Source organism: Vibrio sp. D401a (assembly GCF_030248515.1).
GTDB lineage: Bacteria > Pseudomonadota > Gammaproteobacteria > Enterobacterales > Vibrionaceae > Vibrio > Vibrio rotiferianus.
Map to the genome: position 1 here is coordinate 1 of NZ_JAHGAI010000043.1, position 57,671 is coordinate 57,671.

The following is a 57,671-nucleotide window of genomic DNA, read 5'->3' on the forward strand; positions in this document are numbered from 1 at the left end:
CGCGATGTAAATCGCGCGCTTTTGTCATCCTTTCAATCTGTATTAGATGTTACATACTGTCGACCAGCTACCATCACTCCCCGGCTCTGATGCTGTCCACCAGTTTGCTTGGTATACCACACCATTGTGAATCACTTTATCACCTTGGTTAGCGTGGCTTGGATTACCTTGCCAGTCCGTTTGTGGGAAATCTGGGTAAGTCACAAGGCCTGCTGTGTCACAAGTACCAGGCTCAGTACCACCGCCACCACCAGTGCCGGAATTTAAGTTACCAATTGGTAGATCTGGTTGCTCAAACTTGAACGCAAACTCTTTACCGCCAGAAATCACCGTGTAGTTAGCAGGGCCAGAGATTGGTAGGTAGTAAACCATATCAAGCTCGTAAGTGCCGCCCGCTGGTAGGTCTTTCCATGCTGGTAGCGAGAAAGATACGCGGTGCATTACACCATCCAAACCACCAATGTTGTTCGCACGAGTATGACCAGAAGCAATCACACTTAGACCGCCACCAGACTGGTCTTTCGCGTTATCCGGTGCAGATACAGGAATATCGAACTGGAATTCCGTACCGCCAGGAATTGCTTGACCTGTGTTGTTTGTGAACGTGATCTTAGGATTGATTGGGTAGTTTTGGTCACCCACTTTAAAGCCACCAACGCTCACTGCTATATCAACAGCTTCTGTTGGGATAGCACCTGTCGCAATCTTGTTACCGTAAGGTGTTGCAGACTTAAACTTGTCGTAAATCGCTTTAGTCATAGTGTTACCCATGTGGTACTCACCATTACCCGCAGCACAAGCCTGTTCAGTTGCATCAATCGTAGTACGGTTACCGTTCGCGTCTAGTACGTAACAGTTATAGTCACCGGCTAGTTCCCAGAACATGATACCGCCGATCTCTTTATCGATAACGTAGTCGGCTTTCACCTCTACAGACGCTTTGTCTTCTGTTGATAGGAATACGCTCTTCTCTGCATTCCAAAGCCATGGTGCAACAGCAATATCGTCGTAGTTACGCGTGTATGTGCCAACCAATTGGTCTGTAGGATCGTTTACTGGATCTAAACCGTAAGCTTGAGCATAAGAACCCCAAATGCCTTTCTCTAGGTTCTTCGCATGCCACATTGGGTTAGAACCTGCACCCATTTCGTTGCCCTTAGGATCGGTATCATGCCACATGTTATCGATACCTAGCGCGCCGTGACCACAGTTATTCTTCTCGCCTTCGCCAGTACCAGGAGCACACTCTGATTGGTTCGGTAGCGCCGCACGTCCCCAAAGACCATTCTCACCACCTGTTACCCCTTGCCAACCACGGGTGTAGTAAGGCACACCAATGTTGATACGACCAGCAGGCATAGAACCGCGGAAGTAATGGTAAGCCCAGTCAGTATTCAAGTAGCCGATGCCGCCGTAAGCCGCAGTGCCATATACATTCCACTGCGCAAGCTCAGAGTCTTTACCTGTATCGAACAGTGCCGCATTGTGACCAACGTGATCATTCCAAGCACCGTGTAAGTCGTAAGACATGATGTTGACGTAATCGAGGTACTTAGTCACATCGAAGGTTTCCATACCACGCAGTAGGTAGCCCGAAGAAGGCGCTGCGATGGTCAACATGTAGTGATGCCCATCCTGTGCAGATGCCGCATCCAGTTTTTCACGTAGAACCTTCATTAGCACTTGGTAAGAAGCCCATAGGTATGGACGGCGTGGTTCCATAAAGTCTTTATCGTAAGGGTTACCTGCCCCCGCCATCGACGTTGGGTACTCGTAGTCGATATCTAGACCATCGAATTTGTAGGTACGCATCATTTCAACTGCAGAAGTCGCGAACTTCTCGATACCTGCGTGGTTGATTGAACCGTCTGCGTTGGTTGTCATCGTGTAGAAACCACCATCCGCAACACGATTGCCGTCTGCGCCGAAGTGACCACCTGTTTCAGCCCAACCACCAATCGAGATCAGCGTTTTAACGTCATGCTTTTGCTTGTAAGTAGCAAGTGCACCGAAGTGACCTTTAAAGCCTAGTGCCGGGTCTACTTCTACACCCGGCCAAGTTTTACCGGTTGCAGGGTTAGTTGGATCAGTCACATCACCAACGTTCACTTTACCGTCTGAACCGATGCTTACAAACGCGTAGTTAATGTGAGTTAACTGATCCCAAGGAATGTCTTTCACGAGGTAAGCCGCTTGTGGATCATCACCACTACGCCAACTTGTGAAGTAACCAATCACACGACGTGGGTGATCGGCCCCCATCAATTCACGGCCGTCTTTGTCGTAAATCGTACAGTAAGGAACATCCACACCAGCCGTTTGGTACAGGCCATCAGGACGACAGTTTGAAGTGACTGCACCGCCATTAACTGATAGCGATACAAGGGAAGAATCTGTTGTTGCGCCAGCATCGTCAGTCGCTTTAGCGTAAATCGATACCGAGCCTGCCGCTGCTGGAGTGAAATCCACAGCGTAAGGCGCAGCGGTCGCTGTACCAATCAGTGCACCTGCGGCAAAGAACTCAACTTTAGCAACGGTACCATCTGCGTCTGCCGCAGTAGCTGAAACTGTTACCGTACCGCCAAGCTCAACAGAAGTGGCTGATAGCGCTACGTCTACCGTTGGCGCTTCGTTACCAGGTTGACCAGCAGCGACTGTCAACGTAACAGCACTTACTGTGCTCGCTGCATTTTTGTCGTCATAAGCTTTCGTTGAGAACTCGTGAACACCCTCTGTCGCCGTCCATGAAGCAGTGAAAGGTGCTGCAGTTGATGTGCCAACCAATGCGCCGTCAACAAAGAACTCCACTTTGCTGACTGTACCGTCTGTGTCTGCAGCGTCTGCGGCAAGGTTAACGACGTCACCAGCTGTGATAGAAGCCGACGCAGAAGGAGAAGTTAGTGAAACAGTCGGTACTTCGTTAAGTGGTGGATCAACAGGGTCGCCATCACAAGCGCCAAGGCTCTCCCACTCACCCCATTCACCTGATTGAGCTGGGTTGTTGTTTTGCGTCCAGTAGCGCGCTTTATATGCGCTATTTTCGTGCTGAACTTGATCACCACCATTATAAACTTTTGATGAATCCCAAGCTTCTAGAGGTTTACAGTCAACGGCTGCATAGCTGTTGAATGCCATTAGACAAGATGCAGTCAAAGTACTGAGTGTGAATACACTCTTTGCCGCTTTCCCGTTTCTAAGGTGCATAGTGCTCTTCCTTAAGTTGTTGTTAATACGATAGTAAACACGTCACATAAAACGCACTTTTACTTTTATTTCGACGTAAAATAACTTAAGTACAACGACAGGTTTTCACACTACATATTTATAGATTTTCAACAGCACATCGCAACAAACCACTAAAACACTGCAACAAAACGCAACTTATTTTGCACCAATAACTAATTTTAAAGTGCAAATAAATATATCCGTCGCAAACTGCTGAATAAGTAGAACAAAATTCTAAATTTGGTGTACCCGTTCCAGATTACCTTGCCACTTTTTAACGTTTTTCAATGCTTTGCGGTATAGAGCTGATTGCTTTTTCGAAACACAAAGAGCTGTTCAGGCAAGTGCCAAAATACAAGTTCAATCCCCCTATTCTACAAAGTCGTGCTTTCACTCACCGCTGCAGCACTACACTTGTTAGAGTCAGCCCGCGCTTTCTGTTGGTAACTTGGTCATTCTAGGTGTTTCATTGAAATGACGTTTGTACTCACGGCTAAACTGAGACGGGCTACTGTAGCCAACAAGTCGAGCTGCATCATTCACCCTTTTTCCTTCTAACTGAATGAGTTCTCGTGCTTTATTCAGTCGAACTTTTTTAATGTACTGCAAGGGGGATTCTAAAGTAACGGCTCTGAATGCTTGGTGAAATGCTGATATGCTCATATTTGCTTCTTCGGCAAGCGTCTGTACATTGAGCTGTTCATGATACTCTTGATGAACTCTATTAAGCGCTTTGGCTACTCTGGCATATGAGCCTTCTTGGTATGCCAGATCAAATAAAACGTGTCCCGACTCACTTACTAGCGTTCGATAAACAATTTCTTCCAATAACATGTCACCAAGCATCGCCACTTCCAGCTCGTCGCATAACGCAGTCATCAAACGCTTGCACGCATCCAACATCTGCTCGTTCATACGAACTGACTTTAGACCACAACGAGTCGAGTCTTCACAGACATTACTAAAACGTTGTGATTCCAGTTTTTTGACGAGTTTTTGCAACATAGCTGGAGAGATATCTATGGAAATCCCAAGCAGCGGTTCATTGTCGACTGCAATCGCTTCACACTCTAACGGCATAGGAACCCCAACCACCAAGTAGTCGTCTGGTCCATAGCGAACTGGAGTCTGACCGATGTGGATGTTCTTATACCCTTGTCCCAAAACAATGACACCGGATTGATATACGAAAGGTTGACGATTGTTACCTTTATTGCTGCGATAAAACCACACGCCATCAATGGCGGTTTCTTTAATACCCTCTAGTTCATCTAGGCCAAACTTAGTGGCGTATTGCTGCATTGTCTCAGCTAGTGTCTTCATTGCTTCACTCCAATCATTACCCACGCACTATACTTGGAGTTCTGATTACAGTTCCAGCACAAGAGGGGCATATTTGTAGAAATAGGCAATAAATTTGCAGAAATCGGTCTACTCACAGACAAAACTGCGTACTAATATGCATGTATTCACTCTCCTCACATTGGAAGCAAGAGGTCTAATAATGAACTTTTCATACGTCAACCCTACTAAAATCTTCTTTGGCCAAGGCCAAATCGCGGCAATTAAAGAGGCGATTCCTGCCGATCAAAAAGTACTTGTTATCTACGGTGGCGGCTCTATCAAGAACAATGGTGTTTACGACCAAGTAGCACAAGCCTTAGAAGGCCGTGAATGGCTTGAATTTTCAGGCGTGGAGCCAAACCCAACGAAGGAAACGCTAGATAAAGCAGTTGCTATCGCAAAAGAACAAAACGTTGATTTTATTCTTGCTGTTGGTGGTGGTTCAGTTATTGATGGTTCTAAGTACGTAGCAGCATCAGCGAAATACGACGGTGATGGCTGGGATATCATGGTGGGCAAACATCAAGTAACAGAAGCAACACCGCTGGCAGCCATCCTTACTCTTCCGGCAACAGGCTCTGAGTCAAACATGGGTGCTGTAATCACTAAGAAAGAAACGCAAGATAAATTGGCGTTCTTAGCACCTGCAGTTCAGCCGAAGTTTGCGGTTCTTGACCCAGACGTAATGAAGACCCTACCTGAGCGTCAGCTTATCAACGGTCTTGTGGATGCATGGGTTCACGTTTGTGAGCAATACCTAACACTGCCAACGGGCGCAATGGTTCAAGACGGTTACGCAGAGGCACTACTGAAAAACCTAAAAGTGCTGGGTGATCAGTTCGAAGAGCGCGATAACGACCAATGGCGTGCAAACCTAATGTGGACAGCAAACCAAGCATTAAACGGTCTCATCGGTAGCGGTGTCCCTCAAGATTGGGCGACACACATGATTGGCCATGAACTGACAGCGCTTTGGCACGTAGACCACGCGCGTTCACTGGCTATCATCCAACCATCGCTACTTCGCAACCAAATGCAATTTAAACGCCCTAAGCTTGAGCAAATGGGTCATAACGTATTTGGCTTAGCAGAAGGTGAAGATTTGGCAGAGCGCACTATTCAAGCCATCGAAGCTTTCTACCACCAGCTAGGCGTAGCAACTCAACTTGAAGAGTACGGAGATGACCGTGAAGCAGCTATTGATTCTGTGATCGCTCAGCTAAACAAACACGGTATGACGGTGTTGGGTGAAAACCAGGCAATTGATTTAGAAAACAGCCGCAAGATCCTAGACCTAGCGGTAGCATAACAACCCAACCTATCAATTTACTGCCTTTTTCACGGCATTGAGTTCTTTTGAGCTCAATGCCGTTTTTTTATGTTAATTTGGACATAAATAATAAGTAAATGCGCTATTTGCGATAATTTAACCTAACTTATCCATTAAACGCAGCAAATACTCATTCCAAAACTAAAATCAAAGAAACAGTAGTTTGCCGTCTCGCGACGGTCCGAAGGGGAAAATGTCTATTCAAAGGTTCATCGTATGTGGCTAATTATTATTGCCAGTGCGTTCATACACATCATCAGCATCAAGACCGGTCCTAAATGGCTGTTCTTTGCGACGAAACCAATACCGATTATTGCTATGATCGGTATGTTGTTACTGTCTCCAGCAATCCAGCTTCCTTACGCAAAATGGATTATTTCAGGACTCTCATTATCACTCATTGGGGATTTAGTGATGATGTATCCAAAGGATAGCTTCACTCAAGGAATAAAGTTTTTTTGTGCCGCTTTAACATGCTATGCGTTAGGCTTCATCCAAATTGCCGCTTGGCATTTTACGCCTTGGCTGCCCTTTGCGGTTTTGGGCTTCGGCATCTGTGCGTACTTATTCTTTAAACCTGATTTAGGGAAAGAAAAATGGTTAGTCGCCAGCTATATCATCGTTTTGATGACGATGTTATGGATGTCGATGGAGTATTATGCTGCCGGTAAGACTCAATCTTCGGCTTTCGCGGTGTTAGGGAGTGTCATTTTCACCATGTCCGGCATCGTGATTGCGTTTGAACGCTTTGGCAGCACTTCCACATTTTCCCGCCAAGTCGCAATGGCGACCTATTACTCAGCACAACTCCTTATTGCCATGTCCGTCTCCGCTATAGTAATTCGCTAACTAATACAAACGGTTAAATAGATACTATCGAGACTTGTAATTTCCTTTTTCAACGCAATGCTTTTTCATTCTCAAATACAGCTTTTTGCGGGGTATTTGCAGATGGTTGGCGGCATCGGAAACTCGCCCAGAATGCAAGAACAGTGCATCTTCTATGAGTTGCTTTTCGAAATCGTCCACCAATTCATCCAATGGGATCTGAATATCATTTTGTGAGTAGATACGCTCTTTACCTGTCAGCTTAACAATCCCGATTGCGTACAGCTCAGCAATGTTTCTAAGTTCGCGAATATTACCCGGCCACGGATAACTCCTCAGAAGAGCAAGGTAGTTGGTGTCTACATTTGGCAGTGCTTTGCCGAGTTTCTTACAACTCAACTTTAAGAAGTAGTGAAATATCGCCACGATATCATCAGGTCGCTGGCGCAAAGGTGGCACGTGCACCATCCCTTGGTTAAGCAGGTAGTATAACTCTGGCAACAATTGGTTCTTAGCAATGTAGTCTTCAGGTTCTAACTCAAAAATCGTCACCACACGCAGGTTCTTTTTTCCACAACGCTCACGGGCCAGCAGCAACTGAGCCAAATGCCGTTGCCCCTCTTCGGGCAATTCAGGCAAATTATCTAAAACAAGCACACACGGTTCCAGCTTGTTAACCGCATCATCAATACACTTCATTGTTGTGGTGCTACTGAGAGCAAGAGTGAGATATTCCATGTCTTCGCTCTTCGCCATCATATCTTTGACGACCCCAGCTACGCTGTGGCGTCCTGTGCCCGACTCACCATAAACCACCAAGTGCGTGTCCAACAAAGCATATTGCGCTACGTATTTTCGGATCTGCTCCATGTGCGCAGACTTACCAATTAGTGAACGCGAAATCGATTTCTCCGCCTGACGCTGCAACTCCACCTGACTAGTACGAGTTTCAAGCTGCTGCTTAACAAGCGTTAAAAGCTCCGTCGGATTAATCGGCTTTTCCAAAAACTCACACGCACCTAGCTTCACGGCATCCACTGCCATCGGAATATCGCCATGCCCAGTAATCACAATAACCGGAATTCGCTCATCGATATTTTTAATCAGCCTCAGCAACTCTAAGCCATGCATCTGTGGCATGTACATGTCTAGAATTACAACGCCCGCCCACTCTGGAGAGACGTATTGCAACGCTTGCGTTGGGTCGTTAATGGCCTTTGACTTTATCGATGAGATGTTCATTAAGTAAGAATAAGAATCCAAAACGTCTTGATCATCATCGACCAATAATACTGAATATAGGTTATTGCTCATTAGGTAGCTCCAACACAACCATCGCACCTTTTTCTAGTGAGGAAGCGAGGTAGATATTTCCTTTATGCTTTTCTATTAATGATTTACAAATATTCATCCCCAGCCCTAGGCCAACCTCTTTTGTCGAAACAAAAGGCTGAAAAATCCGTGGCACAATCTCTTCTCCAAAACCAATGGCATTATCACTGATCGCAACCAGTGTGGTTTGCTTACTCCGGTCCACCAGTTCCGTTTTAATTCGTTTTTTCTCTTCTCTTGTGCTTTCCATTAGCGCATCGCAACTATTTACTAAGACATTGATGAAAACCTGTTCCAACGACAACATATCACCTTGAACTTTCACATCGTCAGGTAACTTATTTTCTATCGTGATCTGTTGACGTTTTGCGCGCGTATTCACGATGGTAGACGCTTGCTCCGCCACCTCATGAATGCATACTGGTTTCACCTCTCTCTCCCCTTCTGGTTTGCGTGCGAACTGGCGTAAACTGTTGATAATCTTGCTCATCCGAGTCGTCAAACCCTCGATATGCGTGATCGACTCGCTGACCTTATCTGGCGTCTCTTGTTGAAGAAACATTCTCGCACTGTACAAATACGTCGACATCGCATTTAGTGGTTGATTAAGCTCATGCGCTAAACTCGTCATGGTTTGCCCTACAACCGCCATTTTCGCTGCTTGAATAAGCTCATCTTGTGTTTTTTTAAGATTGTCTTCGGTTCGAATTCGCTCTTCAATTTCGTTTTCTAACTGTTGGTTTTTCAGCAACAAGTCTTGCGTTTTTTCTAACACTCGACTTTCCAATGTACGCGTGGTGATTTCTTGATGCGTCACATCAGTGATAGTCATGATAAGTTTGTATTCAGCACCATGGGCAAAAGGGCGAATATCGAAACGTACGTATGTAGGGGTCTCCCCTCCAAGTGACAAGGTCACATGAATTTTTCCAAGTTCAATCCACAAGTGCGAGCCATCAAATACCTTTTTTAGCTGATCTCGGCAGCTCTCAGGGAAGTACTCCCAAATCGGATAACTTTCGTTAACTTCACCAAGCTTCAATAACTTACGAGCACTCAAGTTTGCAGACTCTACTACTCCCTTGAGGTCACTCGTGATCAAACTTGCCGTGGTATTGTTGATTAGACTCAAGGCATTAGTACGTTGAATTTCTTGTACCTTTTCACCATATTCGATGAGTTTTTCACTCAAGCGCCCGATTTCATCATTTCCGTCCACCACAACTGGGTGACTGAGATCGTTTTTTATGATGGCATCAATACTGTCCCCCAGCCCTATCAAACGCGCCACAATGCGGCGATTGATAAAATAATACGTCAGGAACATACTCGTCATGATCGAAATACTGAAGCAAACGAGCAAAACGTGATTACCATATGACACACGCTCCGCAGTTTCAGTTTTCACCTGTTTGAACGTTTGATCTGCGATAACAACCAACTCACCGATTTGTTGATGAATGGCATCCATACTAAGTGAAATCTGCTCTTGCATCTTTTTGATGCCACCGTTGAGTTTCACTAGTGACATAAGTTGTTTTTCGAACGCACCATCTTGACTCAACACCACGGCAAGTTCTTGCAGCAATTGCTTATAAGCGATTGATGTTGGTTGATTCATCAACGTTGTACTGCTTTCTTGAAGATCCATCAGGCGAAAGTGAATTACTTTCATCCCATTATCGACCTGCTCCGGCATTGAGGCACCGGCAACGTCAATAGCCATGTCATACACCGCCGATTCAACATCGATAACCTTTTGTAATGTACTCAGTTGAACCAGCAAGCTTTGAATATCTTTTGAATCGTTTACCCGCTCAATCTGCCAATGCACTTCTTGGCGAAGAGGTTTGAGCTCCGAGCGGATATCTTGGTGAAGCCAGTTAATTTGCTCCATCAATTGATCGACTCGGCGGTTTTGGTCGATTCGTAAGGAAATCAGATCGACATACTTTGCCAGTAGCGAAGCAAGTCCGGCTTCCGATTCAAGTAACTGATAGAACTCCGAATTCATTCTATTGCTCTTTAGAACGGTTGAAATAGAAGCTAGCTCTTCATTCACCTGCATCGCTTGTTCATTGAGCTGTACTTTGTTGTTAACAACTTGAAGCGCTTCAACGCGTCGGTTTATTTCACTGGTTTTACTTTCGAGAAAGTAGCTGGCGTTGTATTTTGGTACGCTATCTTCCAGTAAAATCCGCACCTGATTGTCTAGACTATTCCACGTTGCCCAAGCAACCATACACACCACAGTGAGCAACATCGTACTGCAAGCGAAAGCAGCAACTAAACGAGCTCCAATGGTTTTATACTTCGGGTACAACACTACTTCCCTTACCCCCGACACTTAGCCAATTGTTGATTTACATTGTCCAACTGTTCTGACATAGCACGGCCTAATTCATGAGAAAACTCCGCCAACAATGCTTGGTAGTGCGTCATACCTACTTCGGAATCTATATCCAATGTCGCCAGCTTTTGAGCAATTGGAGCTATTTGTTCTTTGCTCAGTGGCAATTCAAACAACTGCTTCTCGATAGCCTTTAGTGAGCACTGTTGTTCAGGGTTCTGTTCAAATTTAATGAGAGTGAGCCAAGCATCTTGTAACTCTGGAAGACGCTTAGTAATCGCAGTATCAAAAATCAAATTGATGAGTGCTTCTCTCGGCATCACCTGTTTTAGATCGAGTATTGGGTTTTCACCACTGTATCGAGCCGTATCATAGAGGGCCGTTTTTGAAAATGCGCTGCTTTCCATTTGTTCTTGAACTTCTTTTGAAAGCAAATGCGCAACAAAGGCTTCAGCCAACTTGTCTCTCTCTCCTCGATTTATTTGGGCAATATAGGTTGGCATAAGCGTAAAGTCTTGATCATAAGCAAAACCGACGTAATCAAACTTACGCTTGGCGATCAATGCATAACTGTCAATAGTTGGCCCAACACCAAACTTACCTTTGGCAATATAGTCCGCAACCCCAAAGCTCCGTGATGAAATCGTTGCCAAATTTGCTCCTACATTGAGCAAAATACGCCAGCCCTGTTTCCAACCATATCGACTAAGCACACTCTCAACCATCAGCTGAGTTGTTCCTGAGCGGCTTGGCGTACTCATTGTGACGTGACCAAAATACAGAGGGTTGGTCAAATCTTGAAAACGCTTCGGTTCTGGCAAATGATTTGCGGCTAAATAATCCTTGTTCCAAACAATTCCCGCCCCAGAATATCCAAAAGCAACAACTTGTTCGTTATTCGGCAATAGATAAGCAGATAACCATTTCGGAACTTGCACGCTAGACGACATATCAGCTAAACGATGTTCGTCAGACAGCTCTTGCATCAAAAATGGAGATGAGCTCAATACCAAGTCGATATCCTTCATATAGCTTTTGCTTAGCAATTGCAGACTCGATTGCGTACGTCGGTGAACCACTCTTACTTCCGCATCGGGATAGTGCTGCGTAAAGTCATCCACCAAAGCGGTGATAGGCGCTTGAGAAAAAGTAGTGAGTATCACCAGCTCTTTATCTGCAGCGGTTGTGAGCGGTGTATAAAGGGCAGCACCAAGAAGTAAACAACGCCCCAATTGCTTGAAATCAGCCATCAAACTAACCAAAAACCTTAAATAATGTGCGGTAACTCAAATCTATTACAGATTGTCAAAAAATCTTACAGAGTGTGTTTGAGTCATTATTGACGCACTTCAACCAAAACTACGCATATTCTATCAGTAACAAGTCTCAGGCTACCGTTCTAAATTCCCGTTTTTGACTCAGCCTAAATATCAATATGAGTCAATTCTGTCTCAAATTCATGCCTTTGTACTGTGCAATCTGTCACTCCAAGATGGCCCTGCGACAAAAAATTTGTAATTAAAACTTGGAGTGCAACATGTTTAACTTCTTTAAAACACGCCCTGACCTCCCTCTTTCAGATGGCTCGAAAGAGGAAATGCAGGCGCGTTTCAAACGCTACCAATGGCATGTATTTTTAGGTTTGGTATTTGGTTACGCCGTCTTCTACGTAGTACGTATGAGTTTAGGCGTTGTAAAAAAACCAATGCTGGATGCAGGCATCGTAACTATCGAAGAACTCGGCGTCATGGGTTCAGCTTTCTTCTTCACTTACGCTTTTGGTAAGTTCTCGAACGGCTTCCTTTCTGACTATGCCAACATTGGCCGATTTATGTCGTTCTCACTGCTACTGTCAGGTATCACAGCAGTATCCATGGGTTTGAACACAACGGCTTTCTTCTTCGTTCTACTCTGGGGGCTAAACGGTTGGTTCCAATCTGTTGGTTCAGCACCTTCTTGTGTGTCTCTATTCCAATGGTTCTCACCAAAGCAACGTGGTAGCCGATACTCTATTTGGGGTGGTTCACGCAACATCGGTGAAGGTATCACCTGGATCTTAACTGCTTCTCTAGTGAGCTACTTTGGCTGGCGCGCCGGTTTCATCGGTGCCGGTATCGCAGCGATTGCAGCAGCACTATGTATGTTCTTCATCCTAAAAGATCGCCCACAAACTTACGGCTTGCCGGATTCAGCAACTGCGTTTGACGAAGAGCCTGAGATTAAGAAAAAGAACGACCCGAAAGAAACTCGTCGCGCTCAAATGTTCATCATGAAGCAACCAACAGTTTGGCTAATTGCTGCGGCATGTGCGGCGATGTACATCTCACGTTACGCAATGTCTTCTTGGGCTGTTCTTTACCTCCAAGAGGCAAAAGGTTACTCATTGATCGACGCTGGTTTTGCAATGTCTACCTACCCAATTGCTGGTCTCGCAGGTGCAATACTATCGGGCATTATCTCTGACAAGCTGTTCAACTCTAATCGCCACATCCCAACTCTACTTTACGGATTGGCAAACATTGGTGGTATGTGCTTGATGTTCTTTGGTCCAGACAACCGCATTGTTGACGCAGTTGCATTAGGTTTGATTGGTTTCGCTATTGGTGGCCTAGTTGTCTTCCTTGCTGGTCTAACTGCATGTGACCTAATGCCTAAGAATGCTGTTGGTGCAGTTAAAGGTTTTATCGGCCTGTTCTCTTACATCGCTGCTTCTGGTCAAGAGCTAGTATCTGCTTCTCTTATCAAAATCACCGAAATTGATGGCGTAACCAAATACGACTTCTCGCAAGCGCAATATTTCTGGCTAGCCGCTGGTGTAATTTCTCTGCTTCTTGCTTTGACTGTTTGGAATGCGAAGAAAGTGGTTGATATCGACCCTGTTGAAGAAACAGAGCTAGAAGTTCGCCCTAGTCACTAATTCATAACAAAAGCGGGAGGCTACTCCCGCTTACTTCTCCAATTTCTTAAGTTCTTTTGCTAAGAGTGCTTACGAAATTAATAGCCCCCTATTTTTATTTTCCTTTTTATATGTCGATTGAGGTGACAAATGTGTAAAACCAAAATAGTGGCCACGCTAGGTCCAGCGAGTGAAAGTCGTGAAACACTGACTAACTTAATCAAAGCAGGCGCTAACATAGTCAGGCTCAACTTTTCGCATGGAACCGCACAAGAGCACATTGCACGTGCGCATTTGGTTCGTGAAATTGCAACCGAGCTAAACACTTATGTTGGAGTACTAGTGGATTTACAAGGCCCCAAAATTCGTATTTCTTGCTTTGAGAATGGTGCTATTCAACTCAATCAAGGGGAAGTGTTTACTCTGAGCGGAACACTCGACGCAAAAGCTGGCAACCAAGAAATGGTTGGCCTTGATTATCCAGAGCTAATTCAAGATGTGAACGTAGGCGATATTCTGCTGCTGGATGATGGCCGCATTCAGCTTAAAGTAAATCAAGTCGATACTAACGAGCAATGGATAAAAACAACAGTATTAAATAGCGGTAAATTATCTAACCGTAAAGGCATCAACTTATTAGGTGGCGGTCTTTCTGCACCTGCTCTTACCGCGAAGGACATTCAAGACATCGAAACCGCGGCAAAACTTCGTGCCGACTTCCTTGCTATCTCTTTCCCACGCAATGCACAAGATATCGAGTACGCTCGCAGCTTAGCGCATAGAGCAGGTTGCGATGCCAAGATTGTAGCTAAGGTAGAACGTGCCGAAGTAGTTGAAACCAAAGAAGCTATGGATGACGTAATTATCGCATCAGACATCATCATGGTTGCTCGCGGCGATTTAGGTGTAGAGATAGGTGACGCGCGATTACCGATGGTTCAAAAATCACTAATTAATCGCTCTAAGCATTGGGGTAAACCTGTGATCACTGCGACACAAATGTTGGAATCAATGATCGAAAACCCACTCCCTACTCGGGCTGAAGTGCTAGACGTGGCAAACGCGATTATTGATGGGACAGACGCTGTTATGCTCTCAGCAGAATCCGCAGCGGGTAAATACCCAATCGAAGCAGTCGAAGCTATGGTTCGTATCGCACAAGGTGCAGAGCACGAACTGGAATGTAACCACGACTGCTGGGATAGCCTTCAACATCTATGTTCTACCCCCGGTAAAAGCTTTGCGCTCTCATCGATGATTTCGGCTTCTCGCGCTCATCAAGATCTTGGCGTTGCGATTTTAACCCAACATGGAGAAACGCCGCTATTAATGTCTCGATGCCAGAGTAAGACTAAGATTTGGGCTCTTAGTGATAATCCTGCTTTACTTGCACAAATGACAATCCTGCGAGGAGTTGAACCTTTGCATTTCAAAGCTGCAGGAGCCAAAATCGAACTAGCACCGCAGATTGTAGATTGTTTACGCCAGAAGGCTCGCGAAGCTCATATCTCATCAATCTTAATGACTCAGCTGGATTCCATAGAAGGCATGGGGGAAATTAATGCCTGTCGCTTACTGAGCTTGAATATGACTTCTCACGTCAAGCCTGCCGAAGATATCGCGGCGTAGTCTTACCTCCCCCTTATTCAAGCTCGAACTTGAATTTTTCTCCCATAACTTGCTCCATAGGGACTTGACCTGCCACATGGCAGGTCTTTTTTATAGCACACGATATAACCAAACCTTTACATCCTCGTTAGATAAGGGACTTAAGTTAATGAAATTAAGGTCATAACTTGCTATTGTAGCTCCATTGTTATCACTAAAAGCGTGCCCCTTTGAACGAGAACACTCCTGTTGTTGAATTTAACAACGTAAACAAGTGGTACGGTGAATACCACGCCCTTAAAGATATTAATTTTTCAGTACACACCGGTGAAATCGTAGTTGTATGTGGCCCTTCTGGTTCAGGTAAATCCACACTTATCCGTTGTATCAACCACTTAGAATCTATTCAAGAAGGCGAGCTCAGCGTTTTCGAACAGCCAGCCGATTCTAAAATGCAGAAACCTGGCAAAGTGGGTATGGTGTTTCAACACTTTCATCTGTTTCCACACCTAACGGTTTTAGAAAATCTCACCCTTGCCCCTATTCGCACGCTTAAGCTTTCTAAACAAGAAGCGGAAAAGCGCGCCATGCAGTATCTCAAACGCGTTAACATCGAAGAGCAAGCCAACAAGTACCCCATTCAGCTTTCCGGTGGTCAGCAACAGCGTGTCGCAATTGCCCGTTCGCTTTGCATGGAACCTGACCTATTATTGTTTGATGAACCAACGTCTGCGCTCGATCCTGAAATGATCAACGAAGTATTAGACGTCATGGTTGAACTTGCACAAAGCGGCATGACCATGATTTGTGTGACTCACGAAATGGGTTTTGCGAAGAAGGTCGCGAATCGAGTGGTGTTTATGGACGAAGGGGAAATCATCGAGATGAACTCACCAATCGCACTCTTTGAGACACCACAGCACCCTCGCACTCAAGCGTTTTTAAATCAGATTCTGAGCTACTAGCCGATGGTATTTCGAATCCTAAAACCCGTTTTACAAGCCATATTACAAATCGCGATTCTATTGGTTGCGATCGTTTGGGTGCTCGATTCTGGAGCACAAGCGATGGGTTATCAATGGCAATGGGAGCGCGTGCCAGACTACATCGCCTTTTATGAAGATGGTGAGTGGTGGCCTGCAGAATTAGTAGATGGCCTACTCGTTACCCTAAAAATCTCTGCACTTAGTCTATTCTTCACCTTGGTTATTGGTTTCGTCACCGCGTTGCTGCGCCTGAGCAACTCCAAAGTAGGCAACGCGATGGGTACCGCTTATGTAGAGTTGATTCGCAACACGCCGCTACTGGTGCAGATTTACCTGCTCTACTTCGTGTTTGGCCCTGTTATTGGCTTAGACAGGTTCAGTACTGCGGTCTTAGCATTATCGCTTTTCCAAGGTGCTTACACTGCAGAAATATTCCGTGCTGGCTTAAACAGCATTCCAAAAGGTCAGTTTGAAGCGGCGAAGACCCTAGGGCTATCCCCTTTCTTTGCCTACAAAGACGTGATTCTTCCGCAGGTACTTCAACGTACTCTGCCACCATTGACCAATGAAGTGGTTTCTCTGATTAAGAACTCTTCAATCGTCAGTGTGATGGCAATATTCGACCTCACAACCGAGGCAAGAAACATCGTCTCTGAAACGGCGATGCCATTTGAAATCTGGTTTACTGTGGCAGCAATCTACCTTGCTCTCACATTATCACTTTCTGGCTTATCCGCTTGGCTGGAACACAAACTAGGAGCCAGTTGGCGCAAATTATAAGGAGATAACATGAAGTTATTCAAAGCGACCATTACTGCATTACTGGGGCTTGCGATTGCTTTACCTTCATTAGCCAATGAAGAAGCAGCAACACCAAACGTAGATCAAATTAAAGAGCGCGGCACGCTTCGCGTTGGTATGTCGACATTCGTACCATGGGCGATGCGTAATAAGCAAGGTGAGCTAATTGGTTTTGAAATCGACGTAGCAAAACGACTTGCTGCTGATTCTGGCTTGAAAGTCGAATTCGTACCGACAGCATGGGACGGAATTATCCCTGCTCTGTTGGCGAAAAAATTTGACGTTATCATTGGCGGAATGTCGATTACCCCTGAACGCTCTAAGAGCGTGCTGTTCACGGAACCTTATTCCCACTCTGGCGTTCAAGTCGCGGCAAACAAAGAGTTAGCCGAAGGCTTTAGTGAGTTTTCTGATTTCAACTCTCGCCGCGTGAAAATTGCCGCTCGTCGCGGTGCATTCACCGTTCAAGTTGCGCGCGAAACCTTCCCTAAAGCAAAGATCCTTCAATTCGATGACGATGCTCAAGCATTTCAAGAAGTCCTTAACGGAAATGCGCACGCTGTAATCGCATCAAGCCCAAAACCAGAGCACGAAGCGGTCAAACACGCAGACAAACTATTCATTCCATTTACAGAGCGTCTATCGAAAGGTAACGAAGCCTTTGCTGTTCGTTTAGGTGAGGAAGACAAAAAAGCCTTCTTCAACAAATGGATTGAAGCACGTACTCAAGATGGTTGGCTAGATGAGCGTTACGAATACTGGTTCTCAACGCTTGATTGGCAAGACCAAATTGCACAGGGTCAATAACGCCCCCAACGTTTGCAATAACTAAATACACCGACTCGTTTAGCGGGTCGGTTTCTTCTTTACTAACGGAGTCGAACCTTGAGCGGACAAACCACCTCTCGCGTTGCACCAACCAAATCTAATTCAGGCTTTTTCTTCAGCCGTTTTAACCTACTCGATTGGGTGCTACTGGCCATCTGTGCGTTTGTTGGGGTTTGGCTCTACCATCGTTCAACTGTTGGTGTTAATTACATCTGGCATTGGAAAGATGCGATTGATCTGTTATTCACACCCAGATCAGACGGTGGTTTACCATATTTTTTTCAAGGCTTAATTTCAACCTTACGCCTTAGCCTCTGGGGCATAACCTTTGCGCTGGTATTGGGTACCCTACTCGGTCTGGCACGCTTCTCAGATGCTGTCTGGTTGCGCACACCCGCCAACGCGTTTATTCAGTTGGTACGAAATATCCCACCATTGGTGTTCGTATTTATCTTCTATTTCTTTATTTCTAACCAGCTGATTCCGTTACTTGGGTTAGAAGATCTTCTTCGCAACTACCGTGGCGAACCTAACTCTATTCAACACTTCCTATTCGGCCCAGCGAATCTTTGGGAAAACTTGGCATCCGGCGTACTTTGTGTTGGTCTGCTTTCTTCTGCCTACATTGCAGAAGTGGTGCGTGCTGGATTACAGAGCGTTGATAAAGGCCAATGGGAAGCGGCAGACTCTCTCGGTCTTTCATCTTGGGTCAAATATCGCTTCGTCATTGCGCCACAGGTACTAAAAGCCATTACACCAGCGCTTGCAGGGCAAACTATTTCGTTAGTCAAAGACACCTCAATCGTCTCACTGATCTCAATTCAAGAAATGACCTTCGTCGGTACAGAAATGGCGAACTCTTCAGGCTACATTTTCGAAATTTGGCTCATTGTCGGCTTTGTTTACTTCCTGATTTGTTTCGGTCTATCAATGTTTTTTAGGTACATCGAGAAAAAATCGGAATCTATTTCAAATTAACTCAATAAGCCTCGCAATTCGATACCGAATGGGGTTTCAATAGAACCCTCATATTGTTACATTGAAAATATGAATAGCATTCGGTACATAGCATGGAGCTAACAAAACAATCTGATTATGAACGCTATATTCGGATTGACGAGAATGGAGAGCATTGTGTGCATCTTCATCAATTTGTCTTTAGAAGCGTATATCAGCCCATTTTTGACCACTCAAGAACACTGATTGGTATGGAGGCTCTCCTTCGTATCGAAACCGTAGATGGTGTTTCAATCCGACCAGACATCTTCTTCTCCGACAACAGTTGGGATAAGAGTTTCCGTCTTGCCGTAGAATTCCTAAGTCGCGCTATCCATATACGAAATTTTGCCAAGCACTTTGCTGGTTCTGGGGTTAAGTTGTTCTTAAACGTCATGCCTGCCGCCCTGCTCACACTAACCACCGATATGGGGTTCAAAGATACAGGGTTGCTTTATCAACGTTTGAAAGCCCTTAATATGGAGACGAGCGACGTTGTTTTTGAAGTAATTGAACAGCATTGTGAAGAAACAGAAAGCCTCATAAAAGCCGTCGAAAAGCTCAAAGCCAGTGGTTTCCTATTCGCGATTGACGACTACGGCGCCCAGTATTCCGACCAAAAAAGAGTTCTTCAACTCTGTCCTGATATTATCAAGATTGACCGTTCTTATTTATTAGAGTTCTGCAATGGTAACGAAGGTGCCGTCTTCAGCGCTATGGAGCTCGCACAGAATTTAGGCGCGAAGGTTGTGATTGAAGGCGTCGAGCAAGAGAATCAACTCGCTGCAATGCAAGCGCTCTGCGTAGACTTTTATCAAGGGTTCTATCTAGGAAAGCCGAAATCAATCCACCATTGGACAGCACAAAAAGCCAATGCCAAAGTTCTGCATTAAACGCATTATCGAAGATACAGATTAAATCGTTTTAGATACAAAAGCGCCGCCTAGGTTACTCACCAAGGCGGCGCTTTTCTGTTTACGTCGATTTTAATATCGAAAGGAAACGCTTAGAAGAAGTCGATGGAGTTACGACCACTCTTAGGATCGCGAACCGCTTGAGGCTTGTCCGCTTTCTTACCTTTCTTAGCTGACTGCGACAACGCTTCTTGCTGAGCTTTACGCTCTTTGTGTGCCGCTTTACGACCCGTCGATTTAGGGCCTTTAACGTTCGCTTTCTCGCTCTTTTTCGAGCGAGACTTTTCTTTGCGTGCTGCTTGCGCTTCTTTCTTCGCCTTCTTCTCTGCTTTTTGCTCAGCAGTTTCTGGCTCAGTCACTGGCGCATCACACACAACGACATAATATTCTTGGTTGAACTCGAAGAAATCACCGTCGTACATTTTGCGACGTTTACGCGTTTCTAGCTCACCATTTACCGCTACGTAACCTTCTTCGATGATGTGTTTTGCTTCACCACCGCCACTCACCAAGTTTGCGATTTTGAAAAGCTTGTACAGCTCAATTGGGTGCGCGTCAACGTCGATACCGATCGCTTCGATCTCAATCTCTTCGCCTTCTAAATACTCTTCGTGTTCGTAATCTTGGGTCATGTTCATTACTCATTTTTCTTGATGAACGGAGTTTAAACGGAATGCGTACAAATAGAAACGTGATCTTCACTCAACTTGTCCAATTGGGTATATACTCACCCAATAACTCCTTGAACGAGCGATATTTTGTCTAATAAGAACCACATTACCTTTGCCAGCGCCAACCTGTTTAACTTTATTGCTCCACCTGGTGCGTATTATGATTTCGAGAACATCTACTCACTCGATGATTGGCACGACAAACTCGCTTGGACCAAATCGCAATTCGAACAGCTCGATCCTGATGTCATTGGCTTACAAGAAGTATTTAGCATAGAAGAGACCAAAGCCTTCTTTGCCGAAATAGGTTACGAGTACTTTGCCACGGTCGACACGCCACATATCGAAGGCGATTACATCTACTCTCGCCCTGTTGTCGCTGTCGCCTCACGCTTTCCGATTGAAAGCTTTGAAGCAGTTACATTCGATAAAGAGACACTCAATTCCTTTGGTGAAATTGACGCGCCAACTTTCAGCCGCAAACCCGTTCGGGCAACCATTATTCACCCAATCATTGGTCATCTCTCTGTGTACGTCACACATTTGAAGTCACAACGCCCTGCAGACTCAGATACACCTGAACAAGCAAGCCGACCGATTGCCCGCTGGCTATCAACGCAACAACGCGGTTGGGAAGCAGCAATGCTGCGCGACGCCATGCAAAGGCAGTACGCATTGATTCCAATGCCGACAGTATTAATGGGGGACATGAACCAAGCCATCACTCCAACGAGCGTTAACAATGTTTTGACCGAACATTACGGTGACAGCGTCACTGACTTACAACTCAACGATGGCTGGGAGTTACAAATGTCACCGTCGCTAGAGTCACGACCGGCGACACACTACCATTTTGCCACAGGAAACGTGTTGGATTACATCTTACTGTCGCAGGAGTTTGATGCGCATGCCGATGTATCAATAGCGGAAGTCACGAACTACCAAGTGCTGGATTCGCACTTAATCAATCCGTCGTTTGAGAGAGATAAGAACGCCAGCGATCACGCGTTTGTGGCGCTGACGGTAGAAATTAAGCTTTAGCGTCAGTGTGACGCTTTACAATCTTACGCGGAATCAACTCTACACCCGCTTTATAGCGTTTCGCTGAAGCGTTAAGTGCAAGCTCCATTGCGCTGTCAGCAATCAGCTCAAATTGCTGTGGTAGCGAGTTGATTTTGATTGGCAGGAAGTCCAGTAAGCGGTTATCACCAAAGGTAGCCAAACGTACTTCGCCCATCAGTTGTGGCTTTTCTAACATCACGTCCAACACGCCTTCCAATAAAGTGTAAGACATCGTCACTACCGCATCAGGTAGTTGGCCTTTTGCAATCCACTCTTCCAGCACTTTCTTGCCTTCCTCACGAGAGAAGTGCTGGCCATAACCCACAAGCACCTTTTTCCCCTCTTGCTGGCAAGCAGAACGGAAACCCAGTTCACGCTCTTTAGAAACTTGAAGCTCTTCCAATGCGCCAATCAAACCGATGGATTCAATTTCCGAAGACAGCACCGATTCGGTAAGTTCAAATGCCGCATCGAAATCTTCACTGATCACACAACAAAAGTGTTCATCATCCATAGGGCGGTCGAGTGCGATAACTGGCGTGCCCGAGTTTTGCAGCTTTAAGTAATACTCACTGGCTGCTGGCATACTGCTGGCCACAAACAACGCATCAATGCGGCGACTAACCAGCGCTTCCGCGACCTTCTCTTCAGTTTGTGGATTGTCATCTGAGCAACCAATTAGAATCTGATAGCCCGCTTTACGCGAGTTCTGCTCAATCAGCTTTGCTAAACGTGCGTAACTGGTGTTCTCTAAATCAGGAATGATTAATCCGAACGAGCGTGAATTGCCTGCCCGCAGTGAAGACGCGGCGTGATCCGGCTTATAGTTGTATTGCTCGACTACCGCCATCACTTTCTTTTGGGTCTTCTCGCTAATGCGGTACTTCTGCGCCTTTCCGTTAATCACATAGCTTGCTGTGGTCTTAGAAACCCCAGCCAATTTTGCTATCTCATCCAGTGTCATATCGTAAGCCTTATTCTGTGCGCAGGATCATATTAATACATCAACGATCCTTCGATAAGTTGAATTATATGCTGAACCGATTCAGTATAAAAGCTGAAAGGATTCAGCAAAACTCAAAAATTGACGAGAATCACCAAAATCAAGCAATACAGTCTCCCTTTGCTAGGCTTTAAAAGCATTGAGACACTGAGTGTTTAAGTTTCGATTTTAAAAACAGTTTCGCTGAGTGTTTTAAAAAATTTGACCAAGTGCTGAATCGATTCAGTTTCTTATGTTCAGCAAATTGTTGTTAAGCAAAACCGTCTCGAATAGAGAAATGACGAACAAAGACACGTTCAGCAACTATAGATAAACGGCGTTACGCAAACAAAACACTGCGTAGCCAAGATGAATTAGAAATAGATACCTTAAGGCTGGAGAAGCACCATGCTTAAGCTAAGTAAGAACGACATTACCCTATCTCAATCCGCTACAGATAAGTTTGAAGCGATCAAAAACATCGCTCAAAGCCTGACAGACAAAGGTCTGGTTGAACAAGGCTATGTAGAAGGCATGCTAAACCGTGAAAACCAAAACTCAACATTCTTGGGTAACGGTATTGCGATTCCACATGGAACAACCGATACACGTTCAATGGTGAAAACCACGGGTGTTGCTGTTCACCACTTCCCAGAAGGCGTTGAATGGGGTGACGGCAATAAAGTATTCGTTGCTATCGGTATCGCAGCAAAATCGGACGAGCACTTAGGCATTCTTAAGCAGCTAACCAAAGTACTGGGTGCGGACGGTGTTGAAGCACGTCTACGTGATGCGAAAAGTGAAGACGATATCATCGCCCTACTTCATGGTGATGTTCAACTCGAAGCGGATTTCGATGCATCTTTGATTCAGCTTCAGTTCCCAGCAAGCGACATGGTTCAAATGAGCGCGGTTGCGGGCGGCCTACTTAAAAACACAGGTTGTGCTGGTACAGAGTTTGTAGCTGACCTAGTAACGAAAACACCGACGCACCTTGGCCAAGGGCTATGGCTAGTTGGTAGCGATAAGCAAGTCACTCGCACTGGTGTTGCTTTTGTGTCAACCGCCAACTTCTGTGAGTTTGAAGGCGAGAAAGTTCGCGCTCTAGTCGCTTTTGCTGCTTGCAACAACGCACATCAATCTATCTTAAGCACAATTTCTAAGCTTGTGTTTAACAATGAACACAACAAACTACTTGATGCGTCTGCTGAACAGATTCTTGCGCTATTCAAAGGCGAAGAAATGGCTACTGAAGCGGCTGAAGATGGCAATACAGCGGTCTTCAAGATCAAGAATGCTCACGGCCTACACGCTCGTCCAGGTGCAATGCTGGTTGCTGAAGCGAAGAAATTCGAATCGAACATTCGAGTAGCAAACCTTGACGGTGATGGCAAAGCGGTAAATGCGAAGAGCCTAATGAAAGTTATCGCACTTGGCGTGAAACACGGCCACCAGCTTCAATTCTCTGCTGAGGGTCCAGACGCTGCACAAGCGCTTGAGTCAATCGGTAACGCAATCGCATCTGGTCTTGGCGAAGGTTAAGGGGCGAGAAAATGACAGCATTGAAAACAAACAAAGTCGTTACCATCACGCTTAACCCTGCCCTTGATCTAACAGGTTCGCTGGACTCAATCAAAGTGGGTTCTGTCAGCCTAGTTGAAAAGAGCAACCTACACGCGGCTGGTAAAGGCGTAAACGTAGCGAAAGTACTGAGCGACCTAGGTGCAGACGTAACAGTTACGGGCTTTCTTGGCAAAGACAACCCAGAGCTGTTCCACCAGCTATTTAGCGATATCAAGGTTAAAAACGAGTTCGTTGAAGTAGAAGGCGCAACTCGCATCAACGTGAAATTGGTTGAAGCAGATGGCCAAGTGAGCGACATCAACTTCCCTGGCGTTCAAGTTACGGCAGAAGAAATCGCGCGCTTTGAAGAAACCCTATTCCGCCTTGCAGAAACACACGATTACTTCGTATTGGCAGGTAGCCTACCGGGCGGCGTTACTGCAGAGCAATGCGCGGCATGGATTGAAAAGCTGCATCAGCAAGGTAAGAAAGTCTTATTCGATAGCAGCAAAGCAGCGCTGCGTTCGGGCATCGACGCTCACCCTTGGTTGATCAAGCCAAACGATGAAGAGCTAAGCGACTTTGTTGGCGAGCACCTAACCACACCAGAGCAATGCCAAGCAGCAGCACAGACGCTAAGCGACAAAGGCATTGAGAACATCGTGGTTTCTATGGGTGCAGACGGCGTGATGTGGCTGAACCAAGGCGAATGGTTGCGTGCTCAACCACCACGAATGAATGTTGTAAGCACCGTTGGCGCAGGCGATACGCTTGTGGCTGGCTTGTGCTGGGGTCACATGCAAGTGATGCCGAAAAACGATTTACTGCGCTTCGCTACCGCGCTTTCTGCCCTAGCAGTAAGTCAAGTTGGCGTTGGCCTAACCAGTCAGGAAGAACTGGAGAACATTAAGCTCCAAACCGAAGTTACCGAGCTTTACCCTAATACGAACTTAGACAAAAACTAAGGAACAGAAGGTTATCAGTATGAATATTGCCATTATTACAGCTTGTCCAAGTGGTGTTGCCAACAGCATCATTGCGGCAGGCCTACTAGAACAAGCAGCAGCTAAGTTGGGTTGGAACGCTAAGATTGAATGCCAATCAAACGTGGTTGAACCAACACTGCTAACAGACGCTGACATTGAACAAGCAGAAGCGATCGTAATTGCGGCTAACACTCCAGTTGATACTTCTCGTTTCGTAGGTAAAAAAGTCTACCAAGCAGATATCAGCACCGTTGCAAAAGACGCAATGGCTTTCCTACAGACTGCGGTTGAAAACTCAGCAACACTAGAGCAAGCAACCACAGTTACGGCACAAGTAGCATCACCAGCAGAAAGCGGATCTGCAACGAAGAAGATCGTTGCGATCACAGCATGCCCTACGGGCGTTGCACACACTTTCATGGCAGCAGAAGCGCTAGAAGAAGAAGGCAAACGTCGTGGTCACCAAATCAAAGTGGAAACGCGTGGTTCAGTAGGGGCAAAAAACCAACTGACTGACCAAGAAATCGCAGACGCAGATCTAGTGATCATCGCAGCCGATATCGAAGTGCCTCTAGACCGCTTCAACGGCAAGAAGATGTACCGTACTAAGACTGGTCCAGCTCTTAAGAAAACGGCTGAAGAGATGGACAAAGCGTTTGAACAAGCAAGCGTATACCAACACTCTGGCTCTTCTAGCGCATCATCAGCAACAGAAGAGAAGAAAGGCGCATACAAACACCTAATGACAGGTGTATCGCACATGCTTCCTGTTGTGGTTGCAGGTGGTTTGATCATCGCCCTATCCTTCGTATTTGGTATCGAAGCATTTAAAGAAGAAGGCACGTTAGCAGCAGCACTGATGAACATCGGTGGCGGCTCGGCATTCGCTCTGATGATTCCAGTTCTTGCTGGCTACATCGCCTTCTCTATTGCTGACCGTCCAGGTCTGGCTCCGGGTCTTGTGGGCGGTATGCTTGCTAGCTCAACTGGTGCAGGTTTCCTTGGTGGTATCGCAGCAGGTTTCATTGCCGGTTACGCAGCGAAGTTCCTAGCCGACAAAGTAAAACTTCCACAATCAATGGAAGCGCTTAAACCGATTCTGATCATCCCATTCGTGGCGACACTGTTCACGGGTCTGGTGATGATTTACATCGTAGGTGGCCCGGTTTCAGGCATCATGAACGGCCTAACTGACTTCCTAAACAACATGGGTTCTGACAGCGCAGTTCTACTGGGTATTATCCTTGGCGCAATGATGTGTTTCGACCTAGGTGGTCCAGTAAACAAAGCTGCTTACGCATTCGGTGTGGGTCTATTGGCTTCACAAACTTACGCACCAATGGCGGCAATCATGGCGGCAGGTATGGTTCCTGCGCTTGGTATGGGCCTTGCGACATTCCTTGCTAAGAACAAGTTTGAGCAAAGCGAGCGTGAAGCGGGTAAAGCATCATTCGTTCTTGGTCTGTGCTTTATCTCTGAAGGTGCAATCCCATTTGCAGCGAAAGATCCAATGCGTGTAATCCCATCATGCATGGCTGGTGGCGCACTAACAGGTGCTCTATCTATGCTGTTTGGCGCAAAACTAATGGCACCACACGGTGGTCTATTCGTACTGCTAATCCCTAACGCAATCTCTCCAGTACTGATGTACTTGGTAGCAATTGCAGCAGGTACAGCGGTAACGGGCTTCACTTACGCGTTCCTAAAGAACAAATCAGAAGCGAAACAACAAGCTGCAGCTTAATCGCAAACAGCGATTAAATAACAGTTAACAATGCCTCCCTCGATTTGGCATTCGACACCTCCCTCTAGCCTCGGCTTTGGGAGGTGTTTTTTATTGTGCCCTAGTAACCTCGAAAGCCTTACGAAAACAAACACCATATCGCGTACATGAGCACCTAAAACAAAGGGCGAACGCTTATAATAAGTGTTCGCCCTTTTCTTGTTTAACAAGTCGATTTATTGCATCGGTACCGATTCGATATCCACATCCCCACTGTCGATATTGACCGTGGCCTGATACACACTGTGTGGGTCTCCATAATGCTTAAACGTGAAGTGGTATATATTTGCTGGCGTCCAGATCTCTTTATCATCCGCAGGCAAAATATCGTAACCATCTTGTTGGTACAGCTCTGTCGCCATTACATAAGCAATAGCAGCTTGTACATTGGTATCACGATCAACCTTAGGCTCTAACGACGGATTACTTGGGTAAGACTCACCATTAAAGCTCATTTGGCGGTATGCACCGTTACTCCACACAATAAAGTCTTGCCAACCATTGCTGTAGCTGTCTGCTAATACCACGGGCGTTCTCGTCACTGACATGCGATTGATCACCTTGCCACTGTTATCGAACATGTAGGCTGCACAACCACCACTTCCGCAGAAGTAACGATCTTGAAGAAGGACAAAGTGCTCTGCTGAACCATCGCTGTTCAAATCAGCAGACCCAGTCATGTATCGGATCTTGTCAGTCTCCAAAGAAAGCCCCTGCGGCATCAAAACGCTTTGGTCAATCCAAGTCGCAATGGTCGCTGCATCGGCGCTTTTTACCTCAACAGAGGCTTGGGAGTCAGCATTATCGGTAGAAATGCCGTCTGTAGAAGAACAGCCAATAAGCGTTAGTGAACCTAAAAGGAAGAGTCCTTGTAATCCGCGATTGTTCATTTGCGTTCGCTCTTATATTGATGAATTAACATAAGTATACCCATGATTGCTCAATCGCTTGTAAGAAAATCATAAAAATCAGCAAGGTGTGCATCAAACCACCAGCCCTCCTTTTCGACTTTATCTTCTTCTCGTCTCTGTCTTCTTCCTCTCGTACCTCGATTCTCGTCCCTATACGCCAAGATCAAAAAAAGCCCTGAGGAAAGTCCCCAGGGCTAGGCAGGAATCTGACAATAATAAAAGCCAGGAAGTCCCTTATGCAGTGGTTGGTTTGATCTTAAACAGAATTGCAAACATGACTGGGACAACAATCAACGTAAGCACTGTAGCAAAACCAAGGCCTGCCATAATCGTAATTGCCATTGAGCCAAAGAACGCATCGAACACCAATGGAATCATACCCAGAATCGTTGTTAGTGCTGCCATGCTTACTGGACGTACGCGGCTAATTGCACTGTCAACAATCGCTAAGTAAGGATCCTTGCCCGACTCTAGCTCAAGGTTGATTTGGTCTAGAAGTACGATACCGTTTTTCAGAATCATACCGCTCAAACTCAATAAACCAAGGAACGCGGTAAAGCTGAATGGCATGTTAGTGGTTAACAAACCAAACGAAACACCGATAATTGATAGCGGAACCGTGAACCAAATAACCAGTGGCTTCTTAAGTGAGTTAAACAGCAGCATCGTAATGATGAACATCAACAAGTAACCCATCGGCAGTGAGCCAAACAGACCTTCTTGTGCATCTTTCGATGATTCGTATTCACCGCCCCACGTAATTTCGTAGCCTTCAGGAATGTGCAGCGCCATTACTTTCGGTTGTACACGTGCAAACAAGCTTGCCGCGGTATCGTCACTCAGCACATCGTGGTCAGCCAATACCGTTAGAGTACGCTTACGGTCACGACGTTGGATCAACGGCTCTTCCCAATCTAGCTTCACACCATCAATTACTTGATCTACCGGGATGTACGTTTGTAGAGACGGACTCCAGATATTCACGTTCTGCAGTGACTCAAAGTCCACACGTTCTGCTTCTGGCAAACGAGTAACGATAGGCAGCGTGTGGGTACCATCACGTAGGAAGCCAAGTGCACTACCGCCAAACGCCATCTGTAGCGTGCTTGAAAGATCCTCTTTTGAGATACCCAAGCGACGTGCTTTTGATTCGTTAAATACCGGCACTAACTCTTTGGTGCGCTCACGCCAGTCGTGGCGAATGTTACGAGCACCTGGGTCGGTATGCAAAATGTCTTCGACTTGTACCGCTAGGTCACGCAGCACTTGTGGATCTGGGCCAGTAATGCGCGCTTCAATCTTAGACGCTGGCGACGGACCAAATTCCATCAGTTTGAACTGGAATGTAGGCTTATCAAACGTCTTAGCTAGGCTGTCATCCAACTTATGTAGAAGCTTGAACATGTTCTCACGGTCGGTAGTACGAACTTGGAACTGCGCGTAGGCTTCATAGCTCTTCTCCGGTTGATAAGTCAGAGCAAAACGTTGCAGACCTTGACCAATCGATACGGATACAAAGTCGATATCATCTTGAGTGCGAATGTAGCTTTCAACTTCTTCCGCTTTCTTGATGGTCTCGCGAATGTCTGTGCCTTCAGGCATCCACATATCAACGTAGAACATCGGCGTGTTTGACGGCGGGAAGAACTGTTGTTTCACACTACCAAACGCAACCACAGCACCAACTAGCAGCGCGACCATGCCTGCTACCGTTAACCAACGGAAACGAAGCGCAAGTTTAAGAGACGCACCAAACGCGACGAACAACCAACCTTTGTATGGGTCTTCGTCTTCTGCATCTGCGTTCTTGTCTTCTTCTTTCAATAGAAGATCGGCTAGGAATGGCGTTAGCGTAATCGCCGTAATCCAGCTCAAGAATAGCGAGAAACACAGAACCCAGAACAGAGAGCCCATGAACTCACCAGTCGCATCTTGTGACAGACCGATAGGCGCAAACGCGGTAATAGCAATGACTGTCGCACCAAGCAGCGGCCACTGAGTTTGTTTCACGATATCTGTTGCCGCTTGAACTTTGGTTCGTCCTTTCTTAAGGCCAACCAATATCCCCTCGACCACCACGATGGCGTTATCCACCAGCATACCGAGTGCAATGATCAGCGCGCCAAGTGAGATACGGTGCAGTTCAATGTTGTTGTAGTTCATCAAGATGAAGGTACCGAATACCGTCAACAACAGCACCAGACCGATGATCACACCACTGCGTAAACCCATGGTGAACAGCAGTACGATGATTACGATAGCAACAGCTTCTGCCAAACTAATAACAAACGCTTTTACTGAATCGTCTACTTCTTGCGATTGGTTGTAGAAGTAGTTCATATCGATACCGGCTGGCTTGATGGTCTCAAGGCTTGCTAGTTCTGCTTCAATACGTTGACCGACTTCTACTACGTTTACGCCAGACGCAAACGAAATACCAATGTTGATTGCTTTCTTACCGTTGTACAGCAGCACATTACCCGGCTTTTCTTGAATGCCACGGCTGATGGTTGCAACGTCTTTCAAACGGATCAGATTACCTGTGTCACGACCATGAATAATCAGGTTCTCTAGCGCTTCTACGGTGTTTAACGTACCGCTTGGGCGAATAATGAGGCTCTCGCCGTTTACCATTACCTCGCCTGCAGAAACCACATTGTTCTGTTGGTTCAGTAAGCCAGAAATCACGTTCATGTCGAGGTTCAGAGCCGCTAAGCGATCCAATGAAATCTCAACAAACAGCATATCTTGTTGGTCGCCAGCGATGTCAACTTTACCCACGCCATCGATCAGTTCGAGTTCACGCGTGAGCTGGTCTGCGTAACGTTTCAGTTCTACATAATCGTAGTCATCACCCGTTAGCATCAGCATTACGCCGTACACGTCACCAAAGTCATCAATGATTTGCAGAGATTGAACGCCTTGGGGCAAAGTTGGTTGCAGATCGTTGATTTTACGGCGCATTTCATCCCAGATTTGCGGCAATTCATCCGGACCGTAGTCCATCTTCATGCTCACCATAATCTGTGACATTCCACTTGAGGACGTCGACGTAATCTTATCGATATAAGGCAGCTTACGAATCTCTTTCTCAAGCGGATACGTCAGCTCTTCTTCTACTTCTTTAGAAGTCGCACCAGGATAAGTCGCAATCACCATCGCATCTTTGATGGTAAATGCCGGGTCTTCCAATCGACCAAGTTCTAGGAACGACGTCACACCGCCGATCGCTAGAATAACGATGAACAGCCAGCTGATGACTTTGTTCTTAATTGAGTATTCAGCAATGCTCATTATTGTTGTTTCTCCACCACATCCACATGCTTACCTTCGCGCAGTTTGCGTAAGCTGGAATTCACTAATACATCGCCTTGAGCAACACCTGATGACACAATCGCACCTTCACCATTAACTTGGTCGATGGTTACTTCCACTTTAGTGACAGTGTCACTATTTAATTTCCAGACGAAAAACTCACCATCTTGATTGCCCGCTTGTAATGCAGTCATTGGGATGTTGTAGCCATCAATAGAAGTAATGCCCGCAGCCACCATGTCTACTGCAACGCTTACGCTAGTACCCGGCAGAATCTCTTCCTCAGGTTGTGGCATGGTTAAATACATCTGGTAAGTTTGCGTTTGAGCATTTGGCTCACTGGTGTGCTCCAAGTAATCCAACGCATAAGATTTCGCGTCACCTGAGAACGTTGCTTGCGGTTGGTAGCTCATGCTTTGTGTATTTGGGTTTACCATCGCAAGCACGTTGTCTGACAGCTCGATACGAACGTAAACTTTGTCGCTTTGGTACAGGTTTAAAACCGGTTCACCAATCGCAACACGCTCAAAGCGCTCTTTGAATACATCAGAAACCTTGCCCGCAAACGGGGCAAACAAACGCGTGTAGTTCAGTTGGTTAGTTGCGTTGTAAAAGTTTGCTTCCGCCAGCTCTTTGTTTGCCGTTAGTTCATCCAGCTCCGCTTTAGAAATCATTTGGCGGTTATGCAGCTCTTCACCACGTTTAAGCTGACGAATCGCTAGCGTGTATTGCGCTTCTGCATCGTTTACCGCTTGCTTCTCTTTGCTGTCGTCTAGTTTGGCGATCATCTGGCCTTCTTTAACCGTGTCACCCGCTTTAACTAGCACATGCTGAACTTCGCCTGCGCGACGGAATGCAATTGGCGTTTGTTCCGCAGGCACGACTTGGCCTTTGAATGTGCGGTATTGGCTTTTTACTGGAACATCGACAGCAACCGTAGAAACATACAAAGGCTGCTCTGCGGCCACTTCGTCTGTGCTGTTACAACCGGTGAGTACCGCCAGTGCGATAGCCGATACTGTGAATAATGAACGTTTCATTAGATACCTTCCTCACGAACCCAAGCTTTCACTACTTGGCCTTCCACTAGGCGTTCAACACCTGCAATAACAACGTAATCATTCTTATCCAGACCCGACTCAACAGCACCGTTCGCATTTAGTGACAAGGTCACTTTATTCACTTGCTGTGTATCGCTGTCCATTACCCAAACTTCACCATGAGCGGCATCTTTCGACACCCAAGCCGCATTTGGCAGCATCATCGCGTTCGACACGTTTTGCTTCGCAATGTGTACTTGGCCCGTCATGCCAGTTAGCAAGTTACGATCAGAAGGACGAGTAATGGTCACGATCGCTTCGTAGCTGTTGGTATCGGCATTGGGTTGAGTAGAAATTTCTTTGAATTTGCCTTGGATGCGGTTGTTTGGTTCGCTGTCCATCGTCACCCACATCTCTGCGTCTTTAAGCGAGTTCAATGACACTGCTTCGGCGTAAGTTACAGGCAAAGTAAACGACACGTCCAAAGTGGTGTTGTCGATTAGGTTTAGGATTTCTTGCTTAGCAGCGACCACTTGGTATGGCTTCACGTAGGTATAAGACACCACACCATCAAACGGCGCATGAATCTCTGTGTAGCTCAAATCGGTTTTCGCTTGCTCTAGATTTGCCAGTGCCGCTTTGTATTGCGTTTCTTGTTGGTCGTAACTGTCTGTACTAATCAGCTTCTTGTTGTACAAACTTTTCGAGCGTTCCCATTGGGTTTTCGCTAATGCGTACTGCGCTTGTGATGCATCAAGAGCTAATTGCAAGTCTTTTGGGTCTAGCGTTGCAAGTACATCGCCCTGCTTCACCTCTTCGCCCATTCTCACGATCAACTTCTCAATTTCGCCACCTACCTGAAATGAAAGTTGGGCTCTGTACGTTGCATCTATTCGTGCAAGGAATGCATCGGAATCGGCAACAGTCAGATCATTAACAGCAAGTAATTTTACAGGTTTGATTAATGGCTCAGACGGTTCTGATACGGCTTTGTTACACCCTGTCAGCATCGTGGCGAGGCTCAATGCCACCGCTGCTCCGACAAATGTGCGCTTTAAGTATTGTTTTCGCACTGGCTTTCTCCATCGACTTTATATTTACTACACAGGTGTGCAGTATATGTATAACAAAAAAATGATCAACATATTTTCCACGTGGATAATAAAATAATTAGGCAAACTGTCCGGTTTCTGGTAAAAATAGGCGCGTTGATTAATATTCGGGAAAATTCGAACTATGACAGAAAGAAAGCAAGGCCGTAGAAGTGCTGAAGCCGCTGAGCAAACTAAGTGCCTGATTCTAAGAGTCGCGGCAGATATGTTCTGTGAGTTAGGGTACGAACGTGTCTCGCTTCGAAACATCAGTGAGAAAGCTGGTGTGTCCCATAGTTTGATTCGCCACCACTTCGGTAGCAAAGAGAAGATCTGGCAAGCCGTCAGTGATGGCATGGACGAATTCATGCAAAGCTACATGGCGCAGTTGGTAAGCGAAATGCCAGCGAATACGCCATCGAATCAAAAAATCTACTTGTTCATGGTAAGAATGCTGGCGTTTGCACTCGTTAACCCGCACCCAGTTCAAATGATTGCCGATGCGATTCGCCAAGGCGACGATGCATTGCTGCAATACTTCTTAAGATCAAAAGATGAGTTCGCGGCGATCTTCACTGACCTCTTTGCTGACTACAACGTGGAATACCCAGAGCATCGTATTGATCAATGGGAATCAAAGTGGCAAATGCTGGTGTTTGCACATGGTGCGATTAGCCTAGCGCCTATGATGCAAGAGACGTGGCCAGAAGATGCAGACAATCGCGAGAAAATGCTGATCAACCACTGGGAATTGTTCAACACCATCATGGCAAGTCAGTTTAGCGTGAACAAAGAAGACATGATTCACCCAAGCAAACTGAGTGAAGTTGTGATTGAGATGTGTTGCCCTATCGAAGAGCTCACCGCATAAGTTGAGCTTTCAAAAGAACATAAAAAATGCCGAGCACTGAGCTCGGCATTTTTGTTTGTGCTTGTCGCTTCAGAGAGGAAACTTAATGGAACCTACGTTCTGATGGTTAGATTCCTAGTCTCGCCTAGTTTCAGCTGGTCTCGCTGAAATGACGAGCCTTATTTAACTCTCTAAATCAATGAAATAAGCGAATTAACCACGGTAGTAGCGTTGTGGTACGAACGGCATTTTTTCTACCGTCATTGGTAGCATCTTGCCACGTACTTCTGCAAACAGCTCTGTACCGATAGCCGCTAGATCGGCACGTACGTAACCCATTGATACAGGCTTACCTGCGTTAGGGCCTGCTGTACCACTGGTTACCACGCCAATCTTGTTACCATCTGCATCGAACAGCTCTGCGCCTTCACGAACTGGCGCTTTGGTTTGACCAACCAAGCCAATACGCTTACGTGCAACGTCTTTCGTTTCGATCTGCTTAAGAATGATGTCAGCACCTGGGAAGCCACCTGCACGCTCGCCATCAGCGCGACGTACTTTTTGGATACCCCATAGTAGGCTTGCTTCAACAGGCGTTGTTGTTGTGTCTAAGTCATGACCGTACAGACACAGGCCACATTCAAGACGAAGTGAATCACGAGCGCCAAGGCCAATCCACTCGACTTCTTCTTCACCTGTGAGTTTACGAGCCAGCTCATCTGCTTTGTCCGCAGGAACCGAGATTTCGTAACCGTCTTCGCCAGTGTAACCACTACGAGAAACAATGCACTCAACGCCTAGTAGCTCAACCTTGCGAACGTCCATAAACAGCATCTCAGCTACTTCAGGAGCAAAACGCGCAAGCACTTCTGCCGCTTTAGGGCCTTGAATCGCAAGCAGTGCACGATCATCAATGATTTCTAGCTCAATGCCAGATGGAAGGTGCGCTTGAAGGTGGGCAATGTCTTGTTCTTTACATGCAGCGTTTACAACCACAAACAGATGATCGCCAAGGTTAGCCACCATCAAGTCATCCATGATGCCGCCCTGTTCGTTAGTAAAGAAAGCGTAACGTTGCTTGCCTGCGCCTAGGTCAACAATATCCACTGGAACCAGAGTTTCTAGGAATGCAGCTGCACCGTCACCAATCAAACGAAGTTGACCCATGTGAGAAACATCGAACAGACCTGCTGCATCACGTGTGTGTAAGTGTTCTTTCTTTACGCCTAGTGGGTATTGAACTGGCATGTCGTAACCCGCGAACGGGACCATCTTTGCGCCTACTTCAACATGAAGTGCATGCAGTGGTGTTTTCAGAAGTTCTTGAGTCATTTTCGTCTCCATTTAGATAGACCCGAGAATGCTGTCGGCATTCAATGTGTTTCCAATAATAAACACGCTTGATTCAATTTTGCACGAACAAGACATCGCTCGACTTTCAAAAGTGTGACTTTTAACATTTTAATCACAATAAAACGCACAAAAAAGGCGCTCTATTGAGTGAGATGTCATCAATAGAGCGCCATGATAACGCATTTAAAACCAATAGCAATCGTTTGCTTTCACTATAGGAAATTTACAACTATTTATCACTATTTGGCAGTGACCCACAAAATGTGCGCATCTTCTTCGCTCACACTGGTCAACATATGGCCCATGTTCGCATCGTAGTAAACACTGTCGCCTTCACTTAATACAACAGGCTCATAGAACTCCGAATAGAACATAACCTCGCCTGATAATATAAGCAGAAACTCTTCGCCATCATGACGGACCCAGTCTTTGTATTCATCAAAACTGCGAGCACGAATTTGGCTCTTAAAAGGCATCATTTTCTTATTGGAAAGTTGAGTCGCCAGCAGCTCGTGTTCGTAGGTTTGAGTAGGGTGTGGTTTACCCTCTTTCTTCTTAGTGATATCACGACGACCTGTCGCCACCTTTTTCCTAGGTGGTTCAAAGAGTTGCGGCATATCAATTTGCAGACCAAGTGCCAGTTTCTGCATTGCTTGGAACGTTGGAGAGATCTGTTCGTTCTCGATCTTACTTAGCGTAGAACGAGCAAGGCCAGTACGTTGGCTCGCCTCTTCTAGCGTGATACCAAGTTTAGAGCGGATATCTTTAATGCGCTGACCGAGCTTAAGCGGTTCTATATTCTGGTCTTGCTGCTCTTTCGCCAACGTCATTGACGGGTATTCATCGTAAATACTTTCTGCCATAAATCCCTCTGTAAAACTTCTTTATTCCTTCCTATTAGCATTGTGCATGAACCCTATAGTGGATAAAAGTCCACCGAGTTAATTAAAGCGTGCTCTTGTTAACAAAACCAGAAATCTCGTTTCCTATAGGAAATTTTTGGTTGATTGTTCGTTCCCTAGGGGGTATGTTACCAACTTGTTAGATGTAGAGATGCACATTTCCGTTAGAGATTGGACTGGAGAAAGCACAATCCAGCGGAGTTTTAACCCACTTATTCGGGTCGAAAGTCACTCTGTTCTGCTATGCAGTTCAGCTGTTTTGAGGACAAATGAGCCACCATCGCAATCAAACAACTATTTCTACTGCGGGTTCATTTTCAGATTTGGAAGGTCAACTACCATGAACAAGAGTTACCCTAACCACAGCTTGGAAAACTTTTTCTCTACCAACCTCTCCGCGACAGATGACGCTGTCTTTGCTGGAATTCAGGCAGAATTCGCTCGCCAAAACGAACAAATCGAACTTATCGCTTCTGAGAACATCGTTTCTAAAGCGGTAATGCAAGCTCAAGGCACATGCCTAACAAACAAATACGCTGAAGGTTACCCAGGTCGCCGTTACTATGGTGGTTGTGAGCACGTAGATACAGTGGAAGCCATTGCTATCGAACGCGCGAAAAAACTTTTCAATTGTGAATACGCAAACGTTCAACCACACTCAGGCGCACAAGCAAACGGCGCAGTTAAACTGGCACTGCTTCAACCTGGCGACACCATTCTTGGTATGTCTCTTGACGCAGGTGGTCACCTAACACACGGTGCACGCCCAGCGCTTTCTGGTAAATGGTTTAACGCAGTGCAATACGGCGTTGACCGCGAAACACTAGAAATCAACTACGACGACGTTCGTGAGCTAGCACTTGAGCACCAACCTAAAATGATCATCGCAGGTGGTAGTGCAATTCCACGTACTATCGACTTCGCAAAATTCCGTGAAATCGCAGACGAAGTAAACGCGATTCTTATGGTCGACATGGCGCACATTGCTGGTCTTATCGCAACAGGCGCGCACCCTAGCCCGCTTCCACACGCACACGTTGTAACGACGACGACGCACAAAACATTGCGTGGCCCACGTGGCGGTATGATCCTGACCAACCACGAAGACATCATTAAGAAAATCAACTCAGCGGTATTCCCAGGTTTACAAGGCGGCCCACTGATGCACGTGATTGCTTCTAAAGCAGTGGCATTCGGTGAAGCCCTAGGTCCTGAATTCAGAACTTATATTGATTCAGTGATCAACAACGCAAAAGTCATGGCAGAAGTATTGCAAACTCGCGGTTGCGACATCGTAACTGGTGGTACTGATACGCACCTAATGCTGGTAGACCTTCGCCCTAAAGGCTTGAAAGGTAACAAAGCAGAAGAAGCTCTAGAGCGTGCAGGCATCACATGTAACAAAAATGGCATCCCATTCGACACAGAGAAGCCTATGATTACATCGGGCATCCGTTTAGGAACGCCTGCGGGTACAAGCCGCGGCTTTGGCGCTGAAGAATTCAAACTCATCGGTAATTGGATTGGTGACGTACTGGACGGATTGGTCAACAACCCAGAAGGTGACGCAGAAGTAGAACAACGCGTACGCAAGCAAGTAAAAGAGCTTTGCAGTCGCTTCCCTCTTTACCAGTAAGAAAGATTTATTAAATCAGAAACTATCCTGACAAGTTATTTGGAGATTAAGCAATGGACAAAACACTGAAGTTTACAGATAGCCACGAGTGGGTACGTGACAACGGTGACGGCACAGTAACTATCGGTATTTCAGAGCACGCTCAAGAGATGCTAGGTGACGTAGTATTCGTTGACCTACCAGACGTAGATGACGAAGTTGAAGCAGGCGAAAGCTTTTCTTTGGTTGAGTCAGTAAAAGCGGCTTCAGACATCTACTCACCAATCACTGGTGAAGTAGTTGAAATCAATGAAGAACTAGAAGACAGCCCAGAGCTAATCAACGAAGAACCATACGAAGGTGGTTGGATTGTGAAAGTGAAGCTTTCAAACCCATCTGAGTTGGATGACTTAAAAGATGCGGAAGAATACCTAAGCTCTATCGAAGAAGAGTAATTAGGATGAGACGAAAGCTGTCCCCTAGCATAACGATTAGTGGACAGCTTTTTTTCTAGGTTCGGACGTATAATTAAATGTGTCAGACGACCATTTCCGTTACCCGGACCAAGGAGTAGGTAAAGGACAATGACTGAATTACTTCAAAGCCTCAGCACACAAAACGAGTTCGTTGCTCGCCACAATGGACCAAACAAATCTGATCAACAGAAAATGTTGGAAGCGATCAACGCAGTAAGCCTAGATGCGCTTATCGACGAAACCGTACCAGCACAAATTCGCCTAGAGCAGCCAATGAGCTTGGCAGAAGCAAAAAGCGAAGCAGACATGCTGGCAGCGATGCGTGAATTCGCTGATCAGAACCAAGTTAAACGTACATTCATCGGTCAGGGTTACTACAACACCTTCACGCCGAACGTAATTCTACGTAACGTGATGGAAAACCCAGGCTGGTACACCGCTTACACTCCTTACCAACCAGAGATCTCACAAGGTCGTCTAGAAGCCCTTCTAAACTACCAACAAATGGTGATGGATCTTACTGGAATGGAAATCGCGAACGCGTCATTGCTCGATGAAGCAACGGCAGCCGCAGAAGCGATGACACTTTGTAAGCGTGCGGGTAAGAGCAAGAGTAACGTATTCTTCGTTGCTGACGACGTTCACCCACAAACCATCGAAGTAGTAAAAACTCGTGCGAAATTCATCGGCTTTGAAGTCCTAGTCGGTTCTCTAGATTCACTGCCAGAGCAAGACGTATTCGGCGCACTAGTTCAATACCCAGGCACAACGGGTGAAGTTCGTGACCTAACGGACATCATCGCAAAAGCGCAAGCAAACAAAACGCTAGTAACCGTAGCAACTGACCTATTGGCTTCTGCCCTACTAAAACCTGCGGGTGAAATGGGTGCAGACGTTGCAATTGGCTCTGCACAACGTTTTGGCGTACCTATGGGTTACGGCGGTCCACACGCAGCCTTCATGGCAACACGTGACAAGCACAAGCGCACAATGCCAGGTCGTGTTATCGGTGTTTCTATCGATACCAACGGCAACCAAGCACTGCGCATGGCAATGCAAACGCGTGAGCAGCACATCCGTCGTGAAAAAGCGACATCAAACATCTGTACCGCTCAAGCTCTACTAGCGAACATGGCGTCTTTCTACGCGGTTTACCACGGCGCAGAAGGTCTACGCACGATTGCTCGTCGTACGCACCACATGACCGCTATCCTAGCTGCTGGCCTAACGAAAGGCGGCTTCGAGCTTGCTCACAACAGCTTCTTCGACACCATCACCATCAATACTGGTGGACAAACTGAAGACCTATACGCGAAAGCACTAGCAGCAGACATCAACCTTCGTAAGTTAGGTACTCAGCTAGGTGTGAGCTTCGACGAAACCACAACCGTGGCAGACGTAGAAGCGCTATTCGCAGTATTCGATGTGAAAGAAGAAGTCGCAGCACTATCCACTGAAATCGCAGGCAACGAATTTGCAGCGATTCCAGAAGCACTGCGCCGCACAACAGAATACCTAACGCACCCTGTGTTTAACACGCACCACAGCGAAACACAGATGATGCGTTACCTAAAACAGCTAGAGAACAAAGACTTCTCGCTAACGCACGGCATGATCCCACTGGGCAGCTGTACGATGAAGCTGAACGCAGCAGCAGAGATGATCCCGGTAACTTGGCCTGAGTTTGGTTCAATCCACCCGTTCGCACCAGCAGAACAAGCAGCCGGTTACGCAGCACTAGCAAAAGATCTGAAAGAGAAGCTATGTGAAATCACAGGCTACGACGCATTCTCACTACAACCAAACTCTGGTGCATCAGGTGAGTACGCAGGTCTTATCGCGATTCAACGCTACCACGAAAGCCGTGGCGAAGGTCACCGCAACGTATGTTTGATTCCAAGCTCTGCGCACGGTACTAACCCTGCAACAGCGTCTATGGTGTCAATGAAAGTGGTTGTGGTTAAGTGTGATGAAGAAGGCAACATCGACGTCACTGACCTAGCAGCGAAAATCGAGAAGCACAAAGACAACCTATCAAGCATTATGATCACTTACCCTTCTACGCACGGCGTATACGAAGAGCAAGTGAAAGAAGTGTGTGAAATGGTCCATGCAGCGGGCGGTCAGGTTTACCTAGACGGCGCAAACATGAACGCACAAGTTGGTCTAACAACGCCGGGCTTTATTGGCTCAGACGTTTCTCACCTGAACCTACACAAAACCTTCTGTATCCCACACGGTGGTGGCGGTCCGGGTATGGGCCCTATCGGTGTGAAATCGCACCTAGCGCCTTTCCTACCGGGTCACATTGAAAACGGTGCAGACGGCGAAAACTTCGCAGTATCCGCAGCGGATATGGGTAGCGCATCTATCCTGCCTATCTCTTGGGCTTACATTGCAATGATGGGCGAAGCTGGCCTAACAGACGCAACAAAAGTAGCGATTCTGAACGCGAACTACGTGATGGAAACACTACGCCCTCACTACCCTGTTCTTTACCGTGGCTCTAACGGCCGTGTAGCGCACGAATGTATTATCGACATTCGTCCACTAAAAGAAGAAACAGGCATCAGCGAAGAAGACATCGCGAAGCGTCTAATGGACTACGGTTTCCACGCACCAACTATGTCGTTCCCTGTAGCAGGCACGCTAATGGTTGAGCCAACAGAATCGGAAGACCTAGAAGAGCTAGACCGCTTCTGTGATGCGATGATCGCAATCCGCGAAGAGATGGCGAAGGTTAAGAACGGTGAATGGCCGCTAGATAACAACCCGCTTGTTAACGCACCACACACTCAAGTTGACCTAGCGAAAGATGAATGGGACCGCCCTTACTCTCGTGAGCTTGGCTGCTTCCCTTCTAAAGCAACCAAATCTTGGAAGTACTGGCCAACAGTAAACCGCGTAGATAACGTATACGGCGACCGTAACCTAATCTGCTCGTGCCCAAGCATTGATAACTACGAAGATTAATTTTTGTAGCATCTAAATTGACAAAGGCGAACCGATTGGTTCGCCTTTTTGTTTTAGGACAAGACTTTTGTAACTCAGCTTTTGGACAGTTCCGTGTTACGACTGCTAGTTGATATCGGACTTTCGGATAGATTTTGCTTTGGTAAAAAGAAAGACGTCACCAGAAAATTTTTCAGTTCACATCAAAAAACATCGGCACTCCTTGTCCGGACTATAAAATTAATACACTTGAGGACCCTGAGATTCGAAAGAAGTTTAACTCTTCCTTTCTAAACTTGAAACCAGACAGCCGCTAACAAAACTTACTAAAAGTGATTGGCGGCTCTAGTTGCTTTTATAAATTGTCAATAAAACCGACCGGCAGGCCATTTGCTCTTTCTGAACTATATTGTGCAACGATAAAACCTGACAAATCACTGACTATATGATCGGGGACATCATTATCTACAAGAATAACCTGACTAACTTTATCTCTGTTCTCAAATTTTTCCGTTAGCCCAATGATGAATTCATAGATATTCTTATACTTCATTGGATCAGACACTGCCTCTATCTCGTCTTCCACTTTCTCATCAGAGCTGATTTCATAATTCTGCTCCTTCGTTTTGCCAAGGTACTTACCTACAGTATCTATCATGAGAAAAGAAGGGTAATTTATATTCGACTCCAAAGACGCCTCTAATAGCGAGCACAAATACCCTATACTTACGATAGTCCTCAAGCCACCTGACGTGAGATTTGAATATTCGATACCTCTGACCTTTGCAGAAAAGCTAACTGGGTCAAAGGAAATATCACTTGGTGATTTGATTTTTACAAACTTCAGATAATTGTCGAGATAATCTCCAAGATCACTCAACACCTCAACCATGGAAGGTGCTGTTTTCTTCAAGTTATCAATTTCTTCTTGTAACTTACCGATTCTAATTTCTAAAGACTTAATATTTGTTGAAAGGTGCTTGTGCTGATTTCTAACTTTAAGCCTGTTAACTATGTCCTTTCGTTTTTGCTTCAGTTCGCCTAGCTGTAGAGTATACATATCTCTCTCAGCCAAATATGGACTTGTTAGCTCCTTTGTGTTCTTTTCTTGCAATCTCAATGCTTCACTTTCAACATCATCAAGTTTCTTTAGTTCAGAGTTAGTATTATCCAACTCTTGTCTAGCCTGCGAAACAATGGATTCAGTATCCCTTATTCTCCGCTTTAACAAGTTTATCTCGTGAGAAATCTTATCTTTCTCATCAATCGTGAACCGTTCTTTAACAATACTTACATCTAATGTACTATCACAAATGGGACATAGCTCTACTTCTTCATTTATCGCCCCAATTGTACTTCTGGCAGAAATAGAAGCTTTAAACTTATTAACATCATTTACATAATCATTTTTAAGCCTAGTGAATTTTTCAATTTTTAATTTTATATCTTGTGATTTCTGAAAAAGGTTTTTCCTCTCCAGAGAGATATTTTCCAACTCAGATTTTATTATTTTGTATATTTCATCATCGCTGACATTTGATTTATTTAGCTCTTTTAAAGCCGTCTCAACTTCTATAATCTTTTGGTCAATTTTGGTCACGCCATCGTCTAGAGTACTAAGCGTTTCAAATTCTGATTCTCTAAGAAACTCTGCTACCATATTGAATTTATTCTCAATAGTCTTTCGTTCTCTAATCCTATCAGAAAGAAAGCCCTCCAAAGTACTTAGGTTGTTATCAAGTGCATTAAAAATATATTTAAAAACTTCTTTATTCTTAGTTTGTACTACGTAGTTATCTGGTTTAAGAAATGATTTATTACCCAGTGTGTCTTGATCTACATAACAAAATTTAAAAATATCTCTAAAGCTAAGTCTAACGAGTTTTGAGTCATCTTTTGTTGGTGACTCCTTCAGCTTAATTTTCGGCAAATCTAATGAATCTAACAGAAAATCAGAATAAAAATCAAGCTCACCATGAGCGGAGCTCTTAGCAAAGCTAGGAAGGTATTTTTTACAAGCGTGATTATCTACAGAATCAAAATTGCAAGGATAGACTTCAATTGGTTGGTTAGGCTTGAATATATCTCTTTTTATTGTATATCTAGTACCATTTAGCTCGACGTCTAAAGCAGCATATTTACCGGAAGCTTCAATTTCTGGGTAGAGATCAAACTTCTTGGAACCAAGCAGATAATCAATCAGATTTAGTATACTTGATTTACCGGTTGCAGAATCCCCATAGATAATATTTACGCCTTTAAAAAATTTAACTCTATAGTTTTTCTCATGGCCAACAACAATTAGCTCATTAATTAAAATACTACTTGCCATTAAACAACACCTATTGTAATTAACTGATTTAAAATAGAATTTAACTGAGAAACATTTATACTGAGCGTCGACACTAGCTGTTTAGCGTACAGTTTAATTTCCGAAAAGTACTCCCCTTCTAGTTCCTCAACGATCTTTATCCCAGACTCCGTTAATGAGTACATAAATCCCTCTTTACTTTTATAGCTAACACATACAAGTTTTTTCTGGGATAAAATTGTCAGAATATACTTCATTCTATCTCTGTCAAACAATGGGTCTAAATTATATGATATTGCAGATACAGAGTAGTCGTCTCTATTTACAATTAGATTTCCTTTACCTAACTGACGTAAGACATAACTAAGTTTCTGTGGATTTCTAACTAGGTATTCATATAAATGAATTCGTTCATTATTCATCTTCAATACTCCACGTTTAGTAGAGCTTAGGTAATATATAATTATCAGAACTACACTTATGTTTAGATAAATATCGTCATCTGGCTCAACGAACGGTAGTTTCATCATTTCACCTTGTCTATCGACTTATCTTTACACCACCAAATATCACATGTACTATCATTAGCCATTTGGTGTAGCATTCCTTTTTTGTGAAAATTCTGAAGTGAAGGGATTAACGACTTGAGTAGAAGTGAATCCTGCTCGGTTATCTTTGTATGTACTTCAGAAAGTAAGATCCCCGAATTAACACTATTATCTGCAAGATATTTATCGTAACTATCTTTATATAGTTGTCGAATATTTACAAATAATTTTTCCAACTGTTCTTTATCATGCCTTGAGTTAAACAGCTTTCTTACAAACTCTGCATTATAATATAACTCTTTAGCGTTATCTTGAGTATCTTCTTCTATATTAGCTACAATTAACTTTAAGACAAAGAGTTCGTTATCCAAATCAGAACCATCTGAATCATTTAACTTTTGAAATCCTATGTCACTCAACTCTTCATTCTTAAATTGTTCTTTAATAAATTGAAGTACACTGAGATATACAATAGCCTGATTATTTTCAGGTTTACAAATTGTAGTATGATCTTCAGCAACTGAAACAATGTCTTTTTCAATTTTGTCGATAGCAACTGCACTATACTTAGTTACGATATTATCGTAGCCTCCGTAAAAGTACTTTGTGGTTGGCTTGGAATCTAGATATACCCAACTTTGATTGAGCTCGGTAATAAACTGTTCCACAGGGTTTAGGTTTGAAATTTGTAAGTTGCTACTAATAATACTTCCCAAAACTGCGCTTGAAGCACCTTGATGCGGAACAGCCAATGAAATGAAGAGTTTTACCTTAGTGTGACTGTTGAGGTTGAGATCGTTTTTAATCAAGCTTTTAGTAATCAACCCTCCCATACTATGGGCAATCACATAAATATTATCGTACTGCTCTAGAGAAAACCTCAAATGGCTAGATAGATTTTTGGAAAGCTCGTCTATATCAAGATTTCTTTCTTTTTTGTGGGTCCTTCTCCTAATCAAATCTCGAATGCGTCTTGCTTTTTCTTTAGTGTCAGCAAAAAGATTTAGTAGCTCAGTGAAATAATTATATGAAGCAACATCGAAGTTATCTGAAATCGTTTCATCAGCTAACAAGAGCTCTGGAAACGCAGTACCATTTGCATTCGTCCAAGTTTTCTTTGAGTCTCCTGTAAACCCGTGTACGAACAACACAAGATTGCGACACCCTTCTCTTTTCTGGTAAAAATCAAAATCTTGAGCCATCCTCTTGTACTCCTAATGACAACATGGCAAACAAAGTAGTGACAATATATCAATTAGTTAGGAAGCATAACAGCATCTAGTTGATTATGGCTCAAAAAACCTTACTTTCCGCACGGCTTACCTGTTAGAAACTCATGGGATCAGGTCTCGCCTTTTCGTCTCTCGTTACTTTTTGTATATCAAAGTTGACTAGGTATCATCATTGTTTGACTTGGAGGCGTAACTCACAATGGGACAAAAATGAGCTAAAATGCTGACGTCTTTGCTCCATTACTTCAAGAGCACAAATAGCCGCTCCCTATCACTTTCTTTGCCGTCCATCCAAATACTAACTCCGCAGCATGCTGAATTAGATTCCTAGTCTCGCCTAGGCTCGCTGGAATCACCCAGAAAAAACACCGAGTGTAGTGGTTCAGCTTTTTGCGTCTGAATTTGAGTAACCCACTAAACACACAGGTTCAAGATCGAAAAAGGCGAACCGCGTGGTTCGCCTTTTTTGTATGGGATGAGGTAACTGAGACGTTTATGATGCTCAACCTAAGCTAATCAAGGGTAACTTGTTCCGACCTCCCCTAATCACCAGTCAGGTTATTGCTCTTTACCACCGCAACGTAGCTCTCAATCACTGGGTGGTCGAACTGTTTCGATTCGTACATCACCCAGCGTTGCGCTACGGTGAGGTCAGTAAACGAACCATCCTTAAAGTCACCGCGCCATCGAACATCAAATTCAGCGGCATACTTACCTTCGCCGAGGTAAGAGACTTCGATTCGCTCGATATCGTGGTCGTCAGACAGCAATAAGTCATGTATCCAATGGTGCCATTCCATAAACTCTTGGCGAGAACGGATTTTGTAATCGGGAAAGTCGACTTGGATATTTTCATCAACGAGATCTGCAAATGCTTCTGCTGGCACTCGCACCTTACCTACGGTTGCACGCTCATACATTGAGAACACTCGGTAGACAAAGCTCTTGATGTCATTCTTGGTAAACTTGCGCTTGGCATACTGCTGAATCAATTTGTCGTAATCCGCCTTTTGATATTGCATTGTGGACACCTATTCCTTATTTAAGGCTTTGTAAGTAAGCGACGATTTCTGGTTTGTCTTCAGCGATTGCCTTTTCAAGTGGCGTATTACCGTCTTTCCCTTTAATCGTGATATCACCACCATTGGCAACCAAGATTTTTAGTGCCGAAAGGTTGTTAGCCCATACCGCATCATGCAGCGGTGTGTATCCATTTCTAGGGCCAACAGCGTTAACGTCATAGCCTGCTTCAATCAGCAGTTCGACGATTCTCGTATTGTTTTGGAACATCGCGGCATGCAGTGCGGTGCCACCGTAAGAATCTCTCTCATCCGGATCGGGATTGGTTTTCAATAGTTCAATCACTTGAGCCTCATTGCCATTGTAAGCGGCAAGGTGAATGGTATCTGCGCAAAACGCTTGAAATGCTGCAGTGATGGCAACGGCTGCCAACGACAAAATGACAATTAACTTTTTCATATTACCCACTATTTTTGTTTCTTGTTTTATCAGCTTCCATGCGTCAAAGAAGCCATAACATTAAATAAAGCTTATACCCATTAACGACTAGAATTCGATTTCTTCACCATCTCGGAAGAAGCCACCTGTTGGTCCATTTGCTGGCAAGTTTGCAGCCCAAGTTACACCACTTGCCCCCTGCTCTACAGGTCTACCACCGCTTCCGCCCATGTCTGTCGCGACCCAACCCGGACAGACAGCGTTAACCAAAATGCCACTGCTTTTGAGTTGATTGGCCAACATTAAGGTCAATGAGTTAAGGGCGATCTTCGACATGCTGTATGCAGGAGTGCTGCCAGTCTGGTTCTTAATTGCACCCGCCCCACTGCTGACGTTAACGATTCGAGCTTGTTGGCTGTTTTGTAGCAAATGTAAGAAGGCTTGTGTCATCCGCCATGCTCCATAAACATTGGTATCCATCGCTTCTTGAACGGTATTGAGGTTGGCATTAACCACGTTTTGCCAAGTGTCATAATGAATGGCGGCATTGTTGATTAACACATCGACAGCAGAAAAACGTTGCTTAACAAATTCAACCAATTGGTCAACGCTCTCTTGGTTAGTAATATCAAGTTGCGCCGCTAATAAGTTATCCATACCCAACTCTTCTACTGTTTGCTGTGCGCTACTCAACTGACGAGCCGTAACAATGACGATGTCACCTTGCTCTGCCAATTGACGACTGACTTCTTTACCGAGGCCACGGTTTGCGCCAGTAACAATCGCGACTCGCTGGGTTGTGTTTTTCATGTCGAGTTCCTCGTCAGTTTTTTATCTGCTTAAGCTTGGGTTTCAGTTGCTTCGAAGGTTTTCATCTCAACTGAATCAAACCATGGTCGAGCCATCTCAAAATGCTCTGTCATGTGCGCTGTGGCCAGATGTGCCTGTAGTTGTTGCTCTGACTGCCATTCTTCATAAAGGAATAGCGTATTTTCGTCGTCTGCACTGATGTTTTGGTGATAGGTAATGCAGCCATCTTCTGCACGAACCACTTTTGCCAGCTCCGCCATGTGCTCGATAAAAAGCGATTTAAATTGAGGTTTTACTTTGCCTGTTACAGTAACGATGATCATAATTCTCTCTCTTATTTTGTGTATTCTGCGCTTCGATAGGTTCTAGATTACTTAGTGTGAGCCGCAATAGATTGAAGAATCCTGCTTCGTTTTTTGTACTTTATTGCTAGTGACTCTGAGCTCTGTTGGATTTGGCTCAGAGACTCATGCTTTCACTGTTTTATTTATTGAGAATACCGCCAATGCAAACAGTGCGAACAACGCGTAAACCAGAGAAACTTGGCTAAGGTCGGTGCTATCAATCACATGAGTAAACAAGGCTGAGATTAGTGCGCCAGCACCGAATGTCGTCGCTGTGTATAAACCGCTTGCCACACCTGCGTTTTCTTTAAAATCTGCCAGTGCGTTTGCCGGACAGCTGCATAGAAGCATGGTGCAACCGATAGCAATAATCACCATAGGACCAATGAGAGAATACCAAGCTTGAATGCCGCTCATAACAAACATGAGTACGCCGCCCGTCACAATCAATCCGAGTGAAAGTGCGATTAAAGCTTTAATGCTTAAGCGTGCGTTAATGGCTGGCGATAAGAAGCTACCAAGCATGAAGACAATCGCGATTGCCATAAACATTTGACCAAATGCGACCTGTGATACTTCAAGTTTGCCCATTAGGTACATTGGCGCAACGGTCAGTAGGTAGATAAACAAGCTCTGAGCCACCAGCGCAAAGAATAGGTATGTCTTAAAGCGCGTATTCAAAACTACGTCGGCATAACGGCGAATAAAGCTCGTGTTTGTTACGTTCGATGCTTCTGTTACCGATGATTGCTGCGCGTTTTTGTCATTTGGCAAAGTCAGGAAAATCCAAACAATGCTAACAACGCCAAGCACCGACATAATCGTAAACAACGTAAACCAAGAGTTTGTCTCGACGATGTACGCACCAGCCAGCGGAGCACTAACCGGAACAAACGCAAGAATACCATTCAGGTAGCTGTATGCTTTATTCAAGTGCTCACCTTCAAATCGCATGCGGATAAGAGCAAAGATCGCGGTAAAGCACGCGCTGCCAGCAAAGCTTTGTAGCGCACGAAACGCCAAGAACTGCATTGCTTGGTCGCTATCAATGGTCGAAATCATAAAAGAGCTGAAAGCAAACAAAGCGAGACCAATCAGCGCGATGTTCTTTTTGCCTATGGTGTCAGCCATGCCACCCCAGAACAATTGGCCAAGCCCCCAGAACAACATGTAGATGCTGATCGCCATTGAGGGCACGCCTTGGTCAGAGAAGAATTCACCGATTTGATATACCGCAGGTAAGAAGATGTCTAAGCCAAGTGGCAGTAGAGTGAAAAGAGGTAAACCCGCAAGAAGAGTCAGCCCGACACTGTTTGTCATTGGGGCTGTTTTTGTTGCTGTCGTCATAATAACTGTCCTATCTACACCCTGAACTTTTCAAGGTGCTTTTCCAATAAGTTACGCACTCTGCGTCTATGGAATAAATGATATAGATAAGATGAGTTAGAACTAGATGATGAATAGCTAAATTATTATTAGGCAAAAGCTAACAATCTAACTACTCAAAGCCAAGATCCAAAAAAGGCGAACCACTTGGCTCGCCTCTTTTGTCAGTAAGGATTTGTTAGCTCGCTTTTGATGCCGCGTGCTGCGCTATCATAAACGCGATGACTTCTTCATTTAAGCAAGATTTGCTGATGTATTGGCGTTGTTTACCCAGATGAAGGATTAAGCCCAAATCGGTTTGTTCGAGTTGATCGATTTCATTCCAAGCGAGGCTGCGGTCAACTTTACCGCTTTTGTAGCGCACGCCATCTGCATTCACATCAAAAACCACTTTGCTGCCACGGCTTGAGCTGATGGTTTGACGCCACAACCACCAAGTTCTTTTGAAGTAAACACTGCATGCTTCAATCACACTCAATACGATAAAGAACCAACCGACATAACCGTTAGGTAGCAGTTCAAACTCCAATAAAACCACACCAAAGATAAGAAACAATATCCCTTTTAGATATGCTTGTGGGAACTTCGTTGGCTGGCTAGTTTGATCATAACACTCAGCAAAGAAAGGCTTGTCGAGTATGTATTCTGTAGTGAATTCGAAATCTTTAGACATGTATGGTTACTTCAAGGCTTCTGTAAATGAGTAATCTTGGTTGCACTCTCGCAACGCATGCATTGTAGCGCTTCTCAGGATTTATCTTTAGTCCTTTTGATTCTGTTTTGTAAATCAATGATACCGAAAGACGACGACGGTTCGATATACCGCCTACTCGGCGTCCCAGTCATCGGCTTTTTGGACAATGAGCTCCACAACGCCAGCAAGCTCTTTACCTTTTGGGGTTAATCCGTAGTTCACTGTAACAGGAATGGTGTCTTGCTGTTTTCGCCACACAAATCCATGTTCGGATAACAACTTCAAACGCTCAGTAAGTACTTTGCTGGACACCAACGCCAACTGCTTCCGAATTTGACCGAATCGCATCTCTTCTTGTTGCCCGAGCAACCATACAATGTGCGCTGTCCATTTCGTCGATATCAAGGTTAAATATTTATCTACACTACAATAGCCATCTGGCTGCACTTGATGATTCACTTTGGTCAACATCGCACTTCCCTAATTCATTCTCTGCTACGCCAGTGTAATCAAACGACGCATCACAAACCAATAGTTACCTAGGAGTAACTAGTTACTTTTGGGAAGCTAATTTTAAATCGTAACCGACTTATCTATTGTGAAAACACAACAAGGCAAAGGCTCAACTGAGGCCTAAGCCAATATCAAAAGGATGAAGTTATGCGTTACGTTTTACTGTTTATCTATTTTTTCTCCCTTGGCTTACATGCCGAGATTCTGTATTCAAAACCACAAACACCTTCTGAGTTACATTCGTTATTTGGCCAGTATTTCGCGAATAAAGATCTGGAAGGACTAGGTACACTTTTTCATCCAGACGCCGTGTTTGTTTTAGATAAAGAAGGTAATCAAGCCAAAGGCAGAGAAGAAATTAAGCAGGTATTGAAGGGTTATATGAAAGGCGATGTAGACATATTCACCAAAAGCGTTTCTATCCATATTAACGGGGACGTTGCCATGGTGCGCTCTGATTGGGAAATATTGAACGCGTTGCAAGGTAAAAACATCCAAGGAACAGCGTTAGAGGTGATGCATTATGTGGATGGAGGTTGGGTTTATGTGATCGACAATCCCAACGGCTACTAACACCGAAAAGTAAAAGGCGAACCATCTGGCTCGCCTTTTACTTTTGACAGGAAGAACTTATCAATGAACGTTAAAAAGCACACTGATTTTGCTTCGCGGCTCTTATTAGTGCTGTCTCATGGCCTAACAATACAGACTGCCCTATCTGGTCCAATTTTGTATCGTAGTAATCAATTTCGTTTCTCTGCTTATAAGCAAAGACCCTCGTTGGCATAGGTTTTGAGAGTTTCTGATAGACCATTTTAGCTTCCTGAAACTCCTTAAACGTTCTTTGGGACTGCTGGCAACTATAATCTAAGTAGACGAGAGGGCTCACATATCTGGGTAAAAGATTATCTATATCCATGTTATTTGATGCACAACCAAATAAAGAGAGCATGCTCGAGTAAACCAGAAAATTAATTTTCATTATAACTCCTTAATGAACTCGCAGTATGCCTCATCGATATTGTACGCAACCCCATACTGTGGTGTTTCGATATGCATGACTAATTTAACACGATTGTTCTTCTCATCATTTTCAAATCCCACAAACTCTCGTATGAATCGGTCTGGGTTGATCTTTATTTTCTTGTTCTGATTGATGTCATCCATATCTAGGAATCCGTAGATAAAACTAAAGTACGCAAAGTTACCCGCAATATCCGCATCGTAAAACTCAATAAAGTTTTTGGAGGATAAGTAGTCCACCATTGAGAAATAGAGCTCCGACACAGTAACTCCCTCCAAATAATCGACTATCTGAACTTGAGAACCATATGGTTGAAGGATGCTACCCGATTTTACAACGTTGTAATCAGAACATATTAAAGAGCCCTTCTTATGAAGTTTGACATCAAGCGAGTTAAAGACAGGGTCAAAATCTATCCAGAACCGTTGAGTCCGGTATCCACTCTTGGATACTTCGATGTCATATCGGCCCTTGGTTAGTTTGATTCCGTCTTTGTACTTAGGCCCAATATTCATGATTCGAACTTTCGAATTATTTGGCGTTGTATTGATGGTAACGGGAAATGTGGTTGATTTTTTCAGTAGCTTTTTAGCTAGTTTTTCCGCTTGCTTTTGAACCAACTCGACCGATTCACGCACCTCTTTTGACGCGTCGATCGTGTTTGAAACAACAGTATTTGAAACTTCAGCTTTAACCGACTCAGTCAGCTCTTTTTCAACTTTTTCATTAAAAACGTAACTAACAGCACTTTTAGTGTTGGACGATATCTGATTTTCGTTCAAACCACTTTTTGCGTCCCCAACGAGCTCACCCGCTTTCTTTTTCAGTGTACCTATTTCTCCTGTCCAGCTGTCTTGGCTTCTTACGTAGTTTTTATCGATATCAGCCTTAAATAGCTTATCACTCACGTAAACTCTGTATTTCTCAAGCCCAGTAATCACGAATTCGGCACCAAGATTGATTGCTTTCGTTAAAGGACCCGCATTTACGTAAGCAGTAACAATAGTCAGGCTAGTCACTATTATTAGTAGTGTCTTTTTGAAATTCATCAGATTACATCTCCAATAACTGAAGAGAAATCACGCACAGTGTCTAACATTTGTTGCTGCAAGTTTAGGAGGTCGGGATCGGTAAATGTGCTGTAAGCAAAGTAGGAAATCATCATAAAGTTACCATACAGAATAAAGAACACCATGGAGTTAACAGCTTTGATGATTTTGTAATCATCCTCTTTTTCAACCAATTTAGCTACAAAGATACCGGCAGTAATCAGAATACCTACGGAGATCAGCTCCATAATATAGCTACCGGAACTCACAGTTGTTAGTTGTTCCAACAACGACATGACAAGCTCAGTTATATACAACGAAATAACAGCAATACTAACCTTGCATCGGCCAATTTTGAGAGAGCATTTGACTTGTCCATCATAATCCACAGACAGTAAAAAGTAGATTAAGGTAATTAAAAATGCGTTGATATATACAATCTTGTCGTGAACTGGGGTTTGAGAGTTTAGTGTCTCAACAAAGTGAGCAATCCCAATAACAACAGCAATAGATATGATGAGCCATGCAAAATATTTATATCTCTTCATTCTTTCGGGCTTCTCACCATTGCTGACTAGTACATCTTCAGTCAATCTAGAACCTCCATTGTTTTAACTTAACTATATGTAAATAATGCATTTCTGTTGAATTGCACAGAATCATTTATCATTACATATAATTCACACAATGAATATTGCACACCAAACAAAAAACTGTAGAGATGCCAAAAAACAATAATGAACGGTTACTTTTTGAGCTAAATAAGCAACCAGTACGATGGTATTCTTCGACGATCCGATAAATATCAACGAGAATGGCTGGCCCTGACCAAGCTTTATTGATTAATGAGATTCCATGATCGACAAGGCGAACCATTTGGCTCGCCTTATTAACTATCTATAACTGTAAATTAGTGAAAGTTGCGACTACAAGATGATGCTTATTTTAGAGGGTCGTCGTCTGGCAACGCACTGTGTATCCATACCGCCAGTCGGTGTTTGATGCTCGCACCATCTAGCTTACTTTCCGGTAGTGGCGTGATCTGTTTGGCATCAACCAAGAATAGGTAAATCGCTTTTACTCTTAAAGGTTGTGGTGACTGAGGAAGATCAAAACCTTGTAGCTTCGCCATCTTCCCACCAATCTCTAGTGCCTTCTTAACCAGTTTGTCTTCATTTTGAAGCTTGGAGCTTTTTGACATTGATAAATCCTCTTCTTCGCTTCAATTAAGAATACATTAAGTGGCACTAACAGCGTGTTAGTAAGCTCTCATATTGATAACTTTAAGTCACGCCAATCGGTAACGGCTTAAAAAGTGGACTGAATTGTCGTATTGGTTAGTTTTGAAATTAACCCACCTATCCTTTGTCGCATATCGCACCTTTGTACAATCATATCTAAAGCGCCATGCTCAAGTAGAAACTCACTTTGCTGGAAGGCATCAGGTAACTTTTCTCGTACGGTCTGCTCGATAACACGACGCCCAGCAAACCCGATTCTTGCTTCAGGCTCACCGATATTGATGTCCCCCAACATTGCCAGACTGGCAGAAACACCGCCAAACGTTTGATCAGTTAATACCGAGATATAAGGTAAACGAGCATGTGATAAACGCGCCAACGCCGCGCTAGTTTTTGCCATCTGCATTAGCGCTATCAAGGACTCTTGCATGCGAGCGCCACCACAAGCTGAAAAACAAACTAATGCACATTTATCTTCTATTGCTGTATCGATGGCATCAACAAAACGTGCACCTACGACCGACCCCATCGAACCAGCCATAAAGGAAAACTCAAATGCACAGGCGACAATGGGTATACCTAGTAGCTCGCCTTTCATTGCGACTAATGCATCTTTCTCTCCGGTATTTTTTTGAGCAAGCGCGATACGTTCTTTGTAACGCTTTTTATCCTTAAAATTAAGCAGATCTTTTGGCTCATATTCACTGCCGATTTCTATCCGCTCTCCTTTATCCAAGAAGCTATCCAAACGACCCCGCGCAGGCATCCGCATATGATGTTGGCATTTCGTACAAACTTCTAAATTCTCCTTAAGGGCAAACCGATACAATACTTGATCGCAAGACGGACACTTGGTCCATACCCCTTCTGGAATTGACGCTTTACGCGTGTTAATGATGTTTTTCTTTTCTAATAGCTTTTCTAACCAACTCATAAGAAATCTTTCATTCAGAAACAAAGATAACGAACATTGTATTAACCTGATTCAAGTAATAAAGTGCAACTTATTGGCTAGATAATCCAACAATATGGGATAAACAATATGCTTGATAAAATTGATCAGCAATGGCTGAAAAGCTTTCATTGTGTATATGAGAACAACAGCTTTAAGAAAGCCGCAGAGTTTTTATCCTTGCCGACATCGAATGTCAGTCGCCATATTGCTTTACTGGAAGAGCAGCTTGGTGTGCGTTTGTTTGATAGAACGACTCGGCGCATCTGCGCCACAAACGCCGGAGAACATCTCTATTTACGTACACAGCCTTTGTTCACCAAGTTGAACGACGCGCTTGAAGAGGTTACTCAGCACTCACATGAAGTCGTGGGGCGACTTAACGTTTTAATGCCAGATTCACCGGAGTTGGCACGAGCAGTTGTCTCCTTTTGTTCTCAGTACCCCAATATTTCGTTGAACTGTGAAACCAATCTGAGCCCTAAAGAAGATTTGCTTGATGGATTTGACGTTATCTTAAGTTTCCATCGTGGAAAGCTTGAAGACAGCAACTGGATTGCCAAAGAGATTAAGCGCTGGTCTAGTATTGTGGTCGCCTCACCTAGTTTACTACAAACATGCCAGAGACCTTTCCAAGTTACCGACTTAAAGCATGTTCCTTGTATTAGCAGCTTCACTGCATTGAAAGGAACGCCTTGGGTGTTTAGAAGCTCTCAAGGTGAACTGATCACTCAACGAGTAAAATCTTCGTTTAAGGTAAACAGCGGACAGCTTGCTAAAGCTGGAGCATTGGCAGGATTCGGCTTTGCCCTTCTACCCGAAGAGTTTTGCCGTAAAGAAATGCAATGTGGAACATTAAAAGTGGTTGATCTTGAGTATGCGCCAGAGGATTTAGTGTTGTACGCCTTTTACGCTTCCAGAAAACATGTATCGAAAAAAATCCCAATGTTTATCGAACACTTACTCCATCAAGCACACAATGAGGAAAGTGAGTAAGAGCTCGCTTCTTTTTTAGACCTGGTTCTTTATCTACCTTGAGCATTCCTACGCCCAAATAGATTTGATGAGCATCAATGACGAATAAAAAAGCCGCCCGATTATTTTCGAGTAATCTCATGTTCCTACGATGAAAGAACAAGAAACTTCGATGGATTCGATATGTTCATATATGCTTATTAACTGGAATCGATAAGGTTTCACGCATTCTATAAATAACAACAAAGGACTGTGTTATGCCACAAACGTTAGATCAGGCTGTTCAGGTTTTAGACCGAGATTTAGAAGAATTTTTACTTCGTTTCCCACTGTCCATTACGAGCGCGGGTCAATCAAAAGGTGCTATGAGGTTTTACTTGTATAGCCATGGCGATACCGCCTTTGGGATAAACCAAGGGGTTAGGATGAAGGAGATGCGTTTCCGCCTTGGCCCAAAATCGTTAGCTAAAAACGCGAAAGCACTTCAATGTATTCATATCCCTGTCTCTCCTTTTGAACAACTTAAACCCGACTCCATTTCTAAAGTCACCCACTATGATGCTGCAGACTACCTGGTAACCACTCAGTTGACAGGTTGTACCTTTGCTATCCGTAAAGCAAAAGGAGGCGGACTTGAGTTCTTGCATGTACAACCAAAGGGAGACTTTAACGGCATGGAAGTACAACGTGCTGTCCAGAAGGAGTTTCAAGTTTCTTTTGGCAGAGGATCTGGTACAGACAGTACAACTTACGGCGAAAATACTCGCGTTACGGTCATGGGCGCGCGAATCAATGGGCTATGGACCGTCTATGCTCAATATCAAGACTCGAGTGGCAGTGTGACAAAAGTTGACTGCATTTATAAAGAGCCTAGCTCTGTGGCTTATGTTGATTAAGGTAACGGCAATTTAGGCTCTACGATAACAAACCACGACTAAAAGTGAGTTAGCCAATTCGACTAACTCACTTTTTATGCAAATCCGCTAGTCTAGCCTAAACAACACTGCTTACATTTTCATTCGCATGGTCAATAACCGATCAACCCTGGGTTGAGTTCGCATTGGCGTATTTTCAATATTCATGATGCAAATAGTGCTTACAGTACTTTGGGGAGGCGTTGCTTACTGGGACAAAAATGACCTGCAAACCATTGCTTTAAACACTAGTAGGCTTAAAGCTGTAAATATCACACATCATTCGGGAAAGTAGTTACCGAACCTTCCACTATACTGGATTTACCTATGCCTCTTTAGCCATAATCAGTCATGTAAGTGACTTGTTCAGGAAATCATAAATTTCCCTCGATATAATATATCCTTTAAACTAAGTATTTTGTGGTTTATGCACTAATTTTTTGCAATCGATATGTCCAAATGAATGACAAAGTGTTAATTACATCTAAATTATATTGATATAGCATATTATCTTATAAAACAAAACGTAACATTAGATAACGTTAACACTCATTGAGATTTAATCATGATCGATAACATTTTTATAGTGTTTGAATATTCCGCAATAATTTTATTGCTTTCACTATTTGCAATATTAGCCATAGGTTATGTTTTTTGCGGTGAAGAAACTCTAGAATGCTCCCCTATTATTAATGGATATATCTTTAGACGTGATAGTTTCGAGAAAAACATCAATATTATTCTAAAAATCACTTCAACAGATTATTCACTTCAGAAAAAATGTAATACAAACGAGCGTGGAGAATTCGAGTTTGACCCGATTTTCTTAAAAAGAAAAAAGGTGCTAAGTATTTTTGATGGTCTTTTTCAAACAAGGTTTTACGTGGAAGTAACGACTAATATTGATAATGAAAAAATCATTATTTGGAAAGGGGTTTTTAGAGATTTTACAATCCACAAACATGAAAGAAGCAACCTATTAAACCTACGTTGCGATATTAACAACCCCATAAGGAGATATAAGTTCACCTCAAGTGGGGGTTATGTAACAAGCCAATGTAGTCTAACTAACTTCTTCAGTGTAGATGATTTAAACACCAGAAAAACCTAACAAAATCAAAAACCTACCATCAAGCGCAATAACAGGATCACATAAAAACGAGCTTTCATAAACCATGCCATAAACTACCCGGCATGCGGATTATTTTGGGTTTGGTTTGATTTAAAGAT

General features: G+C 44.4%; 48 protein-coding genes. 21 read left to right on the forward strand and 27 right to left on the reverse strand.

What is annotated here, in order from left to right:
- Positions 1–42 precede the first annotated feature (42 nt).
- A complete protein-coding gene (locus KIV41_RS17375) occupies positions 43–3,204 on the reverse strand; it encodes a chitinase C-terminal domain-containing protein (RefSeq protein ID WP_285337120.1) in 3,162 nt (1,053 codons plus the stop codon).
- Positions 3,205–3,648: 444 nt separating this feature from the next.
- Positions 3,649–4,548, reverse strand: a complete 900-nt coding sequence (locus tag KIV41_RS17380) for an AraC family transcriptional regulator (RefSeq protein ID WP_285337121.1) — start codon at positions 4,546–4,548, stop codon at positions 3,649–3,651.
- Positions 4,549–4,729: 181 nt separating this feature from the next.
- Between KIV41_RS17380 and KIV41_RS17385 the strand changes: the two genes are divergently transcribed.
- Positions 4,730–5,878, forward strand: a complete 1,149-nt coding sequence (locus KIV41_RS17385) for an iron-containing alcohol dehydrogenase (RefSeq protein WP_285337122.1) — start codon at positions 4,730–4,732, stop codon at positions 5,876–5,878.
- A gap of 237 nt (positions 5,879–6,115) precedes the next feature.
- Positions 6,116–6,748, forward strand: coding sequence for a lysoplasmalogenase (locus KIV41_RS17390; protein WP_285337124.1), 633 nt, complete (start codon positions 6,116–6,118; stop codon positions 6,746–6,748).
- Between the two features lie 24 nt (positions 6,749–6,772).
- Here the strand turns inward: KIV41_RS17390 and KIV41_RS17395 are convergent, their stop codons facing one another.
- The 3 genes from KIV41_RS17395 to KIV41_RS17405 are packed head-to-tail and all read right to left on the reverse strand — an operon-like array spanning position 6,773 to position 11,659.
- Positions 6,773–8,041 (reverse strand): sigma-54 dependent transcriptional regulator, encoded by a 1,269-nt coding sequence (locus tag KIV41_RS17395; RefSeq protein WP_285337126.1) that lies wholly within the window; start codon positions 8,039–8,041, stop codon positions 6,773–6,775.
- Entirely contained in the window at positions 8,031–10,385 is a 2,355-nt protein-coding gene (locus KIV41_RS17400) for an ATP-binding protein (protein ID WP_285337128.1), read from the reverse strand. The genes KIV41_RS17395 and KIV41_RS17400 overlap by 11 nt, the downstream gene beginning before the upstream one ends.
- An 8-nt stretch (positions 10,386–10,393) precedes the next feature.
- Positions 10,394–11,659 carry an ABC transporter substrate-binding protein gene (locus KIV41_RS17405; protein WP_285337130.1) on the reverse strand — a complete coding sequence of 422 codons (1,266 nt, stop codon included), beginning with the start codon at positions 11,657–11,659 and terminating at the stop codon, positions 10,394–10,396.
- A 287-nt stretch (positions 11,660–11,946) separates the two neighbouring features.
- On the opposite strand from KIV41_RS17405, the gene KIV41_RS17410 reads away from it, so the two are divergent.
- The 7 genes from KIV41_RS17410 to KIV41_RS17440 all read left to right on the forward strand — a co-directional run bounded on the left by KIV41_RS17410 (position 11,947) and on the right by KIV41_RS17440 (position 19,417).
- Positions 11,947–13,326, forward strand: a complete 1,380-nt coding sequence (locus KIV41_RS17410) for an MFS transporter (protein WP_252042796.1) — start codon at positions 11,947–11,949, stop codon at positions 13,324–13,326.
- 129 nt (positions 13,327–13,455) lie between these two features.
- On the forward strand, positions 13,456–14,934 hold the full coding sequence (gene pyk / locus KIV41_RS17415; RefSeq protein WP_285337132.1) for a pyruvate kinase: 1,479 nt from the start codon (positions 13,456–13,458) through the stop codon (positions 14,932–14,934).
- A 209-nt stretch (positions 14,935–15,143) separates the two neighbouring features.
- The gene (locus KIV41_RS17420; RefSeq protein WP_171307069.1) at positions 15,144–15,878 is read left to right on the forward strand and encodes an amino acid ABC transporter ATP-binding protein; all 735 of its coding nucleotides are present in this window, start codon (positions 15,144–15,146) and stop codon (positions 15,876–15,878) included.
- A 3-nt stretch (positions 15,879–15,881) separates the two neighbouring features.
- Positions 15,882–16,679, forward strand: a complete 798-nt coding sequence (locus KIV41_RS17425; RefSeq protein ID WP_045385167.1) for an amino acid ABC transporter permease — start codon at positions 15,882–15,884, stop codon at positions 16,677–16,679.
- A gap of 9 nt (positions 16,680–16,688) precedes the next feature.
- Positions 16,689–17,507 carry a transporter substrate-binding domain-containing protein gene (locus tag KIV41_RS17430; protein ID WP_045385164.1) on the forward strand — a complete coding sequence of 273 codons (819 nt, stop codon included), beginning with the start codon at positions 16,689–16,691 and terminating at the stop codon, positions 17,505–17,507.
- A gap of 78 nt (positions 17,508–17,585) precedes the next feature.
- A complete protein-coding gene (locus KIV41_RS17435; RefSeq protein ID WP_285337135.1) occupies positions 17,586–18,506 on the forward strand; it encodes an amino acid ABC transporter permease in 921 nt (306 codons plus the stop codon).
- Between the two features lie 92 nt (positions 18,507–18,598).
- Complete coding sequence (locus KIV41_RS17440) at positions 18,599–19,417, forward strand: EAL domain-containing protein (protein WP_285337137.1); 819 nt, start codon at positions 18,599–18,601, stop codon at positions 19,415–19,417.
- A 113-nt stretch (positions 19,418–19,530) separates the two neighbouring features.
- On the opposite strand, the gene KIV41_RS17445 is transcribed toward KIV41_RS17440, so the two are convergent.
- Positions 19,531–20,070: an RNA-binding S4 domain-containing protein gene (locus KIV41_RS17445; protein ID WP_045385158.1), complete on the reverse strand. Its 540-nt coding sequence runs from the start codon at positions 20,068–20,070 to the stop codon at positions 19,531–19,533.
- Between the two features lie 126 nt (positions 20,071–20,196).
- Between KIV41_RS17445 and KIV41_RS17450 the strand changes: the two genes are divergently transcribed.
- Positions 20,197–21,150, forward strand: a complete 954-nt coding sequence (locus KIV41_RS17450; RefSeq protein WP_285337140.1) for an endonuclease/exonuclease/phosphatase family protein — start codon at positions 20,197–20,199, stop codon at positions 21,148–21,150.
- Here the strand turns inward: KIV41_RS17450 and cra are convergent.
- Positions 21,140–22,135 carry a catabolite repressor/activator gene (cra, locus tag KIV41_RS17455; RefSeq protein WP_285337141.1) on the reverse strand — a complete coding sequence of 332 codons (996 nt, stop codon included), beginning with the start codon at positions 22,133–22,135 and terminating at the stop codon, positions 21,140–21,142. The two genes, KIV41_RS17450 and cra, sit on opposite strands and share 11 nt — an antisense overlap.
- Before the next feature lie 426 nt (positions 22,136–22,561).
- Between cra and fruB the strand changes: the two genes are divergently transcribed.
- From fruB to fruA, 3 genes are read left to right on the forward strand one after another with little or no spacing between them, the layout of a single operon-like run.
- Positions 22,562–23,695, forward strand: coding sequence for a fused PTS fructose transporter subunit IIA/HPr protein (fruB, locus tag KIV41_RS17460; RefSeq protein WP_285337142.1), 1,134 nt, complete (start codon positions 22,562–22,564; stop codon positions 23,693–23,695).
- A gap of 11 nt (positions 23,696–23,706) precedes the next feature.
- The gene (gene pfkB / locus KIV41_RS17465) at positions 23,707–24,681 is read left to right on the forward strand and encodes a 1-phosphofructokinase (RefSeq protein ID WP_285337143.1); all 975 of its coding nucleotides are present in this window, start codon (positions 23,707–23,709) and stop codon (positions 24,679–24,681) included.
- A gap of 19 nt (positions 24,682–24,700) precedes the next feature.
- Positions 24,701–26,446, forward strand: a complete 1,746-nt coding sequence (gene fruA, locus KIV41_RS17470; RefSeq protein ID WP_285337144.1) for a PTS fructose transporter subunit IIBC — start codon at positions 24,701–24,703, stop codon at positions 26,444–26,446.
- Positions 26,447–26,661: 215 nt separating this feature from the next.
- Here fruA and KIV41_RS17475 read toward each other — a convergent pair whose 3' ends face one another.
- From KIV41_RS17475 to KIV41_RS17490, 4 genes are all read right to left on the reverse strand, one after another.
- Positions 26,662–27,375: a hypothetical protein gene (locus KIV41_RS17475; RefSeq protein ID WP_285337146.1), complete on the reverse strand. Its 714-nt coding sequence runs from the start codon at positions 27,373–27,375 to the stop codon at positions 26,662–26,664.
- Between the two features lie 255 nt (positions 27,376–27,630).
- Positions 27,631–30,690, reverse strand: coding sequence for an efflux RND transporter permease subunit (locus KIV41_RS17480; protein WP_285337147.1), 3,060 nt, complete (start codon positions 30,688–30,690; stop codon positions 27,631–27,633).
- Positions 30,690–31,751 (reverse strand): efflux RND transporter periplasmic adaptor subunit, encoded by a 1,062-nt coding sequence (locus KIV41_RS17485; protein WP_285337149.1) that lies wholly within the window; start codon positions 31,749–31,751, stop codon positions 30,690–30,692. Before KIV41_RS17485 ends, KIV41_RS17480 begins: the two co-directional genes overlap by 1 nt.
- Positions 31,751–32,824, reverse strand: coding sequence for an efflux RND transporter periplasmic adaptor subunit (locus KIV41_RS17490; protein ID WP_005441951.1), 1,074 nt, complete (start codon positions 32,822–32,824; stop codon positions 31,751–31,753). The genes KIV41_RS17485 and KIV41_RS17490 overlap by 1 nt, the downstream gene beginning before the upstream one ends.
- A 163-nt stretch (positions 32,825–32,987) precedes the next feature.
- Here KIV41_RS17490 and KIV41_RS17495 point away from each other — a divergent pair, with 163 nt between their 5' ends.
- Positions 32,988–33,713 carry a TetR/AcrR family transcriptional regulator gene (locus KIV41_RS17495; RefSeq protein WP_005441953.1) on the forward strand — a complete coding sequence of 242 codons (726 nt, stop codon included), beginning with the start codon at positions 32,988–32,990 and terminating at the stop codon, positions 33,711–33,713.
- Between the two features lie 192 nt (positions 33,714–33,905).
- On the opposite strand, the gene gcvT is transcribed toward KIV41_RS17495, so the two are convergent.
- Positions 33,906–35,024, reverse strand: a complete 1,119-nt coding sequence (gcvT, locus tag KIV41_RS17500) for a glycine cleavage system aminomethyltransferase GcvT (RefSeq protein WP_039976794.1) — start codon at positions 35,022–35,024, stop codon at positions 33,906–33,908.
- Positions 35,025–35,284: 260 nt separating this feature from the next.
- On the reverse strand, positions 35,285–35,908 hold the full coding sequence (locus KIV41_RS17505) for a helix-turn-helix domain-containing protein (protein WP_285337151.1): 624 nt from the start codon (positions 35,906–35,908) through the stop codon (positions 35,285–35,287).
- 379 nt (positions 35,909–36,287) lie between these two features.
- On the opposite strand from KIV41_RS17505, the gene KIV41_RS17510 reads away from it, so the two are divergent.
- The 3 genes from KIV41_RS17510 (at position 36,288) to gcvP (ending at position 41,011) form a co-directional block, all read left to right on the forward strand.
- Complete coding sequence (locus KIV41_RS17510) at positions 36,288–37,583, forward strand: serine hydroxymethyltransferase (protein ID WP_010451971.1); 1,296 nt, start codon at positions 36,288–36,290, stop codon at positions 37,581–37,583.
- A 53-nt stretch (positions 37,584–37,636) separates the two neighbouring features.
- Positions 37,637–38,017, forward strand: a complete 381-nt coding sequence (gene gcvH, locus KIV41_RS17515) for a glycine cleavage system protein GcvH (protein ID WP_010451972.1) — start codon at positions 37,637–37,639, stop codon at positions 38,015–38,017.
- A gap of 129 nt (positions 38,018–38,146) precedes the next feature.
- Positions 38,147–41,011 (forward strand): aminomethyl-transferring glycine dehydrogenase, encoded by a 2,865-nt coding sequence (gcvP, locus tag KIV41_RS17520; protein ID WP_285337154.1) that lies wholly within the window; start codon positions 38,147–38,149, stop codon positions 41,009–41,011.
- Positions 41,012–41,345: 334 nt separating this feature from the next.
- On the opposite strand, the gene KIV41_RS17525 is transcribed toward gcvP, so the two are convergent.
- From KIV41_RS17525 to KIV41_RS17565, 10 genes are all read right to left on the reverse strand, one after another.
- Positions 41,346–43,322, reverse strand: coding sequence for a hypothetical protein (locus KIV41_RS17525; protein WP_285337156.1), 1,977 nt, complete (start codon positions 43,320–43,322; stop codon positions 41,346–41,348).
- A complete protein-coding gene (locus KIV41_RS24875) occupies positions 43,322–43,831 on the reverse strand; it encodes an ABC-three component system middle component 4 (protein WP_373417614.1) in 510 nt (169 codons plus the stop codon). Before KIV41_RS24875 ends, KIV41_RS17525 begins: the two co-directional genes overlap by 1 nt.
- Complete coding sequence (locus tag KIV41_RS17530) at positions 43,828–45,051, reverse strand: ABC-three component system protein (RefSeq protein ID WP_285337158.1); 1,224 nt, start codon at positions 45,049–45,051, stop codon at positions 43,828–43,830. Before KIV41_RS17530 ends, KIV41_RS24875 begins: the two co-directional genes overlap by 4 nt.
- Before the next feature lie 572 nt (positions 45,052–45,623).
- Positions 45,624–46,103, reverse strand: coding sequence for a hypothetical protein (locus KIV41_RS17535; RefSeq protein ID WP_285337160.1), 480 nt, complete (start codon positions 46,101–46,103; stop codon positions 45,624–45,626).
- A 16-nt stretch (positions 46,104–46,119) separates the two neighbouring features.
- Entirely contained in the window at positions 46,120–46,560 is a 441-nt protein-coding gene (locus tag KIV41_RS17540; protein ID WP_252042810.1) for an ankyrin repeat domain-containing protein, read from the reverse strand.
- 87 nt (positions 46,561–46,647) lie between these two features.
- The gene (locus tag KIV41_RS17545) at positions 46,648–47,349 is read right to left on the reverse strand and encodes an SDR family NAD(P)-dependent oxidoreductase (RefSeq protein ID WP_285337162.1); all 702 of its coding nucleotides are present in this window, start codon (positions 47,347–47,349) and stop codon (positions 46,648–46,650) included.
- A 29-nt stretch (positions 47,350–47,378) separates the two neighbouring features.
- Positions 47,379–47,672 (reverse strand): putative quinol monooxygenase, encoded by a 294-nt coding sequence (locus KIV41_RS17550; RefSeq protein ID WP_285337163.1) that lies wholly within the window; start codon positions 47,670–47,672, stop codon positions 47,379–47,381.
- Positions 47,673–47,816: 144 nt separating this feature from the next.
- Entirely contained in the window at positions 47,817–49,040 is a 1,224-nt protein-coding gene (locus KIV41_RS17555; protein ID WP_285337165.1) for an MFS transporter, read from the reverse strand.
- Between the two features lie 217 nt (positions 49,041–49,257).
- On the reverse strand, positions 49,258–49,752 hold the full coding sequence (locus tag KIV41_RS17560) for a YcxB family protein (RefSeq protein WP_285337166.1): 495 nt from the start codon (positions 49,750–49,752) through the stop codon (positions 49,258–49,260).
- Between the two features lie 153 nt (positions 49,753–49,905).
- The gene (locus KIV41_RS17565; protein ID WP_285337168.1) at positions 49,906–50,244 is read right to left on the reverse strand and encodes a helix-turn-helix domain-containing protein; all 339 of its coding nucleotides are present in this window, start codon (positions 50,242–50,244) and stop codon (positions 49,906–49,908) included.
- A 189-nt stretch (positions 50,245–50,433) separates the two neighbouring features.
- On the opposite strand from KIV41_RS17565, the gene KIV41_RS17570 reads away from it, so the two are divergent.
- On the forward strand, positions 50,434–50,859 hold the full coding sequence (locus KIV41_RS17570) for a nuclear transport factor 2 family protein (RefSeq protein ID WP_285337170.1): 426 nt from the start codon (positions 50,434–50,436) through the stop codon (positions 50,857–50,859).
- A gap of 408 nt (positions 50,860–51,267) precedes the next feature.
- Here the strand turns inward: KIV41_RS17570 and KIV41_RS17575 are convergent, their stop codons facing one another.
- The 4 genes from KIV41_RS17575 to accD form a co-directional block, all read right to left on the reverse strand.
- Positions 51,268–52,359: a hypothetical protein gene (locus KIV41_RS17575; RefSeq protein ID WP_285337171.1), complete on the reverse strand. Its 1,092-nt coding sequence runs from the start codon at positions 52,357–52,359 to the stop codon at positions 51,268–51,270.
- Positions 52,359–52,952 carry a hypothetical protein gene (locus tag KIV41_RS17580; RefSeq protein ID WP_285337173.1) on the reverse strand — a complete coding sequence of 198 codons (594 nt, stop codon included), beginning with the start codon at positions 52,950–52,952 and terminating at the stop codon, positions 52,359–52,361. Before KIV41_RS17580 ends, KIV41_RS17575 begins: the two co-directional genes overlap by 1 nt.
- Before the next feature lie 347 nt (positions 52,953–53,299).
- The gene (locus KIV41_RS17585; protein WP_010451992.1) at positions 53,300–53,560 is read right to left on the reverse strand and encodes a DUF5062 family protein; all 261 of its coding nucleotides are present in this window, start codon (positions 53,558–53,560) and stop codon (positions 53,300–53,302) included.
- Between the two features lie 107 nt (positions 53,561–53,667).
- Positions 53,668–54,534 (reverse strand): acetyl-CoA carboxylase, carboxyltransferase subunit beta, encoded by an 867-nt coding sequence (gene accD, locus KIV41_RS17590; protein ID WP_285337175.1) that lies wholly within the window; start codon positions 54,532–54,534, stop codon positions 53,668–53,670.
- A gap of 108 nt (positions 54,535–54,642) precedes the next feature.
- On the opposite strand from accD, the gene KIV41_RS17595 reads away from it, so the two are divergent.
- The 3 genes from KIV41_RS17595 to KIV41_RS17605 all read left to right on the forward strand — a co-directional run bounded on the left by KIV41_RS17595 (position 54,643) and on the right by KIV41_RS17605 (position 57,552).
- Positions 54,643–55,548 (forward strand): LysR family transcriptional regulator, encoded by a 906-nt coding sequence (locus KIV41_RS17595; protein WP_285337177.1) that lies wholly within the window; start codon positions 54,643–54,645, stop codon positions 55,546–55,548.
- 236 nt (positions 55,549–55,784) lie between these two features.
- A complete protein-coding gene (locus tag KIV41_RS17600; RefSeq protein ID WP_010451998.1) occupies positions 55,785–56,423 on the forward strand; it encodes a hypothetical protein in 639 nt (212 codons plus the stop codon).
- A gap of 583 nt (positions 56,424–57,006) precedes the next feature.
- Positions 57,007–57,552 carry a DUF6795 domain-containing protein gene (locus tag KIV41_RS17605; RefSeq protein ID WP_285337179.1) on the forward strand — a complete coding sequence of 182 codons (546 nt, stop codon included), beginning with the start codon at positions 57,007–57,009 and terminating at the stop codon, positions 57,550–57,552.
- Positions 57,553–57,671 lie beyond the last annotated feature (119 nt).

Excerpts from the sequence above, each read along its gene's own strand:
- KIV41_RS17375 (WP_285337120.1), bottom strand. The coding sequence starts at position 3,204 with ATGCACCTTAGAAACGGGAAAGCGGCAAAGAGTGTATTCACACTCAGT.
- KIV41_RS17380 (WP_285337121.1), bottom strand. The coding sequence starts at position 4,548 with ATGAAGACACTAGCTGAGACAATGCAGCAATACGCCACTAAGTTTGGC.
- KIV41_RS17385 (WP_285337122.1), top strand. The coding sequence starts at position 4,730 with ATGAACTTTTCATACGTCAACCCTACTAAAATCTTCTTTGGCCAAGGC.
- KIV41_RS17390 (WP_285337124.1), top strand. The coding sequence starts at position 6,116 with ATGTGGCTAATTATTATTGCCAGTGCGTTCATACACATCATCAGCATC.
- KIV41_RS17395 (WP_285337126.1), bottom strand. The coding sequence starts at position 8,041 with ATGAGCAATAACCTATATTCAGTATTATTGGTCGATGATGATCAAGAC.
- KIV41_RS17405 (WP_285337130.1), bottom strand. The coding sequence starts at position 11,659 with ATGGCTGATTTCAAGCAATTGGGGCGTTGTTTACTTCTTGGTGCTGCC.
- KIV41_RS17410 (WP_252042796.1), top strand. The coding sequence starts at position 11,947 with ATGTTTAACTTCTTTAAAACACGCCCTGACCTCCCTCTTTCAGATGGC.
- pyk (WP_285337132.1), top strand. The coding sequence starts at position 13,456 with ATGTGTAAAACCAAAATAGTGGCCACGCTAGGTCCAGCGAGTGAAAGT.
- KIV41_RS17425 (WP_045385167.1), top strand. The coding sequence starts at position 15,882 with ATGGTATTTCGAATCCTAAAACCCGTTTTACAAGCCATATTACAAATC.
- KIV41_RS17430 (WP_045385164.1), top strand. The coding sequence starts at position 16,689 with ATGAAGTTATTCAAAGCGACCATTACTGCATTACTGGGGCTTGCGATT.
- KIV41_RS17440 (WP_285337137.1), top strand. The coding sequence starts at position 18,599 with ATGGAGCTAACAAAACAATCTGATTATGAACGCTATATTCGGATTGAC.
- KIV41_RS17445 (WP_045385158.1), bottom strand. The coding sequence starts at position 20,070 with ATGACCCAAGATTACGAACACGAAGAGTATTTAGAAGGCGAAGAGATT.
- cra (WP_285337141.1), bottom strand. The coding sequence starts at position 22,135 with ATGACACTGGATGAGATAGCAAAATTGGCTGGGGTTTCTAAGACCACA.
- fruB (WP_285337142.1), top strand. The coding sequence starts at position 22,562 with ATGCTTAAGCTAAGTAAGAACGACATTACCCTATCTCAATCCGCTACA.
- pfkB (WP_285337143.1), top strand. The coding sequence starts at position 23,707 with ATGACAGCATTGAAAACAAACAAAGTCGTTACCATCACGCTTAACCCT.
- fruA (WP_285337144.1), top strand. The coding sequence starts at position 24,701 with ATGAATATTGCCATTATTACAGCTTGTCCAAGTGGTGTTGCCAACAGC.
- KIV41_RS17475 (WP_285337146.1), bottom strand. The coding sequence starts at position 27,375 with ATGAACAATCGCGGATTACAAGGACTCTTCCTTTTAGGTTCACTAACG.
- KIV41_RS17480 (WP_285337147.1), bottom strand. The coding sequence starts at position 30,690 with ATGAGCATTGCTGAATACTCAATTAAGAACAAAGTCATCAGCTGGCTG.
- KIV41_RS17485 (WP_285337149.1), bottom strand. The coding sequence starts at position 31,751 with ATGAAACGTTCATTATTCACAGTATCGGCTATCGCACTGGCGGTACTC.
- KIV41_RS17495 (WP_005441953.1), top strand. The coding sequence starts at position 32,988 with ATGACAGAAAGAAAGCAAGGCCGTAGAAGTGCTGAAGCCGCTGAGCAA.
- gcvT (WP_039976794.1), bottom strand. The coding sequence starts at position 35,024 with ATGACTCAAGAACTTCTGAAAACACCACTGCATGCACTTCATGTTGAA.
- KIV41_RS17505 (WP_285337151.1), bottom strand. The coding sequence starts at position 35,908 with ATGGCAGAAAGTATTTACGATGAATACCCGTCAATGACGTTGGCGAAA.
- KIV41_RS17510 (WP_010451971.1), top strand. The coding sequence starts at position 36,288 with ATGAACAAGAGTTACCCTAACCACAGCTTGGAAAACTTTTTCTCTACC.
- gcvH (WP_010451972.1), top strand. The coding sequence starts at position 37,637 with ATGGACAAAACACTGAAGTTTACAGATAGCCACGAGTGGGTACGTGAC.
- gcvP (WP_285337154.1), top strand. The coding sequence starts at position 38,147 with ATGACTGAATTACTTCAAAGCCTCAGCACACAAAACGAGTTCGTTGCT.
- KIV41_RS17525 (WP_285337156.1), bottom strand. The coding sequence starts at position 43,322 with ATGGCAAGTAGTATTTTAATTAATGAGCTAATTGTTGTTGGCCATGAG.
- KIV41_RS24875 (WP_373417614.1), bottom strand. The coding sequence starts at position 43,831 with ATGATGAAACTACCGTTCGTTGAGCCAGATGACGATATTTATCTAAAC.
- KIV41_RS17530 (WP_285337158.1), bottom strand. The coding sequence starts at position 45,051 with ATGGCTCAAGATTTTGATTTTTACCAGAAAAGAGAAGGGTGTCGCAAT.
- KIV41_RS17535 (WP_285337160.1), bottom strand. The coding sequence starts at position 46,103 with ATGCAATATCAAAAGGCGGATTACGACAAATTGATTCAGCAGTATGCC.
- KIV41_RS17540 (WP_252042810.1), bottom strand. The coding sequence starts at position 46,560 with ATGAAAAAGTTAATTGTCATTTTGTCGTTGGCAGCCGTTGCCATCACT.
- KIV41_RS17545 (WP_285337162.1), bottom strand. The coding sequence starts at position 47,349 with ATGAAAAACACAACCCAGCGAGTCGCGATTGTTACTGGCGCAAACCGT.
- KIV41_RS17550 (WP_285337163.1), bottom strand. The coding sequence starts at position 47,672 with ATGATCATCGTTACTGTAACAGGCAAAGTAAAACCTCAATTTAAATCG.
- KIV41_RS17555 (WP_285337165.1), bottom strand. The coding sequence starts at position 49,040 with ATGACGACAGCAACAAAAACAGCCCCAATGACAAACAGTGTCGGGCTG.
- KIV41_RS17560 (WP_285337166.1), bottom strand. The coding sequence starts at position 49,752 with ATGTCTAAAGATTTCGAATTCACTACAGAATACATACTCGACAAGCCT.
- KIV41_RS17565 (WP_285337168.1), bottom strand. The coding sequence starts at position 50,244 with ATGTTGACCAAAGTGAATCATCAAGTGCAGCCAGATGGCTATTGTAGT.
- KIV41_RS17570 (WP_285337170.1), top strand. The coding sequence starts at position 50,434 with ATGCGTTACGTTTTACTGTTTATCTATTTTTTCTCCCTTGGCTTACAT.
- KIV41_RS17575 (WP_285337171.1), bottom strand. The coding sequence starts at position 52,359 with ATGAATTTCAAAAAGACACTACTAATAATAGTGACTAGCCTGACTATT.
- KIV41_RS17585 (WP_010451992.1), bottom strand. The coding sequence starts at position 53,560 with ATGTCAAAAAGCTCCAAGCTTCAAAATGAAGACAAACTGGTTAAGAAG.
- accD (WP_285337175.1), bottom strand. The coding sequence starts at position 54,534 with ATGAGTTGGTTAGAAAAGCTATTAGAAAAGAAAAACATCATTAACACG.
- KIV41_RS17595 (WP_285337177.1), top strand. The coding sequence starts at position 54,643 with ATGCTTGATAAAATTGATCAGCAATGGCTGAAAAGCTTTCATTGTGTA.
- KIV41_RS17600 (WP_010451998.1), top strand. The coding sequence starts at position 55,785 with ATGCCACAAACGTTAGATCAGGCTGTTCAGGTTTTAGACCGAGATTTA.
- KIV41_RS17605 (WP_285337179.1), top strand. The coding sequence starts at position 57,007 with ATGATCGATAACATTTTTATAGTGTTTGAATATTCCGCAATAATTTTA.